The organism is Methylotenera sp. N17 (assembly GCF_000799155.1).
Taxonomy (GTDB): Bacteria; Pseudomonadota; Gammaproteobacteria; order Burkholderiales; family Methylophilaceae; genus Methylophilus.
In genome coordinates, this window is record NZ_JUGE01000001.1 from 2,017,169 (window position 1) to 2,074,839 (window position 57,671).

Here is a 57,671-nt window from a genome sequence, read left to right on the forward strand (position 1 = left end):
GGTGAAGTTTCGGAGACCGCAAAGCCTTACTTTAATATGATGCAAGAACAAACCGGCCGCATGCGCCGGATCATTGAAGACTTGCTGACGCTATCGCAAATTGAAAGCAATGCAAAAGATACAGAAGACATTGAAATTGACATGAGCAATATGTTAAAGCTGGTGCAAAATGATGCAAAAGGGCTCAGCCAAAGTCATCATAAAATCCATTTGGAAACAGACCCAACCCTCAATTTAAACGGCGCCCAAAGTGAATTGCAGAGCGCGTTTAGCAATCTGGTCAGCAACGCCATCCGCTACACACCCAAAGGTGGTGAGATTTATATCAGCTGGGGAATGCACGATGGCCAGCCTGTATTCAGTGTGCGTGACACCGGCATTGGCATTGAGCAACATCATATTGACCGACTCACCGAACGTTTTTACCGCGTGGATAGTAGCCGTAGCCGTGAGACGGGCGGTACCGGATTGGGGCTTTCTATCGTGAAGCATATTCTAAACCGACATCAAGCCAATCTGCATATCGAAAGTGAAGTCGGCGTGGGAAGTACCTTTAGCATCGTATTTCCCAAATCGAGGATGCTGCATAAGCAAGTCTCATTATTTGCATGAAGTCGCTACTGATTGCACTGACGATACTACTCACCGCATGTGCTAGTGCACCTGCTCCGCCCGCCTCCGAAGGCAAACCTATGCCGGAACGTGCTGAGAAAAGCTCAGCCAATCAATTTATTAAAACCGATTTTGACCGCATGGCCGATGTGGAGTATTCCGAAAATACACAAAGCCTGAAAATATTGATGCTCAAGCTCTACAAGCGCAATCCGCATGAATTAGCCAAAAGCACCAGCGACAGCGCAGAAAAAATGGTGGATTGGGTGTTTGATGGCGCCCTACAACACCACTGGCAATTTAAAGAGATGCAAAACAAACAAGGGGTAGAGGCTATTCACCTCAGCTTTTCTCCTGATTACGCGGGTGATCGCGTGCTCTCATTTATTGTCGGCCTGCATACCATGTTGCAAAAAGCCCATGGCGGAAAAAATGCATTTTACTTAACCGATAGCATCCACCCGCAAAGCCTATACAACGTGGCGCGTAATGTAGAAATTGCGGCGTGGAAATTGGCATCTAGCCGCAAACCCAACGGTGAACTGTACATACTCAGCAATGAATTTAACGCGCAAGAACGCAATTTAAGTTTTGAGCGCGAGTTTGGCAAAATCATCGGCAGAACCGATTTATTTGCCTTTATGTTGGCAGAGAAATCACAACGCCTCATTTCCAGAATCACCCAAAGTATCGCCACCGCAGCATTTCTTCCGTTTTAAACAAGCCACTCAACCAGCCGTATTTATCGCCATACGGCTTATCCGCCTACCCATTAAACTGCGTATTTCATCGCGCCATTAAAACCAATAAAGCCTTGTAATTGCAGCACTTTTACCGCTTTAATTGTCCAATTGAATTGAGGTGATGGCGATTACACTTTAAATTCTCATTAAAGTCAGTAAGTGCATTCAAAAACAGCATGGCCAGTTATAAAACAGACACGATTCGTCCGCTATTGATTGCCTCTTTGTTGTTAGGCATTTCAATGCTATGGCTATGCTTTAACTTTTATCACATCATTGTCCTCTCGCAACAAAAAGATCAGATCGATACACAGCGCTACTTGCTGGTGACATTCCGCAGTGCGGTGGTAGATGCAGAAACTGGGCAACGCGGCTACTTGATTACCAATAATGTCTCGTTCTTTGACGCGTATACCGAAGGCAAAACAAAAGCATTAGAAACCTACCAAGCCATTGCAGATAACTACCAACTGTTTCCGGCCATCAAACCGCTTATGCTGCAAGTCAAAGCACTCAGTGACGAAAAATTCAATATCATTGAATCCTCCATCCAAGTACAGCTTGATGCAGGCGCATATGCATCACACTTAACGCTGAGTAAAGACAAAGGCCGAACTGTGATGAACGAGATTAAGCTCAAGCTGGAAAATGCAGATTTACTGTTGTTGGCACAAAGACAAACCTACGAAAAACAAATTAAAAAAGCCCTTGAATTTACGATCTTATGCGGCTTGCTTTTGGTCATCATTATTATCGGCATTCTGATTTTCTCTTACAAACGCACCATCAAGCTGTTTGAAACAGTATTAGAAACCAAAGAGGCTTCCGAATCGTTTGCCCATCAGGCTGAGCACGACATGCTGACTGGCTTACCTAACAGAAGAGGCTTTGAGCACTTTATTGAGCTCACCCACTCCAACGCGCATCAACGTAAGCTGCAATACGCCATTTTGTATATGGATCTAGATGGATTTAAAGCCGTGAACGATGACCACGGTCACAACATTGGCGATAACGTACTGGTAGAAGTAGCCAAAATCATTACTGGCTTGCTACGTGAGCATGATTTTTTAGCACGCCTTGGTGGCGATGAGTTTGCAATTGTGATTAACCATTTTCATCATCAAAAAAGTCTGATTGATATTGCATCAAGAATCATTGCATCGCTCAACAGACCTTTGAATATTGCAGAGCAAACCATCCAAATTGGCGTGAGCATTGGCATTGCCAGATTCCCGCACGATGCTATTCATAAAGAAACACTGATATCGATGGCCGATGCTGCTATGTATTTTTCTAAGAAAAAAGGCAAAAATCAATTTAGCTTTATCAGCGATACCTTAGCTGCTTAGCGCTACTGTCTCATCAACACATGCTTAATAAAAAAGGGCCCTGAGGCCCTTTTTTATTGCAACACAAACGCACTACGCGATTATTGCACTGCTGCCGCTGGTGCTGGCTCAGCCACAAAAATCTCTACACGACGATTTTTAGCTTTGTTGGCCGCTGTATCATTGGCCACCAATGGCTCACGTGAACCGCGACCCTCAATTGCAACACGGCTTGAAGCCACACCACGTGAAGATAAATAATCACGTACGCTTGCAGCACGGTTTAACGATAAAGGGTTATTCACAGCATCCGAACCAGTGCTATCGGTATGGCCAATAATCGTGACATTGCTGCTAGGATTATTCACCAAGCCCGTTGCAAATGTATCTAAAATACTTCTGAAATTAGATTGAATATCTGCACGGCCTACTGCAAATGAAATATCGCTTGGAATATCCAACTTCAAACGATTATCCGCTGTTTGTGTTACTGCCACACCAGTACCTGCCGTTGCCTCTTCCATTTGGCGTTTTTGCTCTTCTTGACGCTTCGTCCAAACGTTACCCGCCACAGCACCGGCACCAGCACCCACTACTGCACCAATCGCCGCACCTTTGCCTTTACCTGCTACCGCACCCACCACTGCACCTACGCCTGCACCAATCGCTGCACCTTTAGCCGTACCTTTTTGCGTTTCTGTCATATTGGCGCAACCGCCCAACACAAACGCAACCAACACAGAACCGACGATCATTTTATTACGCATATTATTTACCTTATATTAAAAGTACTACTTTGCTAAAAACTACCTCTCTTAGTGGCTTAACGTCTTGCGTGGCATGTAGGCTGACTGAATGCTCAATTATTTATTACTTTCTGCCGCACCCTCAATTTTTTCGCCACCTTTTTGAATATCCTTACCAGCGCCCGCCATGGTGTTACAGGCACTTAGTGTGAATGCAAATGCTAAGACTAACAATGTGCTGATTAATTTCATTTTGTTTTCCTTTTAAAAGTAAGTTGAATAACGATAGATTGCGCAACATTCCCTACCCACTACATGTAAATAGTACATTTGCATTAAAACAACGCATATCAGCGTTAGCTGATATTGCTGTAAGAGGATTCTTACAAGCTAATATGAATCGTTTAATTGAGATTATCTGAATGTTTGATATGAATAACTACAGGCTGTCATCTAAAAGATTGCATGTCGGGTAGTCTAATTACTTATTTGTGCGCAAAAGAAATGGGAGCTGTGCCGCATGAGAGCGATGAATTTGACGTAAAACTGCCATTAAACTAGGATTGATGCTTCAAGTTTTGGCTTTCATATCAATGGAAAATCTATATAACGATGCATTACGTAATATGGAAAGCACAGTGCATAGATTGGCAAAGCGTGTTCCTCAACCTATCCGCTTGCCTTTCAAAGACTCATTCGTGTTTCGCCACACAGAGAAAACAATCCATCAAGCAATAGTGCAAAAATTGGCACGCACAGTCAGCACGTTACATGCAGCAAAACTGCTGATGCAGCATGGATTTGTTCAAGAACAAGCAGCTTTGCAGCGTATGCTTGATGAAATACAAGAGGATATAACTTTTTTAACATTTGGCATCATATTTGACAACAGAACACTATTACATCAGGAATATCTAAATGCTTTTTTTGAAGAAGAGTTTGATGCTGACTCTGCCTTAGTTTCTACTCAAAAAAGACCTATGATTAAAAGAGAAAAGATACGAGCTTACATCGCGCGTACTGAAGGCGCGGGAGTTGACCCTAGCACAGGAACTGAAGTATCCAGAACAATAAGCAAGACATATTCTGGATACGTTCATGCAGCATCCCCACAAATTATGGATATGTATGGTGGCAACCCAGCTAAATTCCATATGCAGGGAATGCTGAACACTCAGCTCCACGATGATCATAAAAGCGATCTTTGGAATTATTTTTATAGGGGCATTATAAGTTTTTCATTTGCAGCTAAAGCATTCGGTGATGAAAAACTATTCCATGAAATTTATCAATTCACTAAAGACTTTGCGCAGTTGTCCGGTAAGGACTACAAGCCTACTTGAAGCAAACTATCCACTAAAGGGGCATTATCCCAACGCCACTTCCACTAAATTATCACTAAATGTCGTCGAGTGTCCCATATCCCCAAACTCTGCGGCACTAATACAATTCACCGTGCCATTATTCAATTGGCGCCAATAGCCTAGCGTAGCCACCACAATCCCAGGGTTCACATCTTTGGTAATCCGTGCATCCGCCTGAAATGCGCCACGGCCATTAAACACTTTAACTTTATCGCCTTCTTGAATGCCACGGGTAGTCGCATCTAATGGGTTAATCATGACAAACTGTTCGCCTTGCCCTTTGATTTTCTCAGTGACGTTGGCATAGCATGAGTTTAAAAAGCCATGGCTCTTGGGCGAGATAATATTCAACGGGTATTGTTTGGCTAACGCTGGGTTGTTTTCCACGCTCTCACGATTCGCCACGTAATCGGGCAATGCATCCAGGTCCTCACCCGGCTGAAAGCCTTCATACATTTGACGGAACGGCCCTGCCACAAAGTTTTTAGCGCCTTCTACCATGAACATACATTTGCCAGTGGGTGTAGGAAAGTTGCCGTTTTTGTGCGGTGCGCGGTCGTCTTTGGTGCCCACTTTGAGCTTGGCAAAGCCGTGCTCGCGCATATAGGCCAAATCATAGCCATCACAGGCTGGGGCATCCCATGCCACATAGTTTTCCAAGCATTCGCTGTCCGACCATTTAAAGTTATCCTCTTCAAAGCCCAAGCGTTTGGCCAAGCGGCGGAAAATTTCATTATTGGGCAATGCTTCACCCGGTGGATCAATACACTTAGCGTTGTAGGTGAGGTACAAATGCCCCCAAGACAGAATCATGTCTTCCATCTCTGCGCCCATTGCGGCTGGCAGCACAATATCTGCATAGGCGGCGGTATCACTCAAAAAGTGTTCAGCCACCACAGTAAACAAGTCTTCGCGCTCTAAGCCTTTCACAATCTTATCGGTCTCGGGCGATTGTGTTACCGGGTTAGTGTTCCACACCATGAGTGATTGAATAGGAGTATTGAGTTTAATCTCACCCAACAATACACGCCCCAATTGCAGGATATTGGCGACTTGCGTGCCTTCTGGAATTAAATCCGGGCGGGAAATCACATCAAAACGGTAAGGGTGCTCCCATACTGGGAACTGCAAAATGCCGCCGCCCACATGGCGCCATGCACCAATCAATGCGGGCAAACAGGTCACTGCACGGATGGCTTGGCTACCGCCGTAATTGCGCTCCAAAGCCACGCCAATGCGAATAGCGGCAGGTGGGGTAGTGGCGTATTCACGGGCGAACTTGCGGATATCATCAGCCGCAATGCCAGTAATCTTCTCTGCCCATTCTGGGGTGCGTGTTTTGGCACGCTCGGCCAACTCTTTGTAGCCTACGGTATAGTTATCAATGTAATCCTGGTCTTGAAGACCTTCTTCAATAATCACATGCATCATGGCCATGGCCAATGCGCCATCGGTACCTGGTTTAGGGGCAATATGCCAATCCGCTTCTTTGGCCGTTTTAGACGCATAAGAGTCCACCACCACCACTTTGACGCCTTTTTTCTGTGCCTCATGAATGATATGCCAATGGTGCAGATTGGTAGAGACTGAGTTGGATGCCCACACCACGATATATTTAGCATGGATAAAACTTTCCGGATCTACACCGGCAGTGGGGCCAACGGTGAGTAACCAAGCGGTACAAGAGCCCTCGCCACAGAAAGTACGCTCACATACTGTGGCACCCATGCGGTTAAAGAATGCATCGCCTCCATTGAGGCCATGCACCAAGCCTTGGTTGCCCAGATAGCTGGCGGGCATGATGGCTTGCGGACCATCTTTTGCAATGATGGCTTTCCATTTACTGGTGATTTCGTCTAATGCTTCATCCCAGCTAATACGCTTAAACTGTTTGCTGCCTTTGGGGCCTGTGCGTTTGAGGGGATAGAGTAAACGGTCGGGGTGGTAATGGCGCTTTTCGTAATCTTTGAGCTTGACGCACAAACCGCCGCGCGTCATTGGATGCTCTTTGTTACCTGTCACCTTTAACAATTTACCGTCTTGCACATGGTATTCCATGCTGCAAGTATCCGGGCAATCGTGCGGACAGCCGCCATGAAAGGTTTTAACGCCAGTGTCTGTCGGTGCATTCATCTTCATCCCCTAACAATAGTTTTTATGGTGCGATACGAATTAAAATGACTATATACCTACTTGTATAGCCGATGCAATTATTTTTATATTGCTGAAAAAGACGATTAAAATAGCCCCATGCAAATTCAACTTTCCCAACCGCTCACACTCCTGAATCAACTCTCACCGGAAACTTTTTTGGCCGAGTACTGGCAGAAAAAACCGCTGCTGATTCGCCAAGCTATACCGGGATTTACCGGCTTACTTGATCCCAACGACTTGGCTGGCTTGGCTTGCGAGGAAGAAGTGCAATCCAGATTAGTACAATTTGCAAAGGGCCAGTGGCGAGTCACGCAAGGCCCCATGTCGGAAAAAACATTTAAGCACTTGCCTGATCACGACTGGACCTTGTTGGTGCAAGGCGTGAACCACTTCCTGCCAGAAGCTGCCGACTTACTGGCGCAATTTAATTTTATTCCACATGCGCGTTTGGATGATTTAATGGTGAGCTATGCGCCCGATGGCGGTGGCGTAGGCCCACATTTGGATAGCTATGATGTGTTTTTACTGCAAGGTAGCGGTAAACGGCATTGGAAAATTAGCCAGCAAACCGATTTCACTTTAATTGAAGATGCGCCACTACGTATCTTAAAACACTTTGAAACAGAGCAAGAATGGGTGTTGGAGGCAGGCGATATGCTTTATCTGCCGCCACAAATTGCTCATTGGGGTGTGGCGGTCGGTGAAGATTGCATGACCTACTCGATTGGATTCCGTGCGCCAAAAACGCAAGAGCTCGCGCATGAGTTTATGCATTTCCTCCAAGACCATACGCAATTGGAAGGCATCTATCAGGATCCCGATCTCGCCGCACAAGCGCATCCGGCTGAAATTAGCCGCAATATGGTGAGCAAGGTCAACCATGCGCTACAAGCCATTGCATGGGATGACACATTGGTGGCTCGCTTTTTAGGGCAATACTTAACCGAACCTAAGCCGCATATTGTATTTGCACCACCACGTAAGCTTTCACTCAAGTCATTACATCAACGTTTGTCACAGACAACACTCCATCTGGCATTGGCCTCACAAATGTTATTCTGGCAAGACACGTTTTTTCTCAATGGTGATGCTGTGACTGCACCAGCCATACTCACCCCAATCTTAACAACATTGGCAGACCAGCGTTATGTGGATTGCGGCACTTTAACGCCTGAACAGTTGTCTGTATTAGCAACGACACTATATGAGGCCTATTTAGCAGGCTATGTGCTGATGCGTGAGGATATGGAATGACCGATACCACCACGAATGACCAACTTACTCCCGATACCATTCTATTCGGTGAAGCATTGTATGCACGCGCTTTAAATCTAGTCATTGCTCAAGCCACCACTAGCCTGCTTATCTTTGACCAAGACCTGTCACGTGGTGATTACAAAAGCACCTTACGCTACCGAGCGGTTCAACAGTTTTTGAGTCAATCGCCACAGAGCAAGCTCACCATTATTTTGCATCAAGACGCATTTTTAACTACCCAATGCCCACGCCTGATGGAGCTGCTATTAACATACGGCCACAAAATGACGGTATATATTACCAATGACTCCGCCAGAATTGCCAAAGATTGCTTTGCTATTGCGGATGATGTGCATTACGTGAAACGCATTCATATTGACCACGCACGATTCAAGTATGCATTGGACGATGCAGAGTCTTGTGCCGGGTTACGTATGCGATTCAGTGAACTATTAGAAGAAACTTCACACACGATTTCTGCTACGCAGTTGGGGCTTTGAGAATTTCCATGAAAAAGTATTTATGCATCATTTTATGCATTATCAGCTTTCAAGCGTTGGCACAAACCGAGCTGAGAGTGTTTACGCTACAGCACCGCTTTGCCCAAGACCTATATGCCGCCATTTCTCCATTGGTAGATGAAAGCGGCAAAGTGACCGGCATGAATAATCAACTGATTGTGCGTGCCACCCCAGCACAACTGGCAGAGATAGAGGCTGTGATTGCGCAACTGGATGTCGCGCGCGTCAATCGCAGAATCACCGTGCAGTCACAGCAAAACCAGCAATCGACCATGGACAATACACAGATTTCTGGCAATGTGCGTAGAGGCAGAGTCATTATTGGCAACAACCCGAATGCAGCCCCCAATAGCGGACGAATTGATGTCACCCGCAATGAGCAACACAGCGCACAAAATAGTCAGCAATTTTTACAAGTGGTGGATGGGGAGCGTGCCTATATTCGTGTAGGCACCCTAGTGCCCTTTACCCAAGAATGGATTACGTTGACAAGACGTTATGCGCAAGTGACTCGCAGCACCGATTGGGTAGAAGTGAGCACAGGGTTTGCAGTCCGTCCGCGCACGATTGGCAATCAAGTAGAACTGGAAATAACACCACGTATTTCCAATGGCTACGGACAACAATCTATCGACTTTGAAACACTTTCCACCATCGTCCATGTTTCCTTGGGCGAATGGGTCGATATTGGGCAAACGATGCAGCAGCGGGATGATGTCAGCCGTAAAATTTTGGGCTCACAAACTGGCACTTCTTATCAAAAAAGTGGCCTCAGTATCAAAGTAGATTAGGTTTTGATGAGGTTTTCACGCTAAATTGTTGCAATATAACAATTTTTTTCTTTCAAATTCACAAAAATCCCACTAAATAGATTTTATTTTCAATAAATTTGCTGCTACAATTTAAGCACTCGGAAAGCTAGTCACCTAGTGAACCGTACCCGATTAAACATTAGCTCATATACTAAGGAATTTAAAATGACACGTTCTGCTCTATTAGCCGCATTATTAGCACTTGCTTTAACTGCTTGTGGCGAAAAACCTGCTGAAGAAGCGCCAGCTGCTGAAGCACCAGCTGCTGAAGCTATGCCAGCTGAAGCTGCTCCTGCTGAAGCTGCTCCTGCTGAAGCTGCACCAGCTGAAGCTGCTCCTGCTGAGGCTGCACCAGCTGAAGCTGCTCCTGCTGAAGCTGCACCAGCAAACTAATAGTTTAAAACTTTAGTTTACAAGCAAAAAAGCCGACGTAATGTCGGCTTTTTTTATTTCGTCTAGCATAGAGTATTTTGGATAGCTTTAGAGACTACGCCAATTTAGAGACTACGCCAATGTAGCCCCAACGTCTGCTCAGCAATGGCAACCCAATCGGGAGCACAACCCAACACAGCACTCAGTGCTGTTTGCGCCAATATTGGCGTATTATTTTTTTCACTTAAATGTGCCGCTACAATATGCTTTAGCTTGGTGTTGTCTAATTGAGACAATAGCGTTGCCGCACTTTGATTATCCAAATGCCCTAAACGCCCACCCACTCTGTCTTTAAGTGGTTTTGCATATGGTCCCTTTGCCAGCATGGCAAGGTCATGGTTGCATTCCAGCATCAACGCATCACAGCCAGAGAGAACGCGTTCAATATGTGCAGTCGTACTGCCTACATCAGTCAATATGCCTAATTTGGCACGACCATCAGAAAAAGTAAATTGGGTCGGCTCACGCGCATCGTGAGGCACCGGGAAAGGTGATACGCAGATGGCATCTACCGTAAAATCAGTATGGCTATCAATCAGCTGGATTTGAAGATCGCTTATGTCTGAGGGTAGATAGCGCTCGCACATTTTATAAGTGCCATAGCTTAACCAAACTGGGATACGGTATTTTGCTGCCAGCTTGAAAGCACCGCGTGCATGGTCGTCATGCTCGTGTGTGACCAAAATGCCACTGAGTTGCTCGGGCGTTAAATCTAATCTTGCCAAGCGCGTCACCATCTCGCGCACACTAAACCCGCAATCCAGTAGCAGACGGGTATTGTCCACTTCAATCAACGTGGCATTACCCGCACTCCCACTGCCTAGCGAGGCAAAGCGCATGGCTATTTCAATTGATCGTAAAGTAAAGAAATAATCCTATTCGCCGTGCTGGAAGGGTTACGTTTGCCTTCCGTGTCCACCACATTGACACTGGATGTACCATCTTCTAGCTCGGTTACTTTAATGCGATATTGCTTAGACGGATCGGTTTTTTCGTCTTTACCTTTCCAAAACTTAAGCTTTTCGGCCAAAGATTTATCATCTTTCGGTTTCGGATTCTTCTTGTCCTCTTCGTCATCACCCCAGAATTTCAGCGTTTCTAACAGACCCTTTTTCTTTTTCGGGGTATCGTCAATATCCACATCGGCATAACGCACAAAAAATAAACCTTGTGAGCGATCTTTGTCTTCAGTGACAAAGCCAACGCGGTCTAAAGCAAGACCCACACGACGCCAACCTCGATCAAACGAATCGTTGATATGCAAGGTCACGCTACTGTCGACTTCTTTGGCAACAGATGCACGCTGCGGACTGACCGGATTGGCAGCAATTTGTTGTGCTTGTTTTTCAGCCACGCCCAGCTTCACCATCAGGCGACGGAGCAACTCCACATCCAAATCGCTATCAAACTGTTCAGCCGTATTGATTTTTTTATCGGCATCTAGGCGATAGCCAGTATCTACTCTGCCCAGTTGGGTATCCACATAATTTTTGCCGTCATCCGGTGCGCCAGCCACAGTACGGTGTGTCATGTAAATTTCGGTAGTACCCTCTTTTTCACCACGCTCTAAACGCGTACGGAATTTACGACGATCGGCCAAGCCGGATAGCTTATCCAGCCAAGCATCAAATTTATCGCCTACATTGCGGTTATCTTCTTTCAACTTGATGGCATCTGCTTCTATCCACTCTGTTTCCATCACACCTGTTTCTGCATTTTCCACACGCACTGCAAACCCTTGGTCCAGCCAAAATTCACGCACCACTGGCCAAATTTTCTCTGCTGGTGCTGTCACTACTAACCAGCGTTGAGCGCCTGCTTTTTCCATCCGTACACCATCTGCATTTGGTAACACTTGCTCTACGCCTGGCTCTTGCCCTTCTTGATCTTGATTATAAGTGGAGTAAGTGGCGCTGCCTGGCACTGCATATGCATCACTGCTTCTCACGGCCGTTAAATCGGGAGGCACTTCTAAAGGCTTGGAACGCCCGGCACCTTTGTAATCAGAGGTGTTGTCGATAAAAGGAATTGAGTCGCACGCTGTTAGAGCAGATACCACAGCCAATACGCCAACTGCTTTTAAAAATAATTGTTGATTCATTGTTTCACCATTCTCGTCGTTTGACCATTTTCGTGTGGGTCTAAGGAATAAAAACCAAATTAAGCAATACCGGCACGCGTCATCGCATCACGCAATATGGCATGATATTGCGGTGACAAGTTCACTAGTGGCAGGCGAATTCCAGTCTGAATATGCCCCATTTGTTGCAATACCCATTTCACTGGGATCGGATTTGCTTCTACAAATAATTTTTGATGCAATGCGAATAACTTCGCGTTGATTTGACGTGCTGCCGTCACATCCCCCGCCATTGCTTTCACACACATGTCATGCATCAATGCCGGCGCAACGTTGGCAGTCACAGAGATCACACCACGTGCCCCCAATAACAAGAGCGATAAACTAGTGGCATCATCGCCGCTATACACCACAAAATCCGCGGGCACTTTTAATAGTAAGTCCGTACCACGTTCAATACCGCCAGTTGCATCTTTAATGCCGACAATATTCTGAATAGCAGACAATCTCACTACGGTATCGTTCTGAATATCACAGCCCGTACGTCCTGGCACGTTGTATAAGATTTGCGGGATATCGACGGCTTGGGCAACTGCTGCAAAGTGTTGATACAAACCTTCTTGCGATGGCTTGTTGTAGTAAGGCGCTACTAGCAAACATGCATCAGCACCTAATGCTTTGGCTTTACGGGTGAGCGCAATGGCCTCGCTAGTAGAGTTTGCACCAGTACCGGCAATGACCGGGATACGCCCGGCTACATGCTCTACGGTGGTTTTAATCAACAGACAATGTTCTTCCACATCGACGGTTGGTGATTCGCCCGTAGTGCCCACAATAACAATACCATCTGTGCCAGCATCCACATGAAAATCAATCAGCTTCTTCAGTGCAACTAGGTCCAAATCACCGTTTTCATGCATAGGGGTAACGATTGCAACTAAACTACCTGTAAACATATTCCAACCACTTGTCCAAAAATTGCTTATATTTTAACCGATTATGCCGCATTGCGCTAAAGGCTATTTAGCCCCACGTGGTAAATCCTGTACGGTAAATATTATTGCATTGAAATTCACCTATTTAACTGTATTTGGCGATTCAACAAAACCACGGCAAACGAGTATAATTGAGGCTTAGCAGTTTATTCAAATGGTCAGGCGAGATGTCACAAAGTTATATATTTATTTTAATTAGCACTGTGTTAGTGAACAACATTGTGTTGGTTAAAATTTTGGGACTTTGCCCGTTCATGGGCGTGTCCAAAAAACTGGAAGCCTCTGTTGGCATGGCAGCCGCCACGGCATTTGTGCTCACCTTGGGCTCTATGACCAGCTGGGCCATTAATCATTATCTGCTGGAGCCTAACCATGTGGAGTATTTGCGCACTTTATCCTTTATTGTAGTGATTGCTGGTGTGGTACAACTCACGGAAATGATCATGGAAAAAAGCTTTCCGTTACTGTATCAAATGCTAGGTATTTTTCTGCCGCTGATTACCACCAATTGCGCAGTACTAGGCATCCCTTTGCTTAACGCGCAAGCCAGTCATAACTTTGTGGAATCTGGCTTATATGGGTTCGGTGGTGCACTTGGCTTTTCATTGGTATTGATTCTATTTGCGTCTATGCGTGAGCGCATGGAAGCCGCCGACGTGCCCGCACCCTTTAAAGGTTCTGCCATTGCCATGATTACAGCGGCGCTCATGAGTTTAGCATTTATGGGTTTTGCTGGCTTAGATAGGTATTAGCCACATGCTTATCGCACTCTATATCATGCTGGGCTTGGCCCTTGCGCTTGGTGTCTTACTCGGTTATTCCGCGCTCAAATTCAAAGTAGAGGGTGACCCGCTCATTGCCAGAATCGATGCCATATTACCGCAGACACAGTGCGGTCAATGCGGCTACCCTGGTTGTAAACCCTATGCAACCGCCATTGCCAAAGGCGAAGCTGATATCAATCAATGCCCGCCCGGTGGCGATGCCGGTGTGCATGCACTGGCCGATTTGCTGGGCGTTGAATACAAGCCGCTTAATGCAGAGCATGGTGAACCCAAACCAAAATCCGTTGCTTTTATTGATGAAAGCACGTGCATTGGTTGCACTTTGTGCATTCAGGCTTGCCCGGTAGATGCAATTTTAGGTGCAGCCAAACATATGCATACCATCATCAGCAGTGAATGCACCGGCTGCGAACTTTGCCTTGCACCGTGCCCAGTAGATTGCATCACCATGGAGCCGATTGCGGAAACCCCTGATAACTGGAAATGGAAATATCCAACCATTCCCATTAAGTCCATTGCATTAGAAAGTTAACATTCACAGCATGAATGCACTCGTCAATTTTGGAAAAATATTCAAGTTTAACGGAGGGGTTCACCCGCCGGAAAACAAAGCACAATCGACCCAACGGCCGATTGGCCAATTGACGTTGCCCGAACGCTTAGTATTGCCGCTCAGACAACACGTAGGCAATATCCCAAAAGTTGCCGTGAGTGTAGGCGACCATGTACTCAAAGGTCAATTGCTTGCAGAAGCAGAGGGCATGGTATCCGCAGCGATTCACGCGCCAACATCCGGCACGATTACTGCAATTGCAGATGCCGTGATCCCCCACCCTTCCGGCCTGCCAGACCATTGCATTACACTCGCACCAGATGGTCAAGACACTTGGATTGCCCACCTACCCATCGACTGGCGTAACACTGACCGTAAAGCTTTGGTCGCCAGCTTACGTTTGTCTGGCATTGTCGGCTTGGGAGGCGCAACTTTCCCTACCCAAGTGAAGCTACGCGCAGATGGCAAATCGGTCGTACATACTTTAGTGATTAATGCTGCCGAATGCGAGCCATACATCACTTGCGACGACATGCTGATGCGCGAACGCGCCGCAGAAATTTTACAGGGCATTGCCATCGCGCAGCATTTACTTGGCGCAACCAAGGTGCTGATTGGCATTGAAGACAATAAGCCGGAAGCGATCCGCGCCATGCAGCAAGCGGTGACTGGTACCACCATGGAAGTAGTAGTAGTGCCTACCTTATACCCCAGTGGGGATGCACGCAGATTGGTCCATTTGTTACTGGGCCAAGAAATTCCCTATAACAAGCGCTCAACAGAGGTTGGCATCCAAGTATTCAATGTGGCGACCGTGTTAGCGTTACACCGCTACTTCAACCACGGTGAACCAGCGATTAGCAGAATTGTGTCGATGACCGGCAATGTCGCACACCCTCAGAATTTTGAAGTGCTGTTTGGCACGCCACTCGCACATTTGATTCACGCTGCTGGCGGCGTAAAAGCAAATACCACGCATTTCATCATGGGCGGGCCGATGATGGGATTCAATCTACCGGACACCAACATCCCCATCACCAAAGCGGCTAACTGCATTATTGCCGCAACGCCAGATTTGTTTGCACCACCACCACCCGCGATGCCCTGCATACGCTGTGTACGTTGCGCAGATGCTTGCCCTGTAAGTTTGCAACCACAAGAGCTCTATTGGTTTGCTAAATCGGACAATTTTGAAAAAGCGCGCGACTACAAACTATTTGACTGCATTGAGTGCGGCGCCTGCTCGTATGTGTGCCCAAGTGATATTCCACTTGTGCAATATTATCGCTATGCAAAGAGTGAGATCATTGCTGCCGACAAAGCGAAAGAAGCTGCCGATTTGGCACGTGAACGCAATGAAGCAAGAATCGCACGTATAGAACGCGAAAAGCTAGAGCGCGCGCAAAAACATGCAGAACGTGCGCAGGGTGCAAAAACGGAGCCTAAGCAAGAAACGGCAACACCAGCCTCAACATCTGCGGGCGCTGACGATGCGAAAAAAGCAGCGATTGCTGCCGCGATTGAACGTGCGAAACAACAAAAACTGCAAAATGCACAAGCAACAGACACTGACACTAGTGAGCAGGCAAAGCCTGCTGCGGACGACGCAAAAAAAGCGGCCATTGCCGCAGCCATAGAACGCGCAAAGGCACAAAAAGCAGCTGCCCAACAAGCAGGTGAGACACCAAAAAATGTGGATTCCGTCAGCACAAAAGTGCAGAAAAAAATTGCTGAGATTGATGCAAGACGTCAGACTGTAGGTCCTGCCCCTGAGCCCGTTGCAAAGGTACAAGGACCGCCACCAGTCGCTGACGACGCCAAGCAAGCGGCGATTGCCGCTGCCATTGCGCGTGCCAAAGCGCAAAAGGCGGCAGCAGAAGCTGCGAAATCTGAATCACCAATGAAGTCTGATGTAGACAACCAACTAAAATCGCAACCTAAAAAAGATTAGCCAAAGAGGATTCACTTGATACGCTCACCTTATATTTCAGATGCCCCCAGCGTCAGCACCATTATGCTGAAAGTGCTGATTGCACTAGTACCTGCCATTGCAGTGTATGTGTGGGTATTTGGCGGCGGCATTTTGGTCACGCTGACCTTGGCCACCATCACCGCACTGGGCACAGAAGCACTGATGCTGAAACTAAGACAGCGCCCGATCCAACCATTTCTCACCGACTATAGCGCCGTGATCACAGCATGGCTATTAGCTCTAGCAATTCCTCCGCTTACGCCGTGGTGGCTCATTGTGGTGGGTACCGCTTTTGCAATTATCATTGCTAAACAGCTATATGGTGGGCTGGGCTACAATCCGTTTAATCCAGCCATGGTCGGCTATGCCGTACTGCTGATCTCATTTCCGGTACTGATGACCAAGTGGCCAGCCGCCTTGCAACTGGCACACACACCATTGAGTTTTGCCGATCAATTTCATTACATTATGTACGGCAAGTTACCGGAAGGCGTGTTACTAGATGCGGTGACATCGGCCACACCACTGGACTATTTAAAAACACAATTAAAGCTAGACCATGCCATGGCCACCATACAAAGTGCCCCATTGTTTGGCACGTTGGGCGGCAAAGGCAGCGAGTACATTACCATGGCCTATCTGCTTGGCGGCCTTTACTTATGGCAACAGAAAATTATTTCATGGCATTTGCCCGTTGCTTTTTTAGGCGTACTTACAGCCATTGCCTCTTTATTTTGGATGAGCGATAGTGCGCACTTTGCTTCACCGCTATTACATTTGTTTAGTGGCGCAAGTATGCTCGGCGCGTTCTTCATTTTAACGGACCCGGTCAGCGGCCCCACCACCCCACGTGGCAAACTATATTTCGCAGGGGGCGTCGCCATCATCACTTACCTGATTCGTGTTTATGGCGGCTACCCGGACGGCATTGCGTTTGCCGTGATTTTTATGAATATTTGTGTACCTTTGATTGATGCGCACACACAACCACGCGTGTTTGGTCATGAGAAATAGCGATGCCTGAAACCATCATTAAACACGCAAGTAAAACCGCATTCACACTGATGGCGTTTGCCATTGTATTTACGTCACTCATGGCCTATGTATACAGCGTGACCAAAATACCTATTGAGCAAAGTGAGGCAGCAGCACGCATGAGCTTATTTAGACAAATCATGCCGGAGCATCTGCATGACAACGATTTACTCAAGGATACAGTGACGATCCCTCCTGACCCACTACTTGGCAATACCCAGCCGACCATCGCTAATATTGCGCGCTTACAGCACCAACCATCGGCCATTATTTTGGAAGCCATTGCGCATGATGGCTACAGTGGCGACATCAAATTATTACTGGCCATTCAAGCAGATGGCGTAGTGAGCGGCGTGCGCGTAATCACCCATAAAGAGACACCGGGGCTGGGTGATTATATTGATATTGCCAAGAACAATTGGATTAAACTTTTTGATGGCGAATCACTCAACACTGCATCAGCGCTTGATTGGCATGTTAAAAAAGACGGGGGCAAGTTTGATTACATGGTAGGTGCGACGATTACGCCACGTGCAGTAGTAGGCGCCGTACATAAAGCGCTACAATATGTCGATCTTAATAAACAAACCCTATTTGCGGCACACGATAGCAGTGACCAAACGCAGGAGAAACCGTGAGTCAATTTAAAGAAATTGCCCATAACGGGCTGTGGAAACAAAACCCAGGCGTAGTACAGCTACTCGGTTTATGCCCAACACTGGCCGTTACAACCTCCGTGGTCAATGGTGTCAGCCTCGGCTTAGCCACTGCACTGGTCATGGCTGCCGCCAATGGCGCTGTGTCACCGGTACGTAGATTTGTACCGGATGAGATTCGCGTACCCGTGTTTATCTTGGTGATTGCTGCGTTGGTCACCATGATTGATTTAGCCATTCATGGGTTTGCAGAACCCTTGCACAAAGTACTCGGTATTTTTATTCCGTTAATTGTTGTGAATTGCATCGTATTGGCGCGGGTTGAATCTTTTGCAGCCAAAAATGCGCCTGCACCGGCTATATTCGATGGCTTTATCATGGGTATCGGTCTCACTATCGTGCTGGGATTACTGGGTGGCATCCGTGAAGTGGTCGGCAAAGGTACTTTATTTTCCGGGTTGGATTTGGCACTGGGGCCACAATTCAAATCGTACATCCTGACGGTGATTCCGGATTATCATGGCTTTTTGCTTGCGATTTTACCGCCAGGCGCATTTTTAGGATTAGCGAGCCTGATTGCGTTACGCAACTGGGCAGAGATTCGCAAATCCAAGCCGCAAGCAGCAAGCACCAGTGCACTCAAACCTAGCCATTAAATCAGGTGGTGGGTCATGAATGCCGAAAAAAGAGAAGCTATTTTTAATCGTTTACGCGCCGCTATTCCTAACCCGACCACTGAACTCGAATACACCACCACGTTTGAACTGCTAATCGCAGTAATTTTATCTGCACAAGCCACAGACAAAGGCGTCAATATCGCCACGCGCAAATTATTCGCCGTTGCCAACACACCGCAAGCCATTGCTGCATTAAGCATAGAAGGTCTAGAGCCTTATATCAAAACCATCGGCTTATACCACGCCAAAGCAAAAAATGTGATCGCGTGCTGCGAACAGCTTGTTGCCTTGCATCAGGGAGCAGTACCAAACACGCGCGAAGCGCTGGAAGCACTGCCCGGTGTGGGTCGCAAAACTGCCAATGTCATTCTCAATACTGCGTTTGGCCAACCGACCATTGCGGTCGATACACATTTGTTTCGCTTGGGTAATCGCACCAAATTAGCGACTGGTAAAAACGTACTGCAAGTCGAGCAAAAGTATTTAAAAACCATCCCAAAGGCATTTTTGCAAGATGCGCACCATCTGCTTATTTTGCATGGGCGCTATACCTGTACGGCACGCAACCCTAAATGCGGCGAGTGCTGTATTGTCGACCTATGTGAATATCCCGACAAAACGATTCCTAAACCACATCTGATGGCGGGTGAAGGCCTACTGATGCGCAACACGCCTCTATCAGAGTAACACTAGCATGACAGCTGCATCACTTCCGTTAAAAGTAGCCACTGGCTTAGCGCACGGCCCAAGTGCAGACCCGGAACTTGCAACGCAAGCGGTACAGGCTGCATTAGAAAAAGCAGGCATGACATCGGCGCAATGTGTGGTGCTATATCTCACCTCTGAGTTTGCACACGCACCACAAGCGGCCATTCGTGCTGCGTCTAAAGCCGCCAATTGCACACAGGTCATTGGCTGCTCTGCGCTAGGCATCTTCACCGAGGAAGATTGGATATTGGATGGTGCGGCGGTAGCGGCGCTGGTACTTTCTCAAGATATTTTCTCTAGCCACCCATTGCATGTAGAGGGCAGTCAACATTTACTGACACTTGCTGCGCCCAGTGCAATCAATGCCAGCTGGTTAGCAAGCACGCACACTCGGTTTGGCGGCATTTCCGGCGATGCTTCTGGCAGTGGCGCTTTCTCGGTATGGCAAGATGGCAAAGGCATCTCTCAAGGTTATTGTGCGTTGGCAATCCAGCACTGCGATGTCGCGATTGCGGCCAGTCATGGTCTTAAATGGTTGTCTAGCCCCAGAAAAGTCTCAACCAGCCTGCGCTTTGAGCTGCAGTCTATTGCCAACGTCACCGCATACACTAGCTTAAATATAGCCTATCAAACGCTTGATGTGGCCACCGAACCCCTGCCACTACATTTACTGAATGTGGCTTATGCACAGTCTTCCAAAGCGTTTGCGCAAAACCAATACGAGCTGGCCAGTATCATTATTGCAAATGAAGACACCCAAAGTCTGACGCTATCGCACCCAATACCTGAAGGCTACTGGATACGCTGGGCATTGCGCGATGCGGACAGTGCGCAAAGTGATTTACATGGCACGGCACAGCAACTTACACAAACATTACAAGGCGCACCAGCATTTGCCTGCATGTTTTCTTGCTTGGCGCGTGGCCCATATTATTATGGTGGCAATGATGAAGACTTACGCCTGCTGAAAGCCAACTTTCCCAACATGCCGATTATTGGGTTTTACGGTAATGGGCAGATTGCACCCATGATGCAACAAAATACGCTATTGCAGCATTCCATCGTGCTCGCATTATTTGGCCAACAAAAGGAAGCGCATGAGTCTGTTTAACCCTAGCCGCGATGAAGTCCGTGCATTTTTCTTTGATGCATGGGCAAAATTTAACACGCAGCAAACTCTGACAGATTTAGAAAAACTCGGGGTATCCATCATGCACATGCATCCGGAATACCATGGGATTTTAAACGACCCAGAACGCTATCAACACCAAGCTTATTTTCCAGAAATGGGAGAAACCAACCCGTTTCTGCATATGAGTCTGCACCTCTCCATTCTAGAGCAGCTCAGCATTAACCAACCCACTGGCATTACCGCCATCTACGAGAAATTAAAAGTAAAACATCAAGATGAACATGAAGCGCAGCATGATTTATTAGAATGTCTGGCAGAAACTATTTGGCTGGCACAACGTAACCAAACACCGCTGGATGCTGCGCATTATTTAGCGCTCATGCAACAAAAAAGTGGCGCTATTGCGTAATCAGAATGAACATGATTGAATGCTTGCCATGAAAACACCTAATGTGCATGACTGGCTCACAGAACATAGCGATTACCTGTATCGTTTTGCACTCGCCAGATTGCGTGACCCACACCTTGCAGAAGATGTAGTACAAGAGACATTTATCGCCGCCATCAAAAGCCCCAGTTTTGCAGAACAGTCTGCACCGCGCACTTGGCTTACCGGCATCCTTAAACATAAAATCATTGATGTCATGCGTAAGAATATGCGTGAAGTGGTTGCAACTGATTTGATGCATGAAGAAGATGCCAATATGGATGAGTTTTTTGACGAGACCGGTCATTGGTCTGAAAAACCCTTGGCTTGGGATATTCCCCACGATGCGCTTGAGCAAAAACAATTTTTAGTGATTTTGCAGCAATGCATGGATAAGTTACCTAGTAAATTAGCCGCACTTTTTCTGATGCGTGATATTCATGAAACCGACAATGAAGAAATTTGTAAGGAGTTGAGCATCACGTCGACCAATGCTTGGGTAATGTTGTACAGAGCCCGGATGGGCATCAGAAAGTGTTTAGAAATTCATTGGTTACAGGCCTAAATATTAAGAAAGGAAGCAGACAAAAATGTTGAATTGTAAACAAACCAGTCAGCTTGTTTCTCAATCCTTAGACCGTCGTTTAAGTTTACGGGAACGAATTGCAGTACGCTTACATCTACTTATTTGTAAGTATTGCAAACGATTCAGCCAACAGTTGTTAGCCATACGCATCGGCTTACAACGCATGACAAAATCGATGGAAGAAGACACGCACCTGAATATGCCATCTGAAACCAAAGCACGTATCGCCAAGGCTTTAGAAGCTGAATCGAAGTAAGCGTGTGACAACAACGTATTACTTATTTATTTAACTCATAAGGAAATAATCATGAAATCAAATACATCTTTAGCATTGGCAATGACTGGCGCTATCGCACTGAGTTTAGGTGCAGCGAGTGTACAAGCAGGTGAAAATCCATTTGCGATTAAATCGCTATCTAGCGGCTACCAAGTGGCAGATCACCATGAAAAAGCCAAAGACGGCAAATGTGGCGAAGGCAAATGTAGTGCCGAAATGAAAGCCAAAGAAGGTAAATGTGGTGACAAAGCGAAAGACGGCAAATGTAGCGCTGAGAACAAAGCCAAAGACGGGAAATGCGGCGAAGGTAAATGCAGCGCTGAAATGAAGAAAGAAAAAGAAAGTAAATAACTTCTGCCTGTTCCATGTCTACATTGGCTGACATTCAAGGTGCCGGGTTGGGGTTAAAGCGCGAGCTGATTCCCCAATTCCAGCAGTTTTACCAAGACCCTCATATTGCCAATATCCAATTTGTTGAAATCGCACCTGAAAACTGGTTAGGCGTAGGCGGTAAAACGCTGCATGATTTAACTTGGTTTGCAGAACGCTACCCCATGGTGTGTCATGGGCTTTGCTTATCACTCGGTGGGCCTGACCCACTGAATATTGATTTTTTAAAGCAGGTAAAGTCTTTTCTAAGCCATTATCAAATTCCGCTTTATACCGAGCATCTCAGCTATTGCAGTGATATTCAACATGGAGAAGCAGGCTACCTCTATGACTTACTGCCCATACCATTTACAGAAGAAGCTGTGCATTACGTTGCACAACGCATACGCCAAACCCAAGATATTTTGGGACAACGCATTGCTGTAGAGAATACTTCGTTCTATGCAGCCTGCCCAATTTCCAGCATGGATGAAATCACCTTTTTGAATGCAGTGCTGACCGAAGCAGATTGCTGGTTGCATTTGGACATCAACAATATTTATGTGAATAGCGTGAATTTTGGCTTTGATGCGCACGCGTTCTTACAGCAGATTCCAGGTGAACGTATCGTCTACAGTCATATCGCCGGCCACTACCAAGAAACTCCCAACTTATTGATCGATACACACGGTAAAGATGTGATTGATCCGGTATGGTCATTATTAGATGAGGCTTACCGTTTATTTGGTACGTTCCCAACATTATTGGAACGTGACAGTAACATTCCACCGTTGCTGGATTTGGTGAAAGAGATCGACACGATCGCAGCGTATCAAAATCGTTACGGTTTATTACCTATTGCCAAGGCAACACCGCTCCAAGCAACATTGGTTGCCGTGTAATGGCTGCACTTCCGGCATTTCAGCAATACCAACTGGCGTTCACCGCGCATATTCGCGACCCTAAAGTACATGCCAAACCAGCGGGCGTAGCAAACCAACGCATGGCCGTGTACCGCCATGCTATTTTCAATAATTTTTTCAATATCGTGTCAGCTTGCTTCCCGGTATGTCAGCAGGTGTTGGGGGAACGCGCATGGAAAAAACTCATACGTCGCTATGTCGCAGCACATGCAGCCAAAACACCTGTGTTTAGAGAAATCCCCGAATCGTTTGTGGCATGCTTGGCAAGCATGGAAGATGTTCCCGCCAATATCAAAGCATTGGCACATTACGAATGGGTAGAGTTAGCAGTAAGTCACCTACCGGCATCTAACTTGCCGCAGAGTGTGCAACACGATCTACTTGATGAAATACCGCTGCTTGCACCCCACCAGCTACTGGCTTATGACTACCCTGTGCACAAGATTTCACGCCAATTTATTCCGAGGGACATCACGCCTACTTACCTACTGGTATTTCGAGATCCACACTTTGCGGTGCAGTTTATTGAACTGAATGCAGTCACATTTCGATTATTAAGCATACTTAGCAAACAAACACTTACAGGAAGACAAGCGCTGACCATACTCGCAGAAGAGCTAGGGCAAACCGATGCGCAAGCCATCATTCAATTTGGCACAGGCATTTTGCATGATTTGCTGACACAGCAAGCATTGCTAGGTTCCACGACTAGTAACGCCAAGACCACCTAGATCTAACCTTTAACGACCTCTATACAAAAAAAGCCAGCATACGCTGGCTTTTCATACTGATATGGCTTACTTAATCACCAAACAATGTGGATGCTCTACCATCTGCTTGGGCAATAATGCTTTGTTTACTCGCGTCGTCCATATCCCACCAAGCTTGAATCTCTTCTATGGTGCGGTAACAACCTAAACATAAACCACTTAAATCATCCATGCTGCATACACCAATACAAGGTGATGCTACCGTTTGCTCACTCATCATGCTGCCTTAACTTAATACGCCGTGGCAGTTTTTATACTTTTTGCCAGACCCACAAGGGCAAGGGTCATTGCGGCCTACTTTAGCGCCATCACGTACAACGGGCTGACCACTCGCTAGCTGTGCTTCTTCATCTGCACTCGGATTCGCTAATGCCTCATCATAATCAGCATGTTGGTATTGCACGTTCTCTACTTGTGCTGCTGGTTCAACCGCCTCTACATCTTCTTGCGTACGCACCTGCACCAACATCGTAATACGCGTCACTTCACTTTTTACAGTATTCAGTAAGCCTTCAAACAATTGGAAAGCCTCGCGCTTATACTCTTGCTTAGGATTTTTTTGTGCATAAGAGCGTAAGTGAATCCCCTGACGCAAATGATCCAAAGCGGCCAAGTGCTCACGCCAGTGATTATCTAAACTTTGCAACATGACAGAACGCTCAAAGTTACGGATATTCTCTGGGCCTGCTAATACCTCTTTCTCGGCATAGGCTTTATCCGCGGCCTCAAAGATACGCTCACGCAAGGTTTCTTCATGCAAATCTGGATTTTCTTCTAACCATGTTGCAATCGGCAAATCTAAACCCGCATCTGCAAACAAGTTCTTCTCTAAGCTAGATACATCCCACTGCTCTTCTACACTGCCTGGCGGCACATAGGTTTCAAATACGCTGTTCAACACATCGTGGCGCATGGCCTGAATCGTTGCGCCTACATCATGCGCTTCTAACAATTCATTGCGTTGCTCGTAAATCACTTTACGTTGATCATTGGCCACATCATCAAATTCCAACAACTGTTTACGAATATCAAAGTTACGGCCTTCTACTTTACGTTGGGCATTCTCAATAGCACGCGTCACCATCGAATGCTCAATCGCTTCTCCTTCTGGCATATTCAATCTGGCCATAATGGCAGACACACGCTCGCCGGAGAAAATACGTAATAATTGATCGTCTAACGATAAATAGAAACGGCTAGATCCAGGATCACCTTGACGACCGGCACGACCACGCAACTGGTTATCCACACGACGCGATTCATGACGCTCCGTACCAATAATATGCAAGCCGCCTGAAGCCAGCACTGCATCATGACGTTGCTGCCACTCTGCTTTCAATTGCTCTGCTTTGGTTTGCTTTTGCGTTTCACTCAAGTCGGCATCTTGATTCACTGCGTGAATCGCCGCTTCCGGATTGCCACCCAGCACAATGTCTGTACCACGGCCTGCCATATTGGTCGCAATGGTAATCACGCCCGGACGACCCGCTTCAGCCACAATATGCGCTTCACGCTCATGCTGTTTAGCGTTCAATACTTGGTGCTCTAGTTTGGCTTTGGTCAGTAAATTAGAAATTAACTCAGAGTTTTCAATGGAGGTAGTACCCACCAGCACTGGCTGACCTTTTGCCTGACACTGTTTAATATCTTCAATGACCGCATTGTATTTTTCCATCGCTGTGCGATACACCTTGTCCATTGCATCTTTACGTTGCATCGGGCGATGTGTTGGCACTACCACGGTCTCTAAGTTATAAATTTGATTAAATTCATAAGCTTCAGTATCCGCCGTACCTGTCATGCCACTTAGTTTGGCATATATGCGGAAATAATTTTGGAAGGTGATTGAAGCTAAGGTTTGATTCTCTTTTTGAATCGCAACGCCTTCTTTCGCCTCCACTGCTTGGTGTAAACCATCAGACCAGCGACGACCCGGCATCATACGACCGGAGAACTCATCCACGATAATCACTTCATCATCACGTACCACATAGTGCTGATCTTTATTGAATAGGTTTTGCGCACGCAATGATGCGTACAAATGATGTACCAAGGTAATATTGGCAGCTTCGTATAAACTTGAGCCTTCTGGTAACAACCCTGAGCTAGTTAAGATTTGCTCAGCATGCTCGTGACCTGCTTCACTCATAGTCACTGTTTGGGCTTTTTCATCAACCCAATAGTCGCCTTCACCCTCTTCTTCTTTTTGCGCTGTCAGCTGTAATGCTACGGCGTTAATTTGGTGATACAAATCAATACTGTGTTCAGCTTGACCAGAAATAATCAATGGCGTACGCGCCTCATCAATTAAAATCGAGTCCACTTCATCCACTAACGCATAACTTAATGTGCGCTGTACACGCTCTTCGCGGCTAAACACCATATTGTCACGCAGGTAGTCAAAGCCAAACTCGTTATTGGTGCCGTAAGTGATGTCCGCAGCATACGCTTGTTGTTTCACATCATGCGGCATCTGCGATAAGTTAATGCCAACGGTTAAACCAAGGAAATTGTAGAGCTTACCCATCCACTCCGCATCACGCTTGGCGAGGTAATCGTTGACGGTCACAACGTGTACGCCTTTACCAGTCAATGCATTCAAATACGTAGGCAATGTAGCGACTAAGGTTTTACCTTCACCGGTACGCATCTCCGCAATTTTTCCTGCGTTCAGCACCATACCGCCAATCAACTGCACATCAAAATGACGCATACCTAAAGCACGACGACTGCCTTCGCGCACAACGGCAAACGCCTCTGGCAACAATTGCTCTAGCGTTTCGCCTTGTTGATAACGTTGTTTAAACTCTTCTGTTTTTGCACGCAATGCATCATCTGATAATGCTTCGATAGTAGGCTCTAAGGCATTAATGTCTTTAACAGCTTGGCTGTATTGTTTAATCAGCCTTTCATTACGACTACCGAAAAATTTTTTGAACAACGTGGATAACATGAAGAGGCACCAACTTTCCGTAAGGACGGAAACCTAAAAAATAGTGTTAAATTAAAATATTGATATACAGATGGGGATTAAATTAATAATTTCAAATTCATTGCGTTTTTCTTATTACGCTGATTAGCCTGCACTTCTGTTTAAGTATTGGCGCGGGTCTAAAGCATTACCGTTTAAACGTATTTCATAATGCAAATGTGGGCCGGTAGATCGGCCAGTATTGCCTACTAGCGCAACTTGCTGACCCTTGACCACGCGATCCCCCACTTTCACTATGATTTTGGAGGCATGGGCATAGCGTGTTTCTAATCCTGAACCATGCTGAATCTTTACAATATTACCATAATCCGGCGTTTGCTCTGCGGCTGTCACAATTCCGTCAGCTGCGGCCAGAATCGGCGTGCCAGTATCCGCCGGAAAATCCAAGCCTTCATGAAACGCTTTGTGTCCGTTAAATGGATCGATACGCCAACCATAGCTGGAAGAGTTGTAGCCAGCGCGCACTGGGCTACTGTTAGGCAGCATGTCTTTCAGCACGCTCTGCTGCAAGATTTTTGCTTCAATCACGCTTTGGTATTCATCCCGGGCATCTACGGTATTCATCAATTCTTCAATCGCCGCGATCAAGTCTGACTCAGACATAGGTTTTTCATGTATTAACGGACCACCACGGTTCGGGTCCAACACTTGAGGCGTTTGTTCAGTTTGTGGTGTTTGTTGAGGCTTCTCACCGGCCAGTTTCGCTAGGCGTTGGTTCTGTGCATCCAAACGCATAATGCGCGCTTGTAACTCGCCGATTTGTTTGGCATACGCATCCAAATGGCTTTGTGATGAAAGGATAGTCCCCTTTAAATGCGGGGGCAACATGGCTTTAACGCCTTGCTCTTTAATGGTTTGCTTGGGGGTCAGAAATAGTAAAATCATCAACACTGGTAATAACACCAGTGCAGCCACCAAACTCCCTGCTTGCCATGCATTTAAGCTCTTGGCTTTTGCCATTTTGTTTGAAACTAAGATAATATTCATTGCTACCTATTGCCTCTGTAACGTTATGCATAAATTGAATGCGATTTTTGGTCAACACAACCAACTGAATCAACTCACGCAACAAGCGGGAGAGAAGGCGCTCATCAATGCGTTTTGGCTAACGTCTGTGCCCGATTTTTTAGCGGATAACAGTACTGCCAATATACTCAATGATGGCGTGCTAACCGTCTTTGCGACCAATGCCAGCGTTGCAAGTAAAATCAAACTTATGCAAGCTAGCCTATTGAAAGCATTGGAAAATTCCCAAAAAACAATTGGCCAATTCAAGCATTGTAAAGTTACTGTAATTAAGGTGAAAGTGCAAGTAAAATCTACCCCTAAACCACGCACCAAACGCGCAATCAAACTCAGTTCATCTGGCGCGCAACATTTGAATCGCTATGCCAATACGATTGCAGGCACCCCGCTTGGTGACATCCTGAAAAAACTGGCCGCCAAAAGCAGTGAGTAACGCTCACCCTGCTGCGGATGCGGGCCAGTCCAAATACTCACCAACACTCGTATTCTTCTTGCAATTTGTATCCAAAAATCCGTTGGTTGTCGCGCTAGTTGTTTAGTGCCATAATGAAATCAGTTGTTACATAATTCTTACAATTTCTTACAACTGGTTAGCAATTAATTAAGCATTTCAATTACGTTTCAAATTTACAACGATAAATTAGGAGAAGTCATGTCAGTCGCTTTAATGATTGCCATTGCTGCAGCTGTATTAGCAGTACTGTATGGCGTAGTAATGAGTAAATGGATTTCGGGGTTACCAGCAGGCAATGCGCGCATGCAAGAAATTGCAGGCGCGATTCAACAAGGAGCAGCCGCCTATTTAGCACGTCAATACAAGACAATTGCTATTGTGGGCGTGGTACTGGCTGTATTAATTGCAAAATTTTTAAATGTGGATACCGCGATTGGTTTTGTCGTCGGCGCCATCCTTTCCGGCGCTTGTGGCTTTATTGGTATGAATGTCTCGGTGAAAGCCAATGTGCGCACCGCTCAGGCAGCCACCAATGGCATTGGACCAGCATTAGACGTAGCGTTTAAAGGCGGCGCCATCACTGGCATGTTAGTAGTAGGCTTAGGCTTACTAGGCGTAGCCGGTTTTTATATGTATCTGGGCGCAGAAAATGCAACCGATCTTAACCCATTGATTGGATTGGCCTTTGGCTCATCATTAATTTCAATCTTTGCGCGTTTAGGTGGCGGTATATTTACCAAGGGTGCAGACGTGGGTGCAGACTTAGTGGGCAAAGTGGAAGCGGGGATTCCGGAAGATGACCCACGCAACCCTGCAGTGATTGCCGATAACGTCGGTGACAACGTGGGCGACTGTGCCGGGATGGCCGCCGACTTGTTTGAAACGTATGCGGTGACCTTAATTGCGACGATGGTACTCGGTGGCTTAATGGCGGCAGAAGCAGGTGCCAACGCCGTGATCTATCCACTGCTATTGGGCGCGGTATCGATTGTCGCCTCTATCATCGGCTGCTTCTTTGTGAAAGCCTCACTAGGCATGAAAAACGTGATGCCTGCACTTTATAAAGGCTTAGCCGTTGCAGGCGTGTTGTCACTGATCGCCTTCTACTTTGTCACACAGCACCTATTTCCCGAAGGCATCACGTATGGAGACAAAATAGTTACTAGCCAAGCATTATTTGGCGCTTGTGCCGTAGGTTTAATCTTAACAGCCGCATTGGTATGGATTACGGAGTACTACACCGGTACTGATTACGCACCGGTGAAGCACGTAGCCCAAGCATCTACCACTGGTCACGCAACCAACATTATTGCAGGCATTGGCGTGTCCATGAAATCTACGGCATGGCCTGTATTGGCAGTGTGTCTCGCCATTTACACCTCTTACCATTTGGGTGGTTTATATGGTATTGCTATTGCCGCTACTGCAATGTTGAGCATGGCTGGTATTGTGGTGGCACTAGATGCCTATGGCCCCATTACCGATAACGCTGGCGGTATTGCTGAAATGGCAGAACTCCCAAGCAGCGTGCGTGATGTGACAGACCCGTTGGATGCAGTAGGCAATACCACTAAGGCTGTAACGAAAGGGTATGCGATTGGCTCTGCTGGCTTAGCCGCGTTGGTATTGTTTGCCGATTACACGCATAAACTACAAGGCGCAGGTATTGATGTGAAGTTTGACTTGAGCGATCCGATGGTCATCATTGGTTTATTCATCGGCGGTTTGATTCCATTCTTATTTGCTGCGATGGCGATGGAGGCTGTTGGCCGTGCTGCTGGCGCAGTGGTGGAAGAAGTGCGCCGTCAGTTCCGCGATATCAAAGGCATCATGGAAGGCACAGCCAAACCAGAGTACGGCAAAGCCGTGGATATGCTGACGACCGCCGCTATCAAAGAAATGATGATTCCTTCATTATTGCCGGTAGTAGCGCCAATTGCTGTAGGGTTATTGCTTGGCCCTGTAGCATTGGGCGGCTTACTAATGGGTACCATCGTCACTGGTTTATTTGTCGCCATCTCCATGTGTACTGGTGGTGGTGCTTGGGATAACGCCAAGAAATATATCGAAGATGGTCATCATGGCGGTAAAGGTTCTGATGCGCATAAAGCAGCGGTAACTGGCGATACAGTGGGTGACCCCTACAAGGATACTGCGGGTCCAGCCGTGAATCCGCTGATTAAAATCATTAATATTGTGGCGCTATTGATCGTGCCGCTGTTGCATGTGTAGTCTATTTTTCTCGTAATAAAAAAGGCAGCTTAAGCTGCCTTTTTTATTACTGTATCTTCAGATGAAGTACACAGAATTAGAACGCTGGTTTTACTTCCGCTGTGTTGTAGCGTGCAACGCCATCCATAATTTCTTTATGCGCCTCTTCAATGCCTTCCCAGCCTTCAATTTTCACCCATTTGCCTTTATCCAAATCTTTGTAATGTTCAAAGAAATGAGAGATCATTTCCAAACGCCATGGTGAAACATCTTTATAGGTTTTTTGATAAGCATATAGACCACAGACTTTTTCCACAGGCACTGCGAGCAATTTTGCATCGCCACCAGCTTCATCCGTCATGTTCAACATACCCAATGCACGGCAACGCACTACTACACCTGGTAACAAAGGCACAGGCGTAATCACCAATACATCTACCGGGTCGCCATCATCAGCCAAAGTGTGAGGGATATAACCGTAGTTACATGGGTATTGCATAGAAGTACCCATAAAGCGATCCACAAAAATCGCACCACTCTCTTTATCGACTTCGTATTTTACAGGGTCACCCTGCATAGGAATTTCGATAATAACGTTAAAATCATTAGGAAGATCTTTGCCAGACGGCACTAAATTGAGCGACATGTTAAATAGAACCCGTGATTGAGAAAAATAAAAGCGGAATTATAGGCGAAATTTGTTGCTAGATTATTGCCAATCTTCATCTTTACTGGGCTTTATTGGATTTTATCCAAACATCCCAGCCTTTTTTAAGCAAAACAGCCATTACTAAGCATGCTAAGCCCAACAATGTAATCAAGCCTAAGTGGTGTTGAATGATACCAAGATGCCCAAAATAATAACCGGCTAACACGCACACTAGCACCCACACTAAGGAACCGATGACGCTTGAATAGAAAAATCGATGCAATTGCATATGAGATACGCCCGCAAGAAATGGCGCAAGCGTACGAATGACCGGTAGAAACAAAGAGAAAATAAAGCTTTTTTCACCATGTCGCTCAAAAAATTGACGCGTTTTTTTCAGCGCAGATTCATTCGGCCATGCTAGATACCGTGTGAATAATGCATGACCAACCGTGTTCCCCAGATAATATCCCAATAGACTGCCTAGTACGGCAGCTGATACTAGGACAACCAATAGTAGAATTAGGCTAAGTTGTGAGGCTGCCCACACTGCGCCGCACACAAATACAAAAGGGTTGCCGGGTAAGAAAAATAACGGCAGCACGCCCACTTCCAAAAAAACAACTGAGAAGACAATCAAATAAATCCAACCAGAATACATGCCTACCAAGGCCGGCAGATGTGCATCAAAGTTGGTGATCAGCTGCCAGAGTTGCACGCTATGTGACCGCTCTACATTCCGCCAATACAGCCTCTGGCGTAAGTTTGACCGCGCAATAGATTAACAGTGGAATAATGATGACTTCATCTAACTGACCAATCACAGGCAGAAAATCTGGAATCAAATCAAACGGTAACAGCAAATAACCAATGGCCAACCACAATAACGCTTTTGCTAATGCAGGCGTTTGTGGGTGCTGTTGTAAGCGCCGATAGAAATCAAACTCAGCCTTGAGTTTACCTGCGATTTCTTTTAGGCGCTGTAGCATGAATAATTAAGCAGGTAGCGGCTGACCGGTAAGTTTTTCAAACGCTTCCAGATATTTATCAGAAGTACGTTTGGCAACATCGTCAGGCAACGCTGGGGCTGGTGGGGATTTGTTCCAGCCTGTGCTTTCTAACCAATCACGCACATATTGTTTATCGTAACTGGGTGGGTTACTGCCCACTTGATAACTTTCCAGTGGCCAGAAACGTGATGAATCGGGTGTCAGCACTTCATCCATCACATGCAGGACGCCCTTCTCATCAAGCCCAAATTCAAATTTGGTATCGGCGATGATAATGCCCTTGGTCAGCGCATACGCGGCGGCTTCTGAATACAATTGAATAGCGACTTTAGCCACTTCTGCCGCACGTTCAGCACCAATCAAATCAGCACATTGCGCCAACGTAATATTCTCATCATGCTCACCTACTGCCGCTTTGCTTGAAGGCGTAAACAAGGGTGTCGGCAATTGTGAAGCCTCTTGCAAGCCTGTAGGCAATGCAATGCCGCACACTGTACCTTTGGCTTTATATTCTTTCCAGCCACTGCCTACTAAATAGCCACGTACAATCGCTTCAATCGGCAAAGGTTTAAGCTTTTTTACCACCACGGCCCTGCTACCTAATTGCGCTTTATCTTCTGGTGTCGACACCACATCATCAGGATCAATACCGGTTAAGTGATTAGGTACAACATGTGCCAGCTTTTTAAACCAGAAGTTAGCCATTTGCGTCAACATGGCCCCTTTGTTCTGAATCCCGGTCGGTAAAATCACATCAAATGCAGACAAGCGGTCTGTACTAATTAGCAACATGGTGTTTGCGTCTATATCGTAAATATCACGCACTTTGCCTTGATGAATGCGTTTAAGACTGCTGAGACTGGTATTCAGTAATGGTGATGTCATGATGAGTGATTTAGCAAGAAAGAACGTTATTATAAATTGCGCATGGCTTTGAAGCTATTTTTTTACGGTGCTGATGTGTTCACTTGTGGCGCGCCAATCTGAATCACCTTAAGCGAGTTTGTCCCACCCAAGGTGCCAAAGGGCTCACCATAGGTCACCAACACTTCATCTCCTGTATGTACCAGTTGCGCTGCTGTCAGCACAGACTCGATATCCGAAAATATTTCATCTCGACTGCGGTCTTGCTGGCAAATCGCAAATGGGAACACATTTCGGTGCAATGTCAGCTTACGACGCGCGTGTAAATCGGGCGACATGGCGTAAATAGGTACGGCGCAATCTGCACGCGATAACCACTGTGCAGAGTTGCCAGAGACGGTAAGCGCTACAATCGCTTTGACGCGATAGTTACGCGCAGTAAACACAGCGGCGGCGGCAATCGCTTCATCCACGCGGTGATGCTCATGCGCTCTGCGCTCAATATGATGCATACTTTCGTATTCTTTTTCGGCTTCCAAGCAAACGCGGTCCATCGCCTCTACCGTTTCCACAGGGTAATTACCACTAGCTGTTTCAGCAGACAACATCACAGCATCGGTGCCATCCAGCACAGCATTGGCGACATCTGACACTTCTGCACGGGTAGGAATTGGATTGTGGATCATAGATTCCATCATTTGTGTGGCCGTAATCACCAACTTATTACGGGCTCGTGCTAAGCGAATAATGCGTTTTTGCAAGCCAGGCACTGCGGCATCTCCAACCTCAACACCCAAATCTCCGCGTGCCACCATCACCACTTCAGAAGCATCGATAATGGATTCCAAGTGCTCAATCGCCTCGGCCCTTTCAATTTTAGCCACCAAACTGGCATGCCCACCGGCTTTTTGTATGAGCGTGCGTGCACGCGCCATGTCTGCTGCGTTTTTAGGGAAAGAAATAGCAATGTAATCCGCATCGAGCGCAACGGCCGTTTGAATATCCGCAATGTCTTTGGCCGTGAGCGCCTCAGCCGCCAAACCACCACCTTGCAGGTTAATACCTTTGTTGTTAGAAAGCTCGCCGCCGGCCAGCACCACGCAGTAAATTTGATTGCCGCGTACGCGATTCACTTCCAGCGTGATGCGTCCATCATCTAGCAACAAAACAGTGCCTTCTTTTACCTCACGTGGCAGGTTTTGGTAGTCCAATCCAACACGCTGCTGATCACCCAGCGCACAGTCGGCATCCAGCACAAACAAGTCGCCACTTTTGAGCGTGACGCTTTGATGCTCAAATTTACCAATGCGCACCTTAGGCCCTTGCAGATCACACAGCACGCCCACATGCAGCTGCATTTTTTCTGCAATAGCGCGCACCAGCGCGGCACGTTCCATGTGCGACTCAGCAGTACCGTGGGAAAAATTGAGTCGCACCACATTGACGCCAGCACGTAGTAAACGCGCTATCTTTTCCTCGGAAGCACTTGCCGGCCCCAAGGTTGCTACAATTTTTGTTTTTCGTTGCATAGTCGTATTCCCAAAAGCCAAAAGGGAAGTAACATGACTTCCCTTGTTTGACCAGTATCTTTGCATTTAGATTCGCTACATTTGACGCATGTGCTCTTTATGTTGCTTTAGCACCAAACACACGCTTCAATGACAGGCACCCAGATAGATGCGTTAAACAGACTCGGCGAAATCTAAATCCTCCATTTGGATAATTCTGACAGGCGCTTTGTATTTTGAAATATGCTGCACCAACCGTATTAAATTGGAAGTATATCCATACTCATTATCGTACCAACTCACAATTTTGACAAAGGTTGGATCAAGCATAATGCCTGCGTCCGCATCAAAAATACTGGCGGCAGGCGCACCGCGAAAATCGGTTGAGACTACTTTTTCATCGGTGTAAGCCAGCACACTTTTAAGATGCGTGTCTGCCGCAGTTTGCATGGCCTCACAAATGGCCTCATAAGTGGTAGGTTGCTCTAGCTCAATCGTTAAATCCACAACAGACACATCTGCCGTCGGCACACGCATGGCCATCCCGGTCAGTTTTTTATTGAGTGCAGGAATCACTTTACCCACCGCTTTTGCCGCGCCAGTACTCGACGGAATGATATTCTCAAATACACCGCGGCCACCACGCCAGTCTTTGTTGGAGGTACCGTCTACGGTTTTTTGGGATGCCGTTGCTGCGTGAATGGTCGTCATCAAGCCACGCTTAATGCCAAAGGCATCGTGCAGCACTTTGGCAATAGGCGCCAATGCATTGGTGGTACAAGAGGCGGCGGAAACAATGGCCTCCCCTTTATAATCTGCATGGTTCACGCCATACACAAACATAGGCGTGTCATCTTTACCTGGCGCTGACTGCACCACTTTTTTTGCGCCTTGCTGAATGTGGGCTTGGCAAGTCGCTTGCGTTAAGAACACGCCGGTGCACTCTACTACTACGTCCACACCGGCAGCTGCCCAAGGAATATTGGCAGGGTCGCTTTCGGAAGAGAGGCGTATTTTCTTGCCGTCCACTACCAAGAACTCGCCCTCAAAATGCGCATCGTATTGAAACCGCCCATGCACAGAGTCGTACTTCAGCATATAGAGCATGTATTCAGGGGCTTCGATACCGTTAATCGCAACAATATCGATGTCGCTGAACTCTTCTTCATTCATCACCGCACGTAAAAACATACGGCCAATGCGCCCAAATCCATTAATACCTACACGTACAGCAGCCATGATTGGTTCTCCAAAACATTCAGCATTACTACGGTTTAAGCAACTTTAATGCTAGATTCAAAAAAAATAGCCTCTATTGAGGCTATTTCAATATCAGGATTGTAAATTGCGTGAATGACACTCTAATGAATGAGTGCAAAAATTGAAGTAAGTTCGCAACAATCTTATCGTGATGACTGGCTACGCTGCTCTAAAATTTCTACCGCGGGCAGTTTTTTACCTTCTAAAAACTCCAAAAATGCCCCTCCTGCGGTAGAGATATAACTGACTTTATCGTACATATCGTACTTCTGAATCGCAGCAATGGTATCGCCACCACCCGCAAGGGTAAAGGCTTTGGTGGTTGCAATGGCATTGGCAATGGTTTTGGTGCCAGCGCCAAATTGGTCAAATTCAAACACCCCTACCGGGCCATTCCACACCACTGTACCGGCGTTCATAATAATGTCCGCCAGCGCTTGTGCAGACTTTGGCCCAATGTCAAAAATCATGTCATCGGCTGCAACATCGGCTGCATTTTTTAATACAGCAGGTTCATTGGCATCAAATTTTTTGCCACAGACAACGTCCTCAGCAATCGGAATTGTTGCACCACGATTGGACATTTTTTCCATTAATGCCTTAGCAATGGGCACTAACTCATCTTCATTCAGTGATTTTCCGATTTGTTTTCCAGAGGCTTTTAAGAACGTGTTGGCAATGCCGCCACCCACCACCAATTGATCTACTTTTTCGGACAGGCTTTCTAGTACCGTGAGTTTGGTAGACACTTTACTGCCGCCAACAATCGCTACCATTGGACGTGCTGGACTCAGTAGTGCTTTGGTCAGCGCTTCCAACTCTTCTGTCAGCAGAATACCCGCGCAGGCTACCGGGGCAAACTTTGCAATGCCATGGGTAGAGGCTTCTGCACGGTGCGCAGTACCAAATGCATCCATGACAAACACATCACACAAGGCCGCGTATTTTTTTGCCAGCTCATCATTATTTTTCTTTTCGCCTACGTTAAAGCGACAGTTCTCGAGCAGAATGAGTTGCCCATTTTCAACCGTCAAGCTATCTTCAGGGGCGTTGGGTGCAAGCCAATTTTTGACTAAACGCACTGGTTTCCCCAATTTGGCCGCCATCACATCCGCCACTGGCTGCAAGGAGTTCTCTTCAGAGTAGATACCTTCTTCCGGACGACCTAAGTGCGAAGTCACCATGACTTTGGCCCCGGCTTTCAACGCAAACTCAATGGTCGGCATCGATGCAGTAATACGCGCATCCGATGTGACTTTACCATCGGCCACGGGGACATTTAAGTCGGCACGGATAAAGACGCGCTTACCTTTTAAGTCTAAATCCGTCATTTTGATGAACTGCATGATGTACTCCTAACATGTGAAGCAACGCATTTGCCGCTGCGAGATAGTCGATGAAGCAAGAAAGATGCGAGATACCGTGAGGCATCTCGCTTTTACCGCTATTTTGAAATATGTTGTACTAAACGCATCAGGTTGCAGGTGTATCCGTATTCATTGTCATACCAACCGATGACTTTGACAAACGTGCTGTCCAGCATAATGCCAGCATCGGCATCAAACACGCCAGCTTCCGGGCTGCCACGAAAATCCGTAGAAACCACTTTATCACTGGTATACCCAAGTACACCTTTCATTTCACCTTCCGATGCCGCTTTCATGGCGGCACAGATGGCTTCATAGGTAGTTTCTACATTCAATTCAACCGTTAAATCCACTACGGAAACATCCGCGCTTGGCACACGCAACGCCATCCCGGTCAGCTTTTTATTCAGCGCTGGAATGACTTTGCCTACTGCTTTGGCTGCGCCAGTGCTGGAAGGAATAATATTCTCGAACACGCTACGGCCACCGCGCCAATCTTTTTTAGAGGTGCCATCTACCGTTAATTGCGAAGCTGTAGCCGCGTGCACTGTGGTCATCAAACCACGCTTGATGCCAAAGCTGTCATTCAACACTTTGGCTAGCGGCGCCAAGCCATTGGTGGTACAGGAAGCAGCAGAAATCACCGCCTGCCCTTGATACTCTTGATGATTCACACCGTAGACATACATCGGCGTGTCGTCCTTACCCGGTGCAGATTGCACTACTTTTTTGGCACCACGCTTCAGGTGAGGACTACAGGTATCTTGTGTTAAAAACGCACCGGTAGACTCGACCACGACATCTACACCACCAGCCGCAGTCCAATCAATGTTGGCGGGATCACGCTCAGCAGTCAGGTATATCTTTTTATCGTTGACTAACAAGTGTCCGTTGTCTGCTTCTACCTTTGCGTTAAAGCGTCCATGTACAGAATCATATTTCAGCATGTACATGATGTATTCAATGTCATACGAACTATTAATAGCCACTATCTCAATATCACCAAACTCTGCTTCTAGAACTGCTGCACGCAATACCATACGACCGATACGGCCAAAGCCGTTAATACCAACACGAACCCCCATAATGACCCCTAACATTGCTTTTTTAATGAACTACTTTACTTACGCTCAGTTTACCAAATAATGGTGCGCTCTTACAGAGGCCCTTTTGGGTAATACCAAGCTAAATCAAAGTACTATTCATGTTTTTGGCACGATTTAGCGGCATGAACTACATTTTTTTACAGTGTGCCTACAAGGTGATTGGAAAATGTGCATCACTAGAATGGAAAACGTGTGATCAGCTGCACTCAGAATACGTTTGGTCGTAAGAGATGAAGGTGGGCATACGCGGAAGCATAACTGCACAACCATCATAAAAAAGGCGTATGCCATATACGCCTTTCTCTCTTAGCTGCTGAATGAATTAACCTTTCAAGCTCTTGCTGACGATCTCAAATACATCGTTCGACAAGTCTGGCGTATCTAGCACCGCTTGCAGGGCGGCTTGCATGTGCGCCTGCAACGCTGGGGTATAGCGTTTCCATTCACGTAATGGCGTAACCATGCGCGCAGCGATCTGCGGATTAATCGCATTCAATTCAATAATCGCATCACGCAAGAAGGTGTAGCCTTTGCCGCTAGGGTCATGGAATTTAACCGGATTGTTAATAGCAAACGCGGTATATAAGGAGCGCACTCGGTTTGGATTCTTGAGGTTAAAGTCAGCATGGTTACGCAGCATGGTTAGGTCATCAAAAATCTGCTCACGATTGGCAATAGCCTGCAACGAGAACCACTTATCCACCACCAAAGGGTAATGTTTAAAACGCGCATAAAAGTCAGCCAAGGCTTCGGCACGTTGTGGCTGACTACTATCGGCTAGGCAAGCCAAAGCCGTCACGCGATCCGTCATATTATCTGCAGCATCGTAATGCGCTTTGGCAAGCGCCGCACAACCGGTACCGTTAGTAGAAGTAATTATCTCCAGCACAGCACTTTGCAAGGCACGGCGGCCCATGGCTTCTGGAGTAATCAAGAACTGGCCGGGGTTACCATTGGCGTCATAAAGCGCTTTCAATGCCACTTTATGCGCACGTTTAATCTGATGAATAATCGCAGTACGCGCCGCATCAATGGCAGCAGGATCAATCACAGCCTGATGCTGACCTATTACGCCTATCATTGGTAAAGTCAACGCACGTGCTAGCAAGGCTTTGTCGCCCTTGCCTTCTAGCCCTTGCGCAACCAATGCACCAACGTCAGCCACATATTGCGAAATATCCGCATCTGGGTTGGCCATCACGCGTTCAATCGTGCGCAACGCCAATGTTTGCCCGGCTTCCCATTTGTTAAAGCCATCAGTGTCGTGCACTTGTAATAAACGCAAATCATCGTCACTTAAATCTGTCACCAACTTCACGGGTGCCGAGAACCCACGCAAGATAGAAGGCACAGGCTTAGCGGCAATGCCATCGAAAGTGAATGCTTGCTCACGCTCGGTGACTTCCAGCACGCGGGTGGGCAGAATTTCTTTTCCGGCTGCATCTAGCAGGCCTACGGCTACCGGAATATGCAGCGGTTGTTTATTGGTCTGCTCCGGCGTATCTGGCTGCGATTGCTGAAAGCTCAGCGTATAACGTTGCTGTGTAGCATCGTAATGGCAGCTGATTTGCAGCGTTGGCGTACCCGCCTGCTTATACCAGCGGAAGAATTGCGACATGTCGCGGCCAGAAGCATCGGCCATGCACTGCACAAAATCATCGCAGGTGACTGCGTGGCCGTCATAGCGGTCAAAATACAAATCAGTCGCCTTGCGGAACGTCTCGGCACCCAGCAAAGTATGCTGCATGCGGATCAGCTCAGCGCCTTTTTCGTAAATGGTTTTAGTGTAAAAGTTGCTGATTTCTATAAATTGATCCGGCTGTACGGAGTGTGCCAACGGGCTGCCATCCTCTGGGAACTGCAAGCGACGTAAGCCGTTCACATCATCAATCCGCTGCACCGCGCGCGAATTCAAATCCGCACTGAACTCCTGATCACGGAACACGGTAAACCCTTCTTTCAAAGATAGCTGAAACCAGTCACGACAAGTCACGCGATTACCAGTCCAGTTGTGAAAGTATTCATGACCAATCACGCCTTCCACGCTCATAAAATCGCTGTCGGTCGCGGTTTCTTGGTGCGCCAACATCAGCGCCGTATTGAAAATATTGAGCGAGGTGTTTTCCATCGCACCCATATTAAAATCGCTCACCGCGACAATGTTGAACAAATCCAGCTGATACTCGCGGCCATACACTTGCTCATCCCATTTCATGGATTTTTTCAGTGATGCCATCGCGTGGTCGCACTGCTTTTCATCGCCCGCCCGCACATAAATATGCAAATCCACCTTGCGGCCCGTCATGGTCGTAAACGTATCCGCCACGCGCTCCAAATCACCCGCCACCAACGCAAACAAATAGCAAGGCTTGGGGAATGGGTCATGCCAGACGCGGAAATGTCGGCCATCCGGCAAACCACCCTCTTCCTGCAAATTACCGTTTGAGAGCAACACCGGATACAACTTGGCATCCGCTTCAATGCGTACGGTAAACACACTCAATACATCCGGACGGTCTTGATAATACGTAATGCGTCTAAAGCCTTCCGCCTCGCACTGCGTGCAATAGTTACCTTGCGATTGATACAAGCCTTCCAAAGCCGTATTGGCCGCCGGATCAATTTCGCTGACGATGGTTAACGTAAATTCATCGCCAGGGTTCACAAGCGTCATCTGACCATCTGCCACAGTATAGCCATCAAATGGCTGACCATTTATTGCGGCCGAAACGATTGTTTGGTCATCACCATCCAGCACCAAATCATTTGAAACGCCCGCCGGATTTTTCACGTACTTCACTACAGACGTGACAATGGTTTTGCCCGGCAACAGGTTAAAACTCAAATTGACCTGTGCAGCTAGATATGGCGCAGCTATGTAGTCTCTTAAATAAATGGTTTTTGGTGCTGGGGCGTTTTCGGTTCGCATGTGGAAAGACCTGAGCTGTAAAATAACTATAGATTAATAAATTATCAGAGTACCAATTGTTATGGATTTAATTAAACCTCTAGTGATATGCCACATTTTCTACTTCTAATTAATTTTAATAAAGTGCTCAAAACTTGTTAAATATTAGAAAATGTAATGCACACAGCATTTATAGTGACATGGAGGCATCTAAAATGAATACAAACAATTAGATCCATCTCCAAATGTGTAACCTGTTTGAACGTAACTCCGCTAGCATGGCTACTCAGTACTATTTAGTTTCAACTATCTTTTTAGATGTGTTTATAGAGTCAAGATTTTCTGAGTTAAGCTTGGCAACATTATTAATATAATAATTCCTAATACGATTAATCGATTGCTGATCGTACTTAATCATAACGTTATTGTTGGTGATTTCCATCCTTGAATTTTGAACAGGGGTCTTAGTATCACTCATTACCATATACCTCCAAACATTCCTTGTATGTTTTCGATCCAATAGAAAAGTTCAACTTCAAAACAATAAGTAAGGATATTAAGTCTGCAAACTGATACATCACATTAACATCTATATTTTTCGGTTCTAAAACATCATTATGGTCAAAATAATGCGTATCTGTATGATCAATAATTATAATACCAAGAATTGTGCGCCCATCTTCTCTAAGTTGCAACAAGTTAACAAATCCCTTGTTTAACTTACTCTTTACTGCATGCGCTCTAAATGTTATAGGTATTGCCAAGTGTGACTTGTAACTATTATCAATAGTTAGCTTATTACTTTTAAAACATCTTTTCCAATTCCGGTCTAGGTCAGGCTTACCACTGAACAATCTATAAATACGCTGTGGTATTCTTTTTTTCCAGACCTTCCAAGAGTACAGGCCCATGGTCTGATTAATCTTAAGAATATCCAAGCCTGCATGTTTATATTCACTATCTTTAAGTGCGGTAAATATTATGTTGTTATCTAGGTAAGGCGTGCCGCTAGCTATCACTTTAGAAAATATTGTGTAATCTTCAGGATCTTTCGGCTCATCCGTATAGTCCCCATCAGGTAGCAAGTTTATAAGTTTGTTTTCATCATTCTGAATGTGAATATAAACCCGAGGGAGTCGAGATGAATATCGTGTTTTCAAAAAATAATCTTTAATATGCTCAGTGATACCTCCTAGAAGCTTGGAGTAATCAAAATCCAAGATTTCATTTAACTCTTTAAATAATCTCTTAACCTCTTCGTTGTTTTTAGCTAAAGATTGGTCAGCACTTTTCTTTTGTATACTTACTGCACTCTTCAGTTGTAAATGCTTTTGTGTTAAATCAAAATGGAAACTTGCATACTCAATTTGAAAGTTACAAAACGCCTTCCTTAACTGAAATGTAACTCGATCCGTTTTTGCTGAAATAGCCGATGAGAAGATTGCAGCAACTATTTGTTTAAGTAATTCCTTTATTAATACTCTATATATCAGACCTAATAATAAAAGAATGATTCCCCCCGTAACCAACGGATTAGGAATGAAGTTTATTAAATTTTGCATAGTATTATGGATATCGCCCCGAGCCTTTATTATTAATTAATTTATCATCTAGATGGCATCTGCAAAGAAATATTAGCCTCTAATAATGCTAAAAACAATACAAAGACATAAAGACCCTCAAGTAGTAAATAACAAAGTACATATTTACAGAGTTATCACTTTATATTTACAAACCCCGACCGAGTAGATTAGACACCCTCAGATGTAAAAAAACCGCCTCTCTAAGAGGCGGTTTTTTGTGCAGCTAATGTTCTAGATTACAGAACAGACTTAACTGTATTCACTACATTTTCAACTGTGAAGCCGAAGTGTTTGAACAGTGCGCCGCCTGGAGCAGATTCGCCGAAGGTATCGATACCAACTACTGCACCCTCTAAACCTACATATTTACGCCAGAAGTCTGGGTGAGCAGCTTCAACAGCCACGCGTACAACGCCTGGTGTCAGAACGCTGTCTTTGTAAGCTTGGTCTTGACGGTCATATACGTTTGTAGATGGCATAGAAACCACACGCACTTTAGTACCGGCAGCATTCAACTCAGCAGCAGCTTTCACAGCCAAATCTAACTCAGAACCGTTAGCAATGATGATCACGTCTGCCTTACCTGCAACGTCAGAGAACACATAGCCACCTTTGCGGATTGCAGCAAAGTCTTTAGCATCGTGTTTAACGCCTGGCAAGTTTTGACGTGAAAGCACCAAGCTGGTTGGGCCTTCTGCACGTTCAACTGCTGCAACCCATGCAATGGTTGTTTCTGTCGCATCAGCTGGGCGCCATACATCCATACGTGGGATGTAACGTAAGCCAGATGTGTTTTCTACTGGTTGGTGCGTAGGACCGTCTTCACCTTGGCCGATAGAGTCATGTGTCAATACGTAGATGACGCGTTGATGCATCAATGCAGACATACGCATGCCGTTTTTCATGTAGTCAGAGAACATGTGGAAGGTACCGCCGAATGGCAATAAACCACCGTGCAATGCAACACCGTTCATGATGGCTGCCATACCGAACTCACGTACGCCGTAAGAGATATAGTTACCTGGCTCTTTACCACTGACGTGTTTGAAGCTAGCCGCCGCTGTTAAGTTAGAACCTGTTAAGTCAGCAGAACCGCCTAAGAACTCTGGCAATAATGGGGCTAATGCAGTAATTGCATTTTGTGATGCTTTACGTGAAGCAACACCTTCAGCTTTTTCGTTGATAGCAGCGATGATTTTGTCTGTTTCTGCTTTCCAGTTAGCTGGCAGCTCATTGCTCATACGGCGTTTGAACTCTGCAGCTTCTGCTGGGAATGCTTTAGCGTAAGCGTCAAACTTAGCGTTCCAATCAGATTCGCGTTTAGCGCCTTTGTCTTTTTGGTTCCAACCAGCGTATACATCTTCTGGAATCACGAATGGCTCTGCACTCCAACCGATTTCCGCACGTGTAGCTGCAACTTCGGCTTCGCCTAATGCAGAACCGTGGCAATCGTGTGAACCGGATTTGTTTGGAGAACCTTTACCAATGATTGTTTTACAGCAAATCAATGATGGTTTGTCTGTTACTTTTTTAGCTGCTTCGATGGCTTTTTGAATTGCATCTGCATCGTGACCATCTACAGACTGAACGTGCCAGCCGTAAGCAGTGAAACGACCTGCAGTGTCATCGGTGTACCAGCCTTCGATATGACCGTCGATAGAAATACCGTTGTCATCCCAGAATGCAACCAATTTACCTAAGCCCCATGTACCTGCCAATGCGCAAGCCTCATGAGAAACGCCTTCCATCATACAACCGTCGCCCAAGAACACGTATGTGTAGTGGTCAACAATGTCGTGGCCAGGTTTGTTGAATTGGCTAGCCAATAATTTCTCAGCCATTGCAAAACCAACACCGTTTGCAATCCCTTGGCCTAATGGACCAGTCGTTGTTTCAATGCCTTCTGCATATCCGTATTCTGGGTGACCAGCACATTGTGAGTGCAATTGACGGAATGTTTTGATTTGTTCCATTGGCAGGTTGTAGCCTGTCAAATGCAACAATGAGTAAATCAACATGGAGCCATGGCCGTTAGACAACACGAAGCGGTCACGATTTGCCCATTTTGGGTTGTTTGGGTTGTGGCTCAAATTGTGGTTCCACAACACTTCTGCAATTTCTGCCATGCCCATAGGCGCGCCTGGGTGGCCGGAATTTGCTTTTTGTACTGCATCCATTGATAACGCACGGATGGCGTTGGCTAGATCGTTACGCGTTGCCATTGTAGTCTCCCGAAAAATTAGTAACTTGAGGTCTTATAGTTAATGCAATAAAACCTTGCTTGAATTCTTAAAAAAGCGGTGATGAATAACCACTTTTTTGCAAAGGCTAAATTATTGCTTAGATAGGCAATTTGGGCAAGCAGAACATCAGTGATTGACGTAGAAGAATTGCTCCCAAAGACGCATATTGCTGTACACCAATGCATTACTCCCGCCATAGATATGGTCGGGAGCTAATGTAAATTTTAATAATATGCACTTATGTTCTATTTATGGATAAACCACCATCTACTAATGATGCTGTGCCGGTCACAAATGAGGCGTCATCGGAAGCCAGATAGAGTACTGATTGCGCAATCTCTTCTGGCTTGCCCACGCGTTTAAGTGCGTGCATACCAGTTAAAAATGCCTGTGCTTCTGCGGTATTGTTTTTCTCGCGATACATATCAGTATCTACAGCACCTGGCAACACAGCATTCACTCTCACGCCTTTAGGGCCATACTCGGTTGCCAACGCCTGTGTTAGCCCAATCAAGCCTGCTTTGCTCGCAGCGTAAGCTGCAAACTCAGGAAAAGCAGCGCTATAGCCCACAAACGTAGAGGTGAAAATGATAGAGCCGCCGCCTTGTTTAACCATTTCCGGAATTTGATATTTAGCCCCTAAAAATGCACTGGTTAAGTTGATTGCCAATGTCTCGTTCCAGCCTTGTTGTGAGACTTCATGTGTGGCACCGATCTCACCCAATGTGCCTGCATTATTAAAAGCAATATCTAGCTTGCCAAAACTTTGAACCGTGAGCGCTACCAGCGATTTGGCAAACGCTTCTGATTGCACATCTCCCGCAAATGCGATGGCCTCACCGCCATCTGCCACGATTTCTGCCACCAGCGCAGCCAACTCTGCCTCACGCCGTGCGGCCACCACTACTTTTGCGCCATGGCTGGCAAATAATTTTGCAGTGGTGCGGCCAATTCCTGAACTTGCGCCGGTCACAATGGCGACTTTACCTGCAAGACGTTGATAAGTGTTATTTGTAGCGTTTGTCATGATGAACTCCTTAAATTAAATGAATGATGTATTGCAACGACGAGTTCAGTATGCATGTTTGATTTGATTAAAAATAGCCACTAATAATTACAAATACTTTATACTAAAAGTATAAGATTGATTGGGCTATCCGCCATGGAAACATTAAGTAGCATTGAGTCATTTGTACGCAGCGCCGAGCTTGGAAGCTTTTCTGCCGCAGCACGCAGATTGAGTCTTACCCCAGGTGGCGTGAGTAAAAATGTAGCTAAGCTAGAGGCAGATTTAGGCGTCAGGTTATTTCACCGTAGCACCCGTAGCTTGACGCTCACCGAAGCTGGGGAGCAATTTCTAGCACAAGTGGCGAGTGGATTGGATGCCATTCAATCAGCCATTGCTAGTACGAGCACTGTGGCTGGGCAGCCTGCGGGCACGTTAAAAGTGGGGATGGCAATGGCTTTTGGACGCGACCATATTTTGCCTTTACTCGGGCAGTTTTTGGAGCGCTACCCAGCCATCAAACCTGATTGGCGCTTTGATAATCGTCAGGTCGATTTAATTGGCGAAGGCTTTGATGCGGCGATTGGCGGCGGGATCGATATTGCCCCCGGCGTTGTAGTCAGGGAGCTGGCTAAAATTCACTTAATACTTGTCGCCTCACCACAATATCTCGCGCGTAAGTTCATCCCTAAATCACCGACTGATTTACAGCAGCTTGATGCACTGATCCGATACTCTCAAACAACCAATCGCACTACGCCCTGGCATCTTAAATCAACGTCAGGTGAGCAAGTAAGCATAGAGCTTCCGCCACGTATTACATTGAATGATCCCGAAATGTTATGCAATAGCGCAATCGCCGGACTAGGTATTGCGCATGTCCCGATGCCACATGCATTACGACACTTGGAAAATGGCGCTTTGGTGCGAGTCTTGCCCGAGTGGTATACAGAAGCTGGCGCTATTTGCTTATATTTTGCAGCAAAAAAACTCATGCCAGCCAAAACCAGAGTATTTGTAGATTTTATTGTAGAGATGTTTCGGTCTCAACAGCTTGCTGAAAAGTGGTCAGCTATCCGCACTCAGCCGTCACTGTAGTCCAACGTCAGCCAATTCTTACGGCAATATCAGTCATTTTCTTATTCTGCTTACCGTTCTATCGCCGTACATTGGCACTGTGTTTTACACACTATCTTTTTGAACCGTTAGAAAAGGAACTATCATGAAATTAAATTTGAAAAAACTTTTGATTGCAAGCGCATTAACCATGCCTTTGATTGCTTTAGCTGCGGATGGCGATCCTGTCTCAACCAAGTTGAGTGATTCTGTGATTACAGCAAAAGTAAAAGCAGAGTTTGCAAAAGATAAAACCGTGAGTGCAACAGACATTAAAGTTGAAACAGATAGCAAAGGCTTAGTTCAGCTTTCCGGTACAGCTAAATCACAAGTTGAAGCAGAACAAGCGGTGAAAATTGCCAAAAACACCAAAGGTGTAACTGCAGTTAAAAACGATATTGTTGTGATCCAATAGTTACTATTGAATGGGTATTGTAATACGGAGAGGGTGAAACCACTTACGGGGCCATGTGCCCCGTCTTTTTTACGTAGCTACAGAGTTTTATGCACCTAATGCGGCTAATACCATTTCAATCGCACGACAATTGCCTTTGGCATCATCAAACGTAAGTAAGGGCGCGCGCTTATTCAACACGCAATCGCTAAAGTGCTCAATTTCCAAATTAAAGTGATTGGCTTTGGGTAGTACTAGTGTTTCCGTCTTACCGCCTGCTTCCCAGCTCACTATTGGATCATCCGTTGGGTAAGCCCACATATTGTGGCACTTGATCCAACCTTTATCCCCAATGATTTCGTATTCCGCTTTGCGGCCACGCTCAAAACTCACATCAAAATGACCATAACGTGCGCGACCTTGTGCATCCGCGCCAAAATCCAAAATGCCACTCGCCACTACATCAGCACCATGCTCGTTGAGCTTGCCGTAAGCCACGACTTTTTTCGGCTCAGCAGGTACACCGTTTTGGGCGCTATTGTTCAAACCCATCGCCCAGCGTAAAGCATGAATCGCATAAGGTCCAATATCCCACATCGCACCGCCACCATCCACCATGCTTCTAGTGATACGGTACATACGTGCTGGTTGCATTAGAAAGGAGAAACTGGCGCGACAGGAAAGCACATCGCCAATCAGCCCACTGTCAATCAACGCTTTGATCTTGGCATGTTGCGGATGAAAGCGATACATAAAGCCCTCCATCACTGTCACGCCCATGGCTCTAGCCGCTGCTTCAATCGCACCAATATCTGCCAATTGAGTAGTCATCGGCTTTTCAATCAGCACATGCTTGCCCGCTTGAATGGCCCTGAACGCCCACTCGGCATGCTCCTCATTCGACATCGGGCAATAGATGGCTTCCACATTGCTATCGGCAATTAAACTATCTAAATCGTCATAATAAGTCACACCATCTGTGCCCGGCTTATATTTTTCCAGCGTGGCTTTGGCGGCACCTGCACGTCTGCTTGCAATCGCCACCAATTGCGAATTGGGTGCTTCTACGATAGCGGGAAGTAAGCGCTCATTAACACGTGCAGCCCCGAGAATACCCCATTTAACTTTTTGGTTATCCATGACAACTCTCCATAAAACTTCCCCATCTCAAGAAAAACCAGTCTGCATGTCTCAAAAACTTCAAATGGAGTCAAACGTTACTTGACTCCATAGAATTAAGACTTACATACACACGCCGCCCTACAAGTACAACGCTAAAATCTCTTTAGTCCAATTTGCTTCTTTATCAGTACGATTTTGTATCAATGCCCACTGATCTTGCAAATAAGCGCGGGTTTCAGCTGTATCGATATCTCCCAATGCTTTTAGTGCCATTGCACGATCCTGCCATAGGCCTGCTTTTGATGCATAGAGTTTTTTAAGAAAATCAACTTGATCAGACGCTTTTAAGATACCAAGAGATGAAATTGCAGCCAGGCGCACATATTCGTTTGAGTGCACACTATATTTCACCAACTCCGGAATTGCGAGCGCATTGTTACCAAAACCAAGTTGGTAGACATCCAGATAAGCGCCACCTTCATCAGCACCGCTGCTTTGATTGATCTTTTGTACTAAACTTTGCACTTGATCATCGCTGATTGCACTGTTAAACAACTGCTGGTTAAGCTTGGCTGCAAACTCCTTTGTTAACAAACCAAGTGGGGCGTTATATGTTGGATCAATGATTTCATCGAAACTCCAGACAGGCACTTTACCACGCTTGATATAAGCGGTTACCCGTCGTGGGCCTTGTGGTGTTTCCACCTCAGCACGTAACGATGTAAATGTTACAAAAGGAGAAAAGCCATTAGACCGATAATTTTCGATATGCAGTCGTTTAATCAATATACTAGTAGCCGCTGTCGGCTCAGTAGCCAATGTCACCGGCAACCCTCTAGCTGCCATTTCTTTTACAGTATGTTGCGCAATCCACGGTATCGCATCAAATGGTTTGTTATCGTAAACCATTTGCATAGGAATGGTACCGCCTAGAAGCTTTGCTTTATCAGATGCGGCCTGGTCGTCTTTAAAGAAAAGTGCTGTTTGTTTAACTGCTTCAACCTGATGTGAAGCATTAGATGGTGAAGGATCTTTGATGGGCACCTTCATATTGAGAGCACAGCCTGACAATAAAAGTAGCGACATCATGGTAAGCATCAAAGAGCTGGATTTGTAGATATTTTTAAACGCATGCATAGTTGGGTCCTTTAGTATTTTTATTAAGTGTTTAAGCAATCGCCGCCTAGCCTCCTTACGACTGCGCTCACATTATAGGGACTGCAATGCAAACAATCTACCAACCTAACAGTGCGACAGTTACAGCATGAGCTCTTCTGAGCTTGGCACATCCACATGCCAATTATCCCAGTAGGTAAACTAAAAACTTAAACAATACTGCTAGGCATTCCCTGAGAAAGTTATGCTAAATTTTCCACTTAATGCTACAGCCTATACTCGCAATTTGTTCTTTTGGCCCTTGTCCAGTTTCTGCTATCAACTTCATCGCTTTGAATAGATCGCGCGCACTCTCAGGCGCGGTTTCTTTGCGGCTTTCGTCAAAGCGACCACGATATTGCAGCGCAAATTGGTTGTTAAAGCCAAAAAAATCTGGGGTACAGACTGCGTCATAGTTTTTAGCGATTTGCTGCGTTTCGTCCAACAAATAGGGGAAAGGAAATACCATTTCTTTCGCAATTGTCTGCATGTGCTCAAAGCTATCTTCGGGATAATCGGTGGGATCGTTAGACATAATGGCTACCGTGTTCACACCCAAAACTTGCAGCTCCCTAACATCTGCAATCAGGCGCGGTAGTATGGCTTTAACATAAGGGCAATGATTACAGATAAACATGACGAGCAGCCCATGTTTACCCATGACGTCATCGCGTGAAACCGATTTCCCATCCACATTCAACAGCCTAAAGTCAGGCGCTTGCCAGCCAAATTCACATACCGGTGGGTTGATACTTGCCATACTCTACTCCAATCAATCGAGACCTATGCACGCATGTCTGCACTTGTGAATACATTGTTAAAAAATAGCGAAAAATCCTCATTTACCACTTGTAAACTCCGATTTTTGCTATTTTTCGCCTCGTCTTCACTGCGTTCGCCTATGCTTGCATAGGTCTCTCAAACTATAATCAGCATGTTACCATTTTTCACTTTATGCCACATGTCACAACACCGTTTTTACTGCCCTGACAAACTTGCTGCAGATGTGACCGTATCGCTACCAGAAACCGCTGCCGCACATGCAGCACGCGTGCTGCGCATGCAAGTAGGCGATACTGCGATTTTATTTAACGGTGATGGTTTTGATTACAATTGCCAGTTCACAGCCGTTCAAAAAAACTCCGTCACCGCCAAGGTTACTTCTAGCGTAGCAATCACCAACGAATCACCGCTTGATATTCTGCTACTACAAGGCATCTCCAGTGGCGACCGCATGGATTACACCATTCAAAAAGCAGTAGAACTGGGCGTGCGTGCGATTCAACCGATTGCTACTGAACGTAGCGTAGTCAAACTAAATCAAGAACGCGCTGAAAAGCGCGTGGCGCATTGGCAACAGATTGTCATTTCTGCCTGTGAGCAATCTGGCCGTGCATATGTGCCAGAAGTTTATTCACCACTGTCGCTGAGCCAATGGCTAGCGCAACATCCGCAGCAGGCCACTTGCCGCATTTTACTTAATCCATTAGGCGCAAAACAGTTAGCTAAACTACCCAAGCCTGCTAGCCAGATTCAGCTCTTGATTGGTGCCGAGGGTGGATTAAGTGCCAATGAAATTGAAACAGCGGTCGCGCATGGATTTCAATCTATTTTACTTGGCCCGCGTGTATTACGGACAGAAACAGCCGCACTCGCTGCGATTGCCAGCATGCACACGCTGTGGGGAGATTTTTAGCTGCATTTTTTGCTTCCTATTGAAATAATTTGTATTAATTACAAATTTTATATAAAATAATTGTATTAATTACAAATTAGGTTGAGCGATGTCCATAGGCAATCAAATTCGCAGCTTGCGCAAATTACAAAATGTAACGTTACAGCAACTTGCGCAACTGACAGAGTCCGATGCAGGCAATCTCTCGCGCATTGAGCGCGGGGAGCTTGGCGTGTCAGAAGCACTGATTCGCAAAATTGCCACGGCACTTAACACGACACCGGCCATACTATTTGCTGAACAGTTGGCGGCCAATGAAAAAACAACACCCCAATTAAGCCAACAGGCGCCATATACGCTGAACAGCAGCAACACCAAAGACTTTGTGCATTGGTTCCGTTCAGCTGCGCCGTATATCCACGCATTTGGCGGCCGAACCTTCGTCATCGCATTTGGTGGCGAAGTGGTCAGCGAGCAACAGTTTATTGCACTCTCTCATGATTTAAACTTACTAGCCAGCCTAGAAGTAAGGCTGGTATTGGTGCATGGTGCGCGCCCACAAATTGAACAACGGTTGAAACGCGACAAGCTCACACCCGCTTTTCATAATGGCTTGCGCGTGACCGATGATGCCGCGATGGAGGCAGTGAAAGAAGCCAACGGCGCGGTGCGCGTAGAAATTGAAGCACTACTATCGATGGGTATTGCCAACTCACCCATGGCAGGCGCGGATATTCGCGTAGCGAGTGGTAACTTTGTGACCGCAAAACCGTTGGGGGTGTTAGATGGCGTCGATTTACAACATACCGGCGAAGTACGCAAAGTGGATGCGATTGGCATTCAAAAACGGCTGGATGATAACGAGCTGGTACTGCTATCGCCGATGGGTTACTCACCAACAGGTGAAGCATTTAACTTGAGCTTGGAAGATGTTGCAGTGAGTACCGCGATTGCACTGGATGCAGAAAAGCTCATTTTCTTAATGGACTCTGAAGGCGTGCATAACTTGCGCGGTGAATTACTGCGGGAGATGACTGCAGAAAAAGCGAAAAATCTGCTCAAAAACGTACAAGAAAGCGATGAGCCCATTCATTTTTCCGAAGACGTCAATTTTTATTTGCCGGCCGCAGTGAGTGCTTGCGAACATGGCGTGGCGCGTACACACTTGATTTCTCGTCATATTGACGGGGCAATCATCCAAGAGCTATTTACGCATAGCGGTATTGGCACCATGATTACGGAGTTACCACTTGAAACCATGCGGCAGGCCAATATTGACGATGTCGGCGGCATACTCAAGCTGATTGAACCACTTGAGAATGATGGCATTTTGGTACGCCGCGGACGCGAACGCATCGAGATGGAAATCAATCATTTCTATGTAATGGAACACGATAATCGTGCCATTGGTTGTGCCGCGTTATACCCTTTTCCAGATGAAAAAATGGCAGAATTTGCCTGCCTAGCGATTGATCCGCAATACCGCGGTGGTGGCCGTGGCGACAAACTATTCAATTATTGCCAAGCACAGGCCAAAAAACTTGGGTTCAATCAAATATTCTGCCTAACCACACGTACCGAGCACTGGTTTTTAGAACGCGGATTTATTGAAGAGTCTATCGACGAATTACCACAAGAAAAACAGGCCTTGTACAACTTCCAGCGTAAATCTAAAGTGTTTGTTAAACCGCTGTAAGATTTTTTCGATACAATCACACACATTCACTATTGCAGGAAACAACATGCTCACCCAAACCTCAGCCGCGCAAAAGGCACAAACCCTTGCAGAAGCCTTACCTTATATCAAACGCTTTTTTGATAAAACCATCGTCATCAAATACGGCGGCAACGCCATGACGGATGAACATTTAAAGCAATGTTTTGCGCAAGACGTCGTGTTGCTTAAGTTGGTAGGCATGAACCCTGTGGTGGTCCACGGCGGCGGCCCTCAAATTAATGAGATGCTAGATAAGCTGGGCAAAAAAGGTGAGTTTATTCAAGGCATGCGTGTGACCGATGAAGAAACCATGGATGTGGTAGAAATGGTTTTAGGTGGCCAGGTCAACAAAGAGATCGTGAATCTCATCAACCGCCATGGCGGCAAAGCAGTCGGCCTTACTGGGCAAGACGGCAACTTTATTCATGCGCACAAATTGCTGATGGAAGATTTAAAAGACCCCAGCAAGATGATAGACGTAGGGCAAGTGGGCGAAATTTCTGCCATTGACCCTAGTATTATCAACTTTTTAGACAGCGGCGATTTTATCCCTGTTGTAGCGCCCATTGGCGTAGGTAAAGATGGCGAAACCTACAACATCAACGCTGATGTGGTGGCCGGCAAATTGGCTGAAATTTTAAATGCAGAAAAATTGATTCTATTGACCAATACGCCTGGCGTATTGGATAAAAGCGGTGAATTACTCACTGGCCTGACACCCAAGCAAATTGACGACTTGGTCGAGGATGGCACATTATCTGGCGGCATGTTGCCGAAGATTGGCTCAGCCTTAGATGCTGCACGTAGCGGCGTAAAATCGGTACATATTATTGATGGCCGTGTAGAGCATGCGCTGCTATTGGAAGTGCTCACCGATGAAGGCGTCGGTACACTGATTAAAGCTAAGTAACTTTAACGCGCATTATTTGCGGATACTTTGTTGGCTGCCTCAGAACCTCCTTGCCGTAGTATATCTACTGGCTGCGTCAGTTGTTCGTTGTCGCTTGGCCTCAGCTACATACTGAGGCTAAACCATGCCATCTAAAGTCTATATTTTTGATTTAGACGACACACTCCACAACGCCAGCGCGCACATCTTTCCGGTCATGAACCGCGCCATGACGCAGTACATCATGGCTGAATTAAGTATGGACGAGGCTGCCGCACATGCACTGCGGCAGCATTACTGGCAGGTGTACGGCGCCACCCTCAAAGGCTTAATTCGACATCATGGTGTGAATGCACATCACTTTCTCAAAGAAACCCATGCGTTAACCAATCTGCCGAGCATGGTGATTCAGGTAAAGCGAATGAGACACTTGTTAAGACAGCTCAAAGGACGTAAGTGTGTGTTCACTAACGCACCGCGAGAATATGCGATACGCGTGCTACAACTGCTGGGCATCGACGACTGTTTTGAATTAGTATTCAGCGTTGAGTCTACCCGCTTTCATGCAAAGCCAAGTGTGCGCGGCTTTCAAATGCTACTGAACACCTTGAATGTCAATGCGCGTGATTGCGTGATGTTGGAAGACAGTTTACCGGCACTGATGACCGCCAAACGTTTGGGCATGCGTACCATTTGGGTGAGCCGTACCTTGAATAAACCAAATTTTGTGAATTATAGAATTAACTCAGTGTTAGCACTTACTGACCTTAGGCTATAATTGGCAACTAAACAAGATCATGTTCAGTACATTCACTGACAACAATAATAAGTAAGGATAATTTATGGCTTCTGATCGTAAGCAGCAAATTTTAGAAACACTTGCCAGCATGCTGGAAAACCCCAAGCGTGAAAAAATCACCACCGCCGCTTTGGCTGCGCGACTGGATGTTTCAGAGGCGGCTTTATACCGTCACTTTGCCAATAAGGCGCAAATGTTTGAGGGCTTGATTGAGTTTATCGAGAACTCTATTTTCGGGGTCATCAACAAAATCACCAGCGATGAAATGGACGGTACCAAGCAAGTACAATTAATTGTGAGCATGTTGCTACGTTTTGCAGAAAAAAATCCGGGCATGACGCGCGTACTGATTGGCGATGCACTAGTCAATGAAGATGATGCATTGCAGTTGCGTATTAATCAATTGTACGACCGCATTGAAACCAGCATTAGACAATCGCTTAAAATTGCCATTGCACAAGGCGAGAACAAGCAAGACCCAACAGCATTAGCAAACTTGATGGTGTGTTATGTCACCGGGCGTTGGCAGCAATATGCCAAAAGTGGCTTTAAACGCAAACCTTTAGAGTTTTCTACAGAACAGATTGCATTGATGCAACGTTTGATTCACTTTGTAAACTAAATACTTCAACCTTAAAACAACTCAATTTATACACTTAGCAGCTATGGACAATACGGTTTTTGGCTTTAACGAAGCACAGATCACGGAGTTTGGACTCACTTACGGCGTAGGCGGGCTGATGCTGTTGATGTTGTTCATTGTGGGGCATCTTGCATGGAAATGTAAGGCTGGCAAAACCGGTACCTTTATTTTGTTTTTAGCACTGACGTTTGGCTTATTAGGGTTTATTGCTAAATTCGCAATCCAGCATTACCTCAATATTCACTAAATAGCGTTTTCAATCGCACTTAATCTGGCATTAAACACAGCCTGTTTGATCTCTTCAGGCTGTGTAAACTGTTTGGCAATCGCCCCTGCATCCACTTGCAGTGCAGCTGTCAAAGTTTTATCGAGTAACTCCGCTTCATGAAGGGCGCAGTTTTCCAAGCCCGTTCTGCCGCGTGAGTCTGCTTCACAGGCTTGTAGAAATGATTGAAACCGTTGCGGTTGGCGTATGGCATCCAGCTCCATTAAAAAACTCAGCCGCGTAGCCGGTTTCATTTGCGTGACTGCATGTAATTTGCCATGAAATTGCGCCACCATTACTGCCAAATCGCGGCAATCATTTGGCACACGCAGCCTTGTCACCACATCTTTCAGTAGAGAAACACTACGCTGCTCATGCCCAATATGGCGCGGCAGCATATCTTGCGGTGTCGTTCCTTTGCCCAAATCATGTGTCAGCGCAGCAAAGCGCACCGGCAAGCTAAACTGTTGCTTAGCAGCATAATCCACCACCATCATGACATGCACGCCGGTATCGATTTCCGGGTGGTGTTTTTCTGGCTGCGGGACACCCCACAGGCGGGCTAACTCTGGGAAAATGCGTTCAAGCGCGCCGCACGCACGTAGCACCTCAAACATGCGGCTAGGCTTAGCTTCCATCAAACCTTTTGCCAGTTCTTGCCATACGCGCTCTGGCACCAATGCATCCACCTCGCCAGCCACCACCATGTCACGCATTAACTGCATGGTTTCCGCGGCCACAGTAAACTCTATAAACCGTGCAGCAAAACGTGCAAGGCGCAAAATACGTACAGGGTCCTCCACAAAGGCTAGACTTACATGCCGCAGCACTTTGGCTTGGATATCTTGTTGTCCGGAGAATGGGTCGATCAATGTGCCATCGGTAGCTTTTGCAATGGCATTGATGGTCAAGTCCCGTCGTGCTAAATCCTCTTCCAAGGTGACATCAGGCGCGGCATGGACGGCAAAGCCTTTGTAGCCTTTGGCTGTTTTACGCTCTGTTCTAGCAAGCGCATACTCTTCATGCGTTTTGGGGTGCAAAAAAACAGGGAAATCTTTGCCGACTGCTTTGTAGCCAGCATCTATCATGGCTTCCGGCGTGGATCCTACCACCACATAATCGCGGTCTTGGATCGGTAGTCCAAGCAGCTCATCGCGTACCGCACCCCCTACGCAGTAGATATCCATCTTGGTTAGCGTAATTAAAAACGACTAGCGTTTAGCATTAATTGCACGCCCAGCAGCACTGCGAAAACCATCGTATGCGCCACGCGGGGTTGCATTGGTTAGATACTCAGGCACGACGGCTTCTAATGGCATCAGCGATACGCCCAACTCTGATGGCAACGTTTGCAAAGTCACGCTATCCACACGCATGGAGCGCACATTATCGCGACTCATGAGTTTGACTGGCAGAAACTCCATCGCGAAGCCTTGCAAATAGGAAAGCTTATCGCTGAGCCCAATAATAGGGCGCGAAATACCCAACATTGTCATGACTTTTTGAATCAACTCACGGAAGCTATACACTTGCGGCCCACCCAATTCATAAGTCTTGCCATAGGTATCCGTATTTTCTAGCGCATTGACCATGCAACTGGTCACGTCTTCCACCCAAATTGGCTGGAATCTAGCATCTGGTTTTGCCAATACAATGACTGGCAACAGCTTCACTAGGCTTGCAAACAAGTTAAAAAAGCTATCGTGGCGGCCAAAGATAATCGAAGGTTTAAAAATAGTAATGTTCAGTTTTTTGCTGAACTCACCTACTGCGGATTCTCCCGCCGCTTTGC

The 57,671-nt window shown here is 46.3% G+C and carries 57 protein-coding genes and 1 pseudogene (2 of these 58 running past the window's edge); 31 read left to right on the top strand and 27 right to left on the bottom strand.

Going from position 1 to position 57,671, the window contains the following annotated elements:
* From phoR to FG11_RS09555, 3 genes are all read left to right on the top strand, one after another.
* Window positions 1-612, top strand: the end of a protein-coding gene (gene phoR / locus FG11_RS09545) for a phosphate regulon sensor histidine kinase PhoR (RefSeq protein ID WP_020182858.1). The gene continues 705 nt to the left of window position 1, outside the view; only the last 612 of its 1,317 coding nucleotides appear in the window; its start codon lies off the left edge, out of view; the stop codon is at window positions 610-612.
* Entirely contained in the window at window positions 609-1,331 is a 723-nt protein-coding gene (locus tag FG11_RS09550) for a hypothetical protein (protein WP_025224905.1), read from the top strand. Before phoR ends, FG11_RS09550 begins: the two co-directional genes overlap by 4 nt.
* Window positions 1,332-1,531: 200 nt before the next feature.
* On the top strand, window positions 1,532-2,707 hold the full coding sequence (locus tag FG11_RS09555) for a diguanylate cyclase domain-containing protein (RefSeq protein WP_052185016.1): 1,176 nt from the start codon (window positions 1,532-1,534) through the stop codon (window positions 2,705-2,707).
* 80 nt (window positions 2,708-2,787) lie between these two features.
* Here the strand turns inward: FG11_RS09555 and FG11_RS09560 are convergent, their stop codons facing one another.
* Together FG11_RS09560 and FG11_RS13485 are read right to left on the bottom strand one after the other, a co-directional pair.
* A complete protein-coding gene (locus tag FG11_RS09560) occupies window positions 2,788-3,453 on the bottom strand; it encodes an OmpA family protein (RefSeq protein WP_020182861.1) in 666 nt (221 codons plus the stop codon).
* Between the two features lie 96 nt (window positions 3,454-3,549).
* Window positions 3,550-3,684, bottom strand: coding sequence for an entericidin A/B family lipoprotein (locus tag FG11_RS13485; RefSeq protein ID WP_025224907.1), 135 nt, complete (start codon window positions 3,682-3,684; stop codon window positions 3,550-3,552).
* A gap of 341 nt (window positions 3,685-4,025) precedes the next feature.
* On the opposite strand from FG11_RS13485, the gene FG11_RS09570 reads away from it, so the two are divergent.
* Complete coding sequence (locus FG11_RS09570; RefSeq protein ID WP_200884575.1) at window positions 4,026-4,775, top strand: hypothetical protein; 750 nt, start codon at window positions 4,026-4,028, stop codon at window positions 4,773-4,775.
* Between the two features lie 24 nt (window positions 4,776-4,799).
* Here the strand turns inward: FG11_RS09570 and FG11_RS09575 are convergent, their stop codons facing one another.
* Window positions 4,800-6,929 carry a molybdopterin-containing oxidoreductase family protein gene (locus FG11_RS09575; RefSeq protein WP_052185017.1) on the bottom strand — a complete coding sequence of 710 codons (2,130 nt, stop codon included), beginning with the start codon at window positions 6,927-6,929 and terminating at the stop codon, window positions 4,800-4,802.
* A 117-nt stretch (window positions 6,930-7,046) separates the two neighbouring features.
* Here FG11_RS09575 and FG11_RS09580 point away from each other — a divergent pair, with 117 nt between their 5' ends.
* From FG11_RS09580 to FG11_RS09590, 3 genes are read left to right on the top strand one after another with little or no spacing between them, the layout of a single operon-like run.
* Window positions 7,047-8,204 (top strand): cupin domain-containing protein, encoded by a 1,158-nt coding sequence (locus tag FG11_RS09580; protein ID WP_047534656.1) that lies wholly within the window; start codon window positions 7,047-7,049, stop codon window positions 8,202-8,204.
* Window positions 8,201-8,707 (top strand): DUF7931 domain-containing protein, encoded by a 507-nt coding sequence (locus FG11_RS09585; protein ID WP_020182866.1) that lies wholly within the window; start codon window positions 8,201-8,203, stop codon window positions 8,705-8,707. The genes FG11_RS09580 and FG11_RS09585 overlap by 4 nt, the downstream gene beginning before the upstream one ends.
* An 8-nt stretch (window positions 8,708-8,715) precedes the next feature.
* Window positions 8,716-9,519 (top strand): secretin N-terminal domain-containing protein, encoded by an 804-nt coding sequence (locus tag FG11_RS09590; RefSeq protein ID WP_047534658.1) that lies wholly within the window; start codon window positions 8,716-8,718, stop codon window positions 9,517-9,519.
* A 228-nt stretch (window positions 9,520-9,747) separates the two neighbouring features.
* Here FG11_RS09590 and FG11_RS13825 read toward each other — a convergent pair.
* From FG11_RS13825 to dapA, 4 genes and pseudogenes are all read right to left on the bottom strand, one after another.
* Window positions 9,748-9,873, bottom strand: a pseudogene (locus tag FG11_RS13825) (hypothetical protein); the annotation flags it as partial.
* Between the two features lie 164 nt (window positions 9,874-10,037).
* A complete protein-coding gene (locus FG11_RS09600; RefSeq protein WP_020182869.1) occupies window positions 10,038-10,811 on the bottom strand; it encodes an MBL fold metallo-hydrolase in 774 nt (257 codons plus the stop codon).
* 2 nt (window positions 10,812-10,813) lie between these two features.
* Window positions 10,814-12,073, bottom strand: a complete 1,260-nt coding sequence (bamC, locus tag FG11_RS09605; protein ID WP_047534664.1) for an outer membrane protein assembly factor BamC — start codon at window positions 12,071-12,073, stop codon at window positions 10,814-10,816.
* 59 nt (window positions 12,074-12,132) lie between these two features.
* A complete protein-coding gene (gene dapA / locus FG11_RS09610; protein ID WP_020182871.1) occupies window positions 12,133-13,008 on the bottom strand; it encodes a 4-hydroxy-tetrahydrodipicolinate synthase in 876 nt (291 codons plus the stop codon).
* 206 nt (window positions 13,009-13,214) lie between these two features.
* Between dapA and rsxA the strand changes: the two genes are divergently transcribed.
* Genes rsxA through FG11_RS09680 form a run of 14 tightly spaced genes read left to right on the top strand, consistent with a single transcriptional unit; the run spans window position 13,215 to window position 23,878 of the window.
* Window positions 13,215-13,799 (top strand): electron transport complex subunit RsxA, encoded by a 585-nt coding sequence (gene rsxA, locus FG11_RS09615; protein ID WP_020182872.1) that lies wholly within the window; start codon window positions 13,215-13,217, stop codon window positions 13,797-13,799.
* A gap of 4 nt (window positions 13,800-13,803) precedes the next feature.
* A complete protein-coding gene (gene rsxB / locus FG11_RS09620) occupies window positions 13,804-14,364 on the top strand; it encodes an electron transport complex subunit RsxB (protein ID WP_047534668.1) in 561 nt (186 codons plus the stop codon).
* Window positions 14,365-14,374: 10 nt separating this feature from the next.
* On the top strand, window positions 14,375-16,336 hold the full coding sequence (rsxC, locus tag FG11_RS09625) for an electron transport complex subunit RsxC (RefSeq protein ID WP_047534670.1): 1,962 nt from the start codon (window positions 14,375-14,377) through the stop codon (window positions 16,334-16,336).
* A gap of 15 nt (window positions 16,337-16,351) precedes the next feature.
* Window positions 16,352-17,371, top strand: coding sequence for an electron transport complex subunit RsxD (rsxD, locus tag FG11_RS09630; RefSeq protein WP_047534673.1), 1,020 nt, complete (start codon window positions 16,352-16,354; stop codon window positions 17,369-17,371).
* A gap of 2 nt (window positions 17,372-17,373) precedes the next feature.
* The gene (rsxG, locus tag FG11_RS09635; RefSeq protein WP_020182876.1) at window positions 17,374-18,030 is read left to right on the top strand and encodes an electron transport complex subunit RsxG; all 657 of its coding nucleotides are present in this window, start codon (window positions 17,374-17,376) and stop codon (window positions 18,028-18,030) included.
* Window positions 18,027-18,704: an electron transport complex subunit E gene (locus FG11_RS09640; protein ID WP_020182877.1), complete on the top strand. Its 678-nt coding sequence runs from the start codon at window positions 18,027-18,029 to the stop codon at window positions 18,702-18,704. Before rsxG ends, FG11_RS09640 begins: the two co-directional genes overlap by 4 nt.
* 15 nt (window positions 18,705-18,719) lie before the next feature.
* Window positions 18,720-19,412: an endonuclease III gene (nth, locus tag FG11_RS09645; RefSeq protein WP_047534683.1), complete on the top strand. Its 693-nt coding sequence runs from the start codon at window positions 18,720-18,722 to the stop codon at window positions 19,410-19,412.
* Between the two features lie 7 nt (window positions 19,413-19,419).
* The gene (locus tag FG11_RS09650) at window positions 19,420-20,544 is read left to right on the top strand and encodes an FIST C-terminal domain-containing protein (RefSeq protein ID WP_047534686.1); all 1,125 of its coding nucleotides are present in this window, start codon (window positions 19,420-19,422) and stop codon (window positions 20,542-20,544) included.
* Window positions 20,531-20,974, top strand: a complete 444-nt coding sequence (locus FG11_RS09655; RefSeq protein WP_047534689.1) for a DUF1841 family protein — start codon at window positions 20,531-20,533, stop codon at window positions 20,972-20,974. Before FG11_RS09650 ends, FG11_RS09655 begins: the two co-directional genes overlap by 14 nt.
* Window positions 20,975-21,002: 28 nt before the next feature.
* Entirely contained in the window at window positions 21,003-21,557 is a 555-nt protein-coding gene (locus FG11_RS09660) for a sigma-70 family RNA polymerase sigma factor (protein WP_047536083.1), read from the top strand.
* Window positions 21,558-21,582: 25 nt separating this feature from the next.
* Window positions 21,583-21,834, top strand: a complete 252-nt coding sequence (locus tag FG11_RS09665; RefSeq protein WP_020182882.1) for a zf-HC2 domain-containing protein — start codon at window positions 21,583-21,585, stop codon at window positions 21,832-21,834.
* A 51-nt stretch (window positions 21,835-21,885) separates the two neighbouring features.
* Window positions 21,886-22,206 carry an HvfA family oxazolone/thioamide-modified RiPP metallophore gene (locus FG11_RS09670; RefSeq protein WP_029647697.1) on the top strand — a complete coding sequence of 107 codons (321 nt, stop codon included), beginning with the start codon at window positions 21,886-21,888 and terminating at the stop codon, window positions 22,204-22,206.
* Window positions 22,207-22,220: 14 nt separating this feature from the next.
* A complete protein-coding gene (locus FG11_RS09675; RefSeq protein ID WP_047534692.1) occupies window positions 22,221-23,126 on the top strand; it encodes an HvfB family MNIO-type RiPP peptide maturase in 906 nt (301 codons plus the stop codon).
* The gene (locus FG11_RS09680) at window positions 23,126-23,878 is read left to right on the top strand and encodes an HvfC family RiPP maturation protein (RefSeq protein WP_047534695.1); all 753 of its coding nucleotides are present in this window, start codon (window positions 23,126-23,128) and stop codon (window positions 23,876-23,878) included. Before FG11_RS09675 ends, FG11_RS09680 begins: the two co-directional genes overlap by 1 nt.
* Window positions 23,879-23,948: 70 nt before the next feature.
* Here the strand turns inward: FG11_RS09680 and FG11_RS09685 are convergent, their stop codons facing one another.
* From FG11_RS09685 to FG11_RS09695, 3 genes are all read right to left on the bottom strand, one after another.
* Entirely contained in the window at window positions 23,949-24,137 is a 189-nt protein-coding gene (locus FG11_RS09685) for a DUF1289 domain-containing protein (RefSeq protein ID WP_327037001.1), read from the bottom strand.
* A gap of 6 nt (window positions 24,138-24,143) precedes the next feature.
* On the bottom strand, window positions 24,144-26,870 hold the full coding sequence (gene secA / locus FG11_RS09690; RefSeq protein WP_047534700.1) for a preprotein translocase subunit SecA: 2,727 nt from the start codon (window positions 26,868-26,870) through the stop codon (window positions 24,144-24,146).
* A 123-nt stretch (window positions 26,871-26,993) separates the two neighbouring features.
* Complete coding sequence (locus FG11_RS09695) at window positions 26,994-27,896, bottom strand: M23 family metallopeptidase (protein ID WP_025224928.1); 903 nt, start codon at window positions 27,894-27,896, stop codon at window positions 26,994-26,996.
* 25 nt (window positions 27,897-27,921) lie between these two features.
* Here FG11_RS09695 and FG11_RS09700 point away from each other — a divergent pair, with 25 nt between their 5' ends.
* Together FG11_RS09700 and FG11_RS09705 are read left to right on the top strand one after the other, a co-directional pair.
* Complete coding sequence (locus FG11_RS09700; RefSeq protein ID WP_052185018.1) at window positions 27,922-28,368, top strand: DciA family protein; 447 nt, start codon at window positions 27,922-27,924, stop codon at window positions 28,366-28,368.
* 219 nt (window positions 28,369-28,587) lie between these two features.
* Window positions 28,588-30,621: a sodium-translocating pyrophosphatase gene (locus FG11_RS09705; RefSeq protein ID WP_047534704.1), complete on the top strand. Its 2,034-nt coding sequence runs from the start codon at window positions 28,588-28,590 to the stop codon at window positions 30,619-30,621.
* Window positions 30,622-30,697: 76 nt separating this feature from the next.
* On the opposite strand, the gene ppa is transcribed toward FG11_RS09705, so the two are convergent.
* The 12 genes from ppa to FG11_RS09770 form a co-directional block, all read right to left on the bottom strand.
* Complete coding sequence (gene ppa / locus FG11_RS09710) at window positions 30,698-31,246, bottom strand: inorganic diphosphatase (RefSeq protein ID WP_020182891.1); 549 nt, start codon at window positions 31,244-31,246, stop codon at window positions 30,698-30,700.
* Between the two features lie 82 nt (window positions 31,247-31,328).
* On the bottom strand, window positions 31,329-31,967 hold the full coding sequence (locus FG11_RS09715) for a VTT domain-containing protein (RefSeq protein ID WP_020182892.1): 639 nt from the start codon (window positions 31,965-31,967) through the stop codon (window positions 31,329-31,331).
* A 1-nt stretch (window position 31,968) separates the two neighbouring features.
* The gene (locus FG11_RS09720; protein WP_025224930.1) at window positions 31,969-32,238 is read right to left on the bottom strand and encodes a YkvA family protein; all 270 of its coding nucleotides are present in this window, start codon (window positions 32,236-32,238) and stop codon (window positions 31,969-31,971) included.
* Between the two features lie 6 nt (window positions 32,239-32,244).
* Entirely contained in the window at window positions 32,245-33,144 is a 900-nt protein-coding gene (locus FG11_RS09725) for a phosphoribosylaminoimidazolesuccinocarboxamide synthase (RefSeq protein WP_047534707.1), read from the bottom strand.
* A gap of 62 nt (window positions 33,145-33,206) precedes the next feature.
* On the bottom strand, window positions 33,207-34,652 hold the full coding sequence (gene pyk / locus FG11_RS09730) for a pyruvate kinase (RefSeq protein ID WP_020182895.1): 1,446 nt from the start codon (window positions 34,650-34,652) through the stop codon (window positions 33,207-33,209).
* 153 nt (window positions 34,653-34,805) lie between these two features.
* Complete coding sequence (gene gap / locus FG11_RS09735; RefSeq protein ID WP_020182896.1) at window positions 34,806-35,870, bottom strand: type I glyceraldehyde-3-phosphate dehydrogenase; 1,065 nt, start codon at window positions 35,868-35,870, stop codon at window positions 34,806-34,808.
* Between the two features lie 164 nt (window positions 35,871-36,034).
* Window positions 36,035-37,237 (bottom strand): phosphoglycerate kinase, encoded by a 1,203-nt coding sequence (locus FG11_RS09740; RefSeq protein WP_047534710.1) that lies wholly within the window; start codon window positions 37,235-37,237, stop codon window positions 36,035-36,037.
* A 98-nt stretch (window positions 37,238-37,335) separates the two neighbouring features.
* Complete coding sequence (gap, locus tag FG11_RS09745; protein ID WP_020182898.1) at window positions 37,336-38,343, bottom strand: type I glyceraldehyde-3-phosphate dehydrogenase; 1,008 nt, start codon at window positions 38,341-38,343, stop codon at window positions 37,336-37,338.
* Window positions 38,344-38,686: 343 nt separating this feature from the next.
* Window positions 38,687-41,293 carry an aminopeptidase N gene (gene pepN, locus FG11_RS09750; RefSeq protein WP_047534716.1) on the bottom strand — a complete coding sequence of 869 codons (2,607 nt, stop codon included), beginning with the start codon at window positions 41,291-41,293 and terminating at the stop codon, window positions 38,687-38,689.
* Between the two features lie 449 nt (window positions 41,294-41,742).
* Entirely contained in the window at window positions 41,743-42,834 is a 1,092-nt protein-coding gene (locus tag FG11_RS09760; RefSeq protein WP_047534720.1) for a hypothetical protein, read from the bottom strand.
* A 257-nt stretch (window positions 42,835-43,091) separates the two neighbouring features.
* Window positions 43,092-45,077: a transketolase gene (tkt, locus tag FG11_RS09765; RefSeq protein WP_020182902.1), complete on the bottom strand. Its 1,986-nt coding sequence runs from the start codon at window positions 45,075-45,077 to the stop codon at window positions 43,092-43,094.
* A gap of 259 nt (window positions 45,078-45,336) precedes the next feature.
* The gene (locus tag FG11_RS09770) at window positions 45,337-46,125 is read right to left on the bottom strand and encodes an SDR family oxidoreductase (RefSeq protein WP_020182903.1); all 789 of its coding nucleotides are present in this window, start codon (window positions 46,123-46,125) and stop codon (window positions 45,337-45,339) included.
* Between the two features lie 135 nt (window positions 46,126-46,260).
* On the opposite strand from FG11_RS09770, the gene FG11_RS09775 reads away from it, so the two are divergent.
* Both FG11_RS09775 and FG11_RS09780 read left to right on the top strand, forming a co-directional pair.
* Window positions 46,261-47,202: a LysR family transcriptional regulator gene (locus FG11_RS09775; protein ID WP_047534722.1), complete on the top strand. Its 942-nt coding sequence runs from the start codon at window positions 46,261-46,263 to the stop codon at window positions 47,200-47,202.
* A gap of 124 nt (window positions 47,203-47,326) precedes the next feature.
* Window positions 47,327-47,635 carry a BON domain-containing protein gene (locus tag FG11_RS09780; RefSeq protein ID WP_047534726.1) on the top strand — a complete coding sequence of 103 codons (309 nt, stop codon included), beginning with the start codon at window positions 47,327-47,329 and terminating at the stop codon, window positions 47,633-47,635.
* An 87-nt stretch (window positions 47,636-47,722) separates the two neighbouring features.
* On the opposite strand, the gene FG11_RS09785 is transcribed toward FG11_RS09780, so the two are convergent.
* From FG11_RS09785 to FG11_RS09795, 3 genes are all read right to left on the bottom strand, one after another.
* Window positions 47,723-48,754: a Gfo/Idh/MocA family protein gene (locus FG11_RS09785; protein ID WP_047534727.1), complete on the bottom strand. Its 1,032-nt coding sequence runs from the start codon at window positions 48,752-48,754 to the stop codon at window positions 47,723-47,725.
* A gap of 120 nt (window positions 48,755-48,874) precedes the next feature.
* A complete protein-coding gene (locus tag FG11_RS09790; protein WP_020182907.1) occupies window positions 48,875-49,873 on the bottom strand; it encodes a HEAT repeat domain-containing protein in 999 nt (332 codons plus the stop codon).
* Between the two features lie 226 nt (window positions 49,874-50,099).
* Window positions 50,100-50,651, bottom strand: a complete 552-nt coding sequence (locus FG11_RS09795; protein WP_047534730.1) for a thioredoxin family protein — start codon at window positions 50,649-50,651, stop codon at window positions 50,100-50,102.
* Window positions 50,652-50,852: 201 nt separating this feature from the next.
* Between FG11_RS09795 and FG11_RS09800 the strand changes: the two genes are divergently transcribed.
* The 6 genes from FG11_RS09800 (at window position 50,853) to FG11_RS09825 (ending at window position 55,861) form a co-directional block, all read left to right on the top strand.
* Window positions 50,853-51,587, top strand: coding sequence for a 16S rRNA (uracil(1498)-N(3))-methyltransferase (locus FG11_RS09800; RefSeq protein ID WP_047534733.1), 735 nt, complete (start codon window positions 50,853-50,855; stop codon window positions 51,585-51,587).
* Window positions 51,588-51,675: 88 nt separating this feature from the next.
* Entirely contained in the window at window positions 51,676-53,262 is a 1,587-nt protein-coding gene (argA, locus tag FG11_RS09805) for an amino-acid N-acetyltransferase (RefSeq protein ID WP_047534737.1), read from the top strand.
* Window positions 53,263-53,308: 46 nt separating this feature from the next.
* Window positions 53,309-54,193, top strand: coding sequence for an acetylglutamate kinase (gene argB, locus FG11_RS09810; RefSeq protein ID WP_020182911.1), 885 nt, complete (start codon window positions 53,309-53,311; stop codon window positions 54,191-54,193).
* A gap of 124 nt (window positions 54,194-54,317) precedes the next feature.
* Window positions 54,318-54,950, top strand: a complete 633-nt coding sequence (locus FG11_RS09815) for a pyrimidine 5'-nucleotidase (protein ID WP_047534740.1) — start codon at window positions 54,318-54,320, stop codon at window positions 54,948-54,950.
* Window positions 54,951-55,014: 64 nt separating this feature from the next.
* The gene (gene slmA / locus FG11_RS09820; RefSeq protein ID WP_047534742.1) at window positions 55,015-55,593 is read left to right on the top strand and encodes a nucleoid occlusion factor SlmA; all 579 of its coding nucleotides are present in this window, start codon (window positions 55,015-55,017) and stop codon (window positions 55,591-55,593) included.
* Between the two features lie 43 nt (window positions 55,594-55,636).
* Window positions 55,637-55,861 carry a DUF2788 domain-containing protein gene (locus FG11_RS09825; RefSeq protein WP_020182914.1) on the top strand — a complete coding sequence of 75 codons (225 nt, stop codon included), beginning with the start codon at window positions 55,637-55,639 and terminating at the stop codon, window positions 55,859-55,861.
* Here the strand turns inward: FG11_RS09825 and FG11_RS09830 are convergent.
* Window positions 55,858-57,066, bottom strand: a complete 1,209-nt coding sequence (locus tag FG11_RS09830; RefSeq protein ID WP_020182915.1) for a multifunctional CCA addition/repair protein — start codon at window positions 57,064-57,066, stop codon at window positions 55,858-55,860. The two genes, FG11_RS09825 and FG11_RS09830, sit on opposite strands and share 4 nt — an antisense overlap.
* 24 nt (window positions 57,067-57,090) lie before the next feature.
* Window positions 57,091-57,671, bottom strand: the 3' portion of a protein-coding gene (locus FG11_RS09835; protein ID WP_020182916.1) for a complex I NDUFA9 subunit family protein. Its footprint extends 379 nt past the window's final position; only the last 581 of its 960 coding nucleotides appear in the window; its start codon lies beyond the right edge, outside the window; it ends in the stop codon at window positions 57,091-57,093.

Bases quoted from the DNA above. Each gene is read 5' to 3' on its own strand.
- FG11_RS09550 (WP_025224905.1), top strand. From the start codon at position 609: ATGAAGTCGCTACTGATTGCACTGACGATACTACTCACCGCATGTGCT.
- FG11_RS09555 (WP_052185016.1), top strand. From the start codon at position 1,532: ATGGCCAGTTATAAAACAGACACGATTCGTCCGCTATTGATTGCCTCT.
- FG11_RS09560 (WP_020182861.1), bottom strand. From the start codon at position 3,453: ATGCGTAATAAAATGATCGTCGGTTCTGTGTTGGTTGCGTTTGTGTTG.
- FG11_RS13485 (WP_025224907.1), bottom strand. From the start codon at position 3,684: ATGAAATTAATCAGCACATTGTTAGTCTTAGCATTTGCATTCACACTA.
- FG11_RS09570 (WP_200884575.1), top strand. From the start codon at position 4,026: ATGGAAAATCTATATAACGATGCATTACGTAATATGGAAAGCACAGTG.
- FG11_RS09575 (WP_052185017.1), bottom strand. From the start codon at position 6,929: ATGAATGCACCGACAGACACTGGCGTTAAAACCTTTCATGGCGGCTGT.
- FG11_RS09580 (WP_047534656.1), top strand. From the start codon at position 7,047: ATGCAAATTCAACTTTCCCAACCGCTCACACTCCTGAATCAACTCTCA.
- FG11_RS09585 (WP_020182866.1), top strand. From the start codon at position 8,201: ATGACCGATACCACCACGAATGACCAACTTACTCCCGATACCATTCTA.
- FG11_RS09590 (WP_047534658.1), top strand. From the start codon at position 8,716: ATGAAAAAGTATTTATGCATCATTTTATGCATTATCAGCTTTCAAGCG.
- FG11_RS09600 (WP_020182869.1), bottom strand. From the start codon at position 10,811: ATGCGCTTTGCCTCGCTAGGCAGTGGGAGTGCGGGTAATGCCACGTTG.
- bamC (WP_047534664.1), bottom strand. From the start codon at position 12,073: ATGAATCAACAATTATTTTTAAAAGCAGTTGGCGTATTGGCTGTGGTA.
- dapA (WP_020182871.1), bottom strand. From the start codon at position 13,008: ATGTTTACAGGTAGTTTAGTTGCAATCGTTACCCCTATGCATGAAAAC.
- rsxA (WP_020182872.1), top strand. From the start codon at position 13,215: ATGTCACAAAGTTATATATTTATTTTAATTAGCACTGTGTTAGTGAAC.
- rsxB (WP_047534668.1), top strand. From the start codon at position 13,804: ATGCTTATCGCACTCTATATCATGCTGGGCTTGGCCCTTGCGCTTGGT.
- rsxC (WP_047534670.1), top strand. From the start codon at position 14,375: ATGAATGCACTCGTCAATTTTGGAAAAATATTCAAGTTTAACGGAGGG.
- rsxG (WP_020182876.1), top strand. From the start codon at position 17,374: ATGCCTGAAACCATCATTAAACACGCAAGTAAAACCGCATTCACACTG.
- nth (WP_047534683.1), top strand. From the start codon at position 18,720: ATGAATGCCGAAAAAAGAGAAGCTATTTTTAATCGTTTACGCGCCGCT.
- FG11_RS09650 (WP_047534686.1), top strand. From the start codon at position 19,420: ATGACAGCTGCATCACTTCCGTTAAAAGTAGCCACTGGCTTAGCGCAC.
- FG11_RS09655 (WP_047534689.1), top strand. From the start codon at position 20,531: ATGAGTCTGTTTAACCCTAGCCGCGATGAAGTCCGTGCATTTTTCTTT.
- FG11_RS09660 (WP_047536083.1), top strand. From the start codon at position 21,003: ATGAAAACACCTAATGTGCATGACTGGCTCACAGAACATAGCGATTAC.
- FG11_RS09665 (WP_020182882.1), top strand. From the start codon at position 21,583: ATGTTGAATTGTAAACAAACCAGTCAGCTTGTTTCTCAATCCTTAGAC.
- FG11_RS09670 (WP_029647697.1), top strand. From the start codon at position 21,886: ATGAAATCAAATACATCTTTAGCATTGGCAATGACTGGCGCTATCGCA.
- FG11_RS09675 (WP_047534692.1), top strand. From the start codon at position 22,221: ATGTCTACATTGGCTGACATTCAAGGTGCCGGGTTGGGGTTAAAGCGC.
- FG11_RS09680 (WP_047534695.1), top strand. From the start codon at position 23,126: ATGGCTGCACTTCCGGCATTTCAGCAATACCAACTGGCGTTCACCGCG.
- FG11_RS09685 (WP_327037001.1), bottom strand. From the start codon at position 24,137: ATGATGAGTGAGCAAACGGTAGCATCACCTTGTATTGGTGTATGCAGC.
- secA (WP_047534700.1), bottom strand. From the start codon at position 26,870: ATGTTATCCACGTTGTTCAAAAAATTTTTCGGTAGTCGTAATGAAAGG.
- FG11_RS09695 (WP_025224928.1), bottom strand. From the start codon at position 27,896: ATGAATATTATCTTAGTTTCAAACAAAATGGCAAAAGCCAAGAGCTTA.
- FG11_RS09700 (WP_052185018.1), top strand. From the start codon at position 27,922: ATGCATAAATTGAATGCGATTTTTGGTCAACACAACCAACTGAATCAA.
- FG11_RS09705 (WP_047534704.1), top strand. From the start codon at position 28,588: ATGTCAGTCGCTTTAATGATTGCCATTGCTGCAGCTGTATTAGCAGTA.
- ppa (WP_020182891.1), bottom strand. From the start codon at position 31,246: ATGTCGCTCAATTTAGTGCCGTCTGGCAAAGATCTTCCTAATGATTTT.
- FG11_RS09720 (WP_025224930.1), bottom strand. From the start codon at position 32,238: ATGCTACAGCGCCTAAAAGAAATCGCAGGTAAACTCAAGGCTGAGTTT.
- FG11_RS09725 (WP_047534707.1), bottom strand. From the start codon at position 33,144: ATGACATCACCATTACTGAATACCAGTCTCAGCAGTCTTAAACGCATT.
- pyk (WP_020182895.1), bottom strand. From the start codon at position 34,652: ATGCAACGAAAAACAAAAATTGTAGCAACCTTGGGGCCGGCAAGTGCT.
- gap (WP_020182896.1), bottom strand. From the start codon at position 35,870: ATGGCTGCTGTACGTGTAGGTATTAATGGATTTGGGCGCATTGGCCGT.
- FG11_RS09740 (WP_047534710.1), bottom strand. From the start codon at position 37,237: ATGCAGTTCATCAAAATGACGGATTTAGACTTAAAAGGTAAGCGCGTC.
- gap (WP_020182898.1), bottom strand. From the start codon at position 38,343: ATGGGGGTTCGTGTTGGTATTAACGGCTTTGGCCGTATCGGTCGTATG.
- pepN (WP_047534716.1), bottom strand. From the start codon at position 41,293: ATGCGAACCGAAAACGCCCCAGCACCAAAAACCATTTATTTAAGAGAC.
- FG11_RS09760 (WP_047534720.1), bottom strand. From the start codon at position 42,834: ATGCAAAATTTAATAAACTTCATTCCTAATCCGTTGGTTACGGGGGGA.
- tkt (WP_020182902.1), bottom strand. From the start codon at position 45,077: ATGGCAACGCGTAACGATCTAGCCAACGCCATCCGTGCGTTATCAATG.
- FG11_RS09770 (WP_020182903.1), bottom strand. From the start codon at position 46,125: ATGACAAACGCTACAAATAACACTTATCAACGTCTTGCAGGTAAAGTC.
- FG11_RS09775 (WP_047534722.1), top strand. From the start codon at position 46,261: ATGGAAACATTAAGTAGCATTGAGTCATTTGTACGCAGCGCCGAGCTT.
- FG11_RS09780 (WP_047534726.1), top strand. From the start codon at position 47,327: ATGAAATTAAATTTGAAAAAACTTTTGATTGCAAGCGCATTAACCATG.
- FG11_RS09785 (WP_047534727.1), bottom strand. From the start codon at position 48,754: ATGGATAACCAAAAAGTTAAATGGGGTATTCTCGGGGCTGCACGTGTT.
- FG11_RS09790 (WP_020182907.1), bottom strand. From the start codon at position 49,873: ATGCATGCGTTTAAAAATATCTACAAATCCAGCTCTTTGATGCTTACC.
- FG11_RS09795 (WP_047534730.1), bottom strand. From the start codon at position 50,651: ATGGCAAGTATCAACCCACCGGTATGTGAATTTGGCTGGCAAGCGCCT.
- FG11_RS09800 (WP_047534733.1), top strand. From the start codon at position 50,853: ATGTCACAACACCGTTTTTACTGCCCTGACAAACTTGCTGCAGATGTG.
- argA (WP_047534737.1), top strand. From the start codon at position 51,676: ATGTCCATAGGCAATCAAATTCGCAGCTTGCGCAAATTACAAAATGTA.
- argB (WP_020182911.1), top strand. From the start codon at position 53,309: ATGCTCACCCAAACCTCAGCCGCGCAAAAGGCACAAACCCTTGCAGAA.
- FG11_RS09815 (WP_047534740.1), top strand. From the start codon at position 54,318: ATGCCATCTAAAGTCTATATTTTTGATTTAGACGACACACTCCACAAC.
- slmA (WP_047534742.1), top strand. From the start codon at position 55,015: ATGGCTTCTGATCGTAAGCAGCAAATTTTAGAAACACTTGCCAGCATG.
- FG11_RS09825 (WP_020182914.1), top strand. From the start codon at position 55,637: ATGGACAATACGGTTTTTGGCTTTAACGAAGCACAGATCACGGAGTTT.
- FG11_RS09830 (WP_020182915.1), bottom strand. From the start codon at position 57,066: ATGGATATCTACTGCGTAGGGGGTGCGGTACGCGATGAGCTGCTTGGA.